The organism is uncultured Halorubrum sp., assembly GCF_937146585.1.
Taxonomy (GTDB): Archaea; Halobacteriota; Halobacteria; order Halobacteriales; family Haloferacaceae; genus Halorubrum; species Halorubrum miltondacostae.
The window spans coordinates 1-54,244 of sequence record NZ_CAKZRO010000022.1; the positions used below are offsets into that span (position 1 = coordinate 1).

Sequence of the window (54,244 nt, forward strand, 5' to 3'; positions counted from 1 at the left end):
TACAACGTCGACGAATACGACGGACACCTCGTCGACGAACACGACGAATACAACGGACACCTCGTCGACGAACACGTCCGCCCAGAGCACGGATACAAACGAAACGACCGACAACATCGGTAGTGAGACCCTGGTTACACAGGCCGCTGCGGAAGCATCGAGAGACACCACCGCGCAGGATACAACGTCTGGTCGACCGACCCAGTCTGTACCGGCTCACCCGGAGATGAACTACTCTGGGAGACGAGTGTGACGATCGGATAACTAGTTCTGCCCACCCGTTGAACTCTCCCACGGAACCGCAATCTCGGACCAGCCCAACCGACCGCGCGATGTACTCCGGCGGAAGTTAGACACTCCCTCGGACAGGTTGAGCGATACTGAACGCGCAGCTCGAGCCGGTATCGATCCTGTCACCTCCCTACTGTGCCGAGTGGCGGCTGCTCGTGGTCGTCAGCAGCACTCTGGTGACGGCCGAAGGTAGTCTCGATCCAGTCTAGTAACAACGCGACGTGTCTGAACGGAATACTAACTGTAACGAAGCCGCAGGACGGCTCGAATCTGGTAACGATCAGACTGGTATCGTTTTATCCGTCGTTCCTGATGTATCTACCAGCGGCACCAAACATACGATAAAATAAATTATCAGGCTAACAATAATGGAGGTTTATATCGCCGCTGCGCGAAGAAGTAGATAGAACCTGTCAACCGAAATGGACAGACTACCGAAACGATAGTTGAACGTATGAACCTACCATTCGTCAACGACAGAAACGACGGGGTAAGCGCGCGTGAGAGTGAACTATCCCGGAACGATATCTTCGATCTGCTATCGAACCGACGGCGACGGTTCGTCCTCCACGCGCTCAAGCGAATGAAAGAACCGGTCGAGCTCGCTGAGCTTTCCACGTACGTTGCCGCGTGGGAGACGGAAACGGAGCCAGAAGAGATCGACCGGGAGGACCGACGGAGCGTGTACGTGACGCTCAGACGCACACACCTCCCAAAACTGGACGAGAAGAACGTAATCCAGTTCGACGAATCAGAAAACACCGTCCAGTCGACAGAACTATTGGACAATATTGAGGTACACACCGAGGTCCTCCACGAAAAAGAGATCTCCTGGAGCCTGTACTACCTCGGACTCGCGGGCGTCTGTGGATTACTACTGGTTGCCGTCATCACAGAAGCACCCCTATTCGATTTGTTCGAACCCATTCACGTCGGGTTGTTCGCTGCCGGGATATTTTTCGTCTCCGCCGCGGCCCACCATTTCGTAGAGCGACACAGCCGGTTCGGCGTGACGCAAAAGCCGCCCGAAATCCATCAGCAGCAGTAGTTGGGTGCCCCCTGGGCAGAGATCTATCCCAATTCACCAGATCAGTATCGCAGATTCCATTTGTTCTCGAACAGGGCGGACAGATACCGACCAGTAGCGATGCGACTCGGATCGCCCAGAGAGAATGGATCAGCGCAACCGACACCTCTACACGAGTCGCGCTGACAAAACGTCTGACTGTCGGCAAAACACAAACCGTCAGGCCGGTCGCCGACACACGTGGCGATACGGGACCGAGCACGCGCCTCGATTGATTCCCGTTCGCACGCCGTTACCCTCCAATATTCGGAGCGAACGTCCCGTATGTGAATTGCGAATTCGGCGACACAAACGAGAGCGGTAACGAAGCCAGTCTCATGTGTGCCGTCTCCTATACCTCGATCCGCTCCCCGATCGCCGGCGCGCTCGCCTCGAACCCGTCCGCCCGCAGGTCCGCCGCGAACGCCTCGCAGCGGTCGCCGTGGTTCACCAGCACGCGCGCTCCTCGATACGACTCCAGGAACGACTTCAGCCCGTCGCGGTCGGCGTGCGCGGAGAAGTCGTACTGCTCGACGCGAGCGCTCACGGGCATCACGCGCCCGTCGATCTCGGCGCGACCCGACTCCAGGAGGTCCCGTCCGGGCGTCCCCTCGACCTGATACCCGGTCATCGCGACCTTGTTCACCGGGTTGGCTCGGATGGCGGGGATGTACGTCATCGCGGGGCCGCCGGAGAGCATCCCGCTGGTGGTGACGATGGCCGCGTTGCCGTCGGCGATGCGCTCGCGCTGCCAGTCCCGGCCGGTGACGAAGCGCGCGTGCGACTTCGCGCGCCGGAGCGCCTCGGGGTCGCGGACGAAGTCGGGGTACCGCCGCAGCATCTCGGTGACCGACTTCCCCATCCCGTCGACGTAGCATGGGATGTCGTGGGCCGCACAGACTAACAACAGCTCCTGGGTGCGCCCGATGGCGAACGCCGGGACGACGACCGTCCCGCCCTCCCAGAGCGTCGTCTCGACGCTCTCCGCGAACCGCCGCTCGACCTCGCTCCGGTCGTCGTGTTCCACGTCGCTGTACGTGCTCTCGCAGATCACCACGTCGGCGTCGGGCCGCGCCGTCGTCCCCGCGACCAGCCGCTGGTCGTCGGTGTGGAAGTCGCCGGTGTACAGCAAACGCGTCTCGCCGTCGTCAATGAGGACGTGCGCGGAGCCCGGGATGTGGCCCGCGGAGAACAGCGTCACCTCGTACCCGCCGCCGTCGATTCCGCCGGCGACCGGGAAGGGGTCGCCGTACCCGTGCCGCCGCTCGACCTCGCCCAGCCGCGCGACGTGTTCCCGGCCGAACGGACACAGCGGGCTGTTGCCGTGGAGCTTCAGCGTGTCCTCGGCGAGCGTCCGCGCGAGTTCGCCGGTCGGCGGCGTCCAGTGGATCGGCGGTCGCCGGTCGCCCTTCAGGAGCGCGGGGACCGCCCCGACGTGGTCGAGGTGGCCGTGCGAGACGACGACCGCCTCCGGCTCGGGGTCGCGGACCGGGTACTGCGGCGGCTCCGCGGCCATGAGTCCGTAGTCCACGAGCAGCGCGTCGTCGACGAGGAGCGCGCTCCGGCCGACCTCGCGGGCGCCGCCGAGGAACTCGACCTCCATCGAGCACACGTAGCCGCCCGCGGCGTTAGTGTCCGTCGGTCGGCGGAGTGGCTCTCCGGTCTGACGAACGACTCCTCGGTCGAGCGAGCGACGCCGCCGACCGGCGTCAGTCGATCCGCTCGGCCGCGTCGCGCTGGACCAGCGGGTCGGCGTTCTCGACCGGGAGGGAGACGACGTCCTCGCTCGCGAGGTCGTACTCCCGCTCGTCGACGCCGAAGATCGCCCCCACGTCGCGGGTGATCCGGACCGTCGCCCGGTCGACAGAACGGTCCGTTTCCGCCCCGCCGCCGGCCGTCGATTCCGGGATCGGGCCGCCGTCCGTCGTCGCCCCGGATTCCGTCCCGTCGCCCGCGTCGCGGTCGGCCGCCGCGCTATCGCTCTCCTCGCCCGCGTCGTCGACGCCGACCGCTCCCGGCGGAGCCGGTTCTGGCGGGACCGGCGTCGGGTCGTCTCCGCCGTCGCCCGCGGACCCGCCGGTCGGCTCCGGTGCGGCCGGCGTCGAGTCGTCACCGGTCGCGATCGCCGGCTCCTCGCTCGAGGGGGATTCCGCCTCGGTTCCGCCCATCGCTCCGGCCAAGGTGTCCGGGACTGCCGGTCCGTCGTCGGGGTCCGGCGGTCCGGCGTCCGCCTCGGTCGCGGTCGAATCGGTCGGCGTCGACTCGGCCGTGGTCGACTCGCCGCCGAGAGCGTCGGGGGCACGCGACGTAGCGGAGTCGTCGGACGTCGGAGCCTCGCCGTCAATCTGGACAGCCTCCGTCGCCGGCGACTCGCCGGCGAGCACGTCGAGCACCTCCGACTTGTTCGCGGTGATGCGTTCGACGAGGTCGTCGAACAGCCGGCGCTCTTCGGTCGTCATCCCCTCCTCGTCGACCGACATGTCGGCCGCGGCGAAGGAGGCGAGCTTGACGACCTTCCCGACCCGGCGCTCGTAGAGCGCCTCGGCGACCTCCTCGGCGGTCTCAACCTCGTCGGAGAGCCGGCGGATGTCGTCGTCCGCGAACGGGTTCTCGACCTGCTCTGCGCGGCGGTCGCGCGCGGCGCGCAAGTCCGCGACGTACGCGCCCACGTCGTCGTAAAACGAGTCCCGCAGGTGCTGGAGGCTGTCCTTCCGGCGCTCCTTCGCCTGCGCGGACCGGAGTTCGTCGAGGTTCATCTGTCGTCGGTCATCGTTCGGGGGCTTTCCGCGCCTCGCCGCGGGCCATCAGGAAGGCTCCCGCGAACTCGGGCACGGTGTTTCTACCGGATTCAACTCTGACGCGCTCGCCGTTTAATTCTACCGTCCGATCCGCATCGGTCTCGATCCGGATCTCGCGGCCGACGAACCGGTCCGGGACCGCGTCCCGGAGCGGGTCGAAGTCGGCGAGCTCGTCGCGGTCGAGCGGCGTGACGACGAGGGCGGAGCCGCCGTGGAGCGTCCCCGGCAGCCGGATGAGCCGCCGGGTGTCGGTCGTCACCGGCTCGTCGATCGGGGCCGCGTCCGCCGCGGTCACGCGCGAGGCGAGCGCGGAGACGAGCCGGCGGACGCCCGGCCCGCCGGCCTCGACGTTGCCCTCGCGCACCGCGGTCGGGTTCCGGTCGAACGCGCCGAGGATCGTCTCTGCGCGCCCCTCGCCGATCCCGTCGAGCTCCATCAGCTCTTCCCGGGCCGCGTCCTCGTCCATCTCGCGGAGGTTGTCGGCGTACCGCACAAGCTCGTCGTGGACGCGCGCGCCCCACCCGCCCTCGGTCCGGAGGACGCGCTTCGTCGTCCCGCGGTCGGAGACGGTGCGGATCAGGCCGTCGGTGTCGAGGTCGATGGCGCGCACGTAGTCGACGATCTCGCGGCGCGCGTCGCTGTCCAACTCCCGGACGCTCTCGTCGCGGACGTGGACGTGGTAGCCGCGCCCGCCGGAGAAGACGACGGTCACCTCGTCGAACGAGAAGTCGTCGTCGACGAAGTCGAGCAGCCGCAGGAGCGCCTCCTTACACGCTTCGAGCATCTCCGGGTACGCGGTGGTCTCGGGGTCAACGCCGGGGAGGTGGTCGGCGTCTAAGTCGAAGACGAGGTCGGCGTTCCGCCACCCCTTCTGCCCCATCGTCGCGGCCCCCGGACTGTCGTAGCGCGCGGCCGAGAAGTAGGCGTGCCGCGGCGCGTTGTCCGCGAAGAACGTGTCGACGTCGCCGAGGTCGTACAGCGACTGATGCCGAACCATCGTCGTCCCCGACCCGGGGGTCCACGGGATGTGGCCCCACTCGCGGAGGTTCGCGTCCGGCGGGAGCGACAGCGACACCGACCGGTAGTAGTCGCCGAACCGCCCCCGGAGGTACTCGCGGGTCCGGTCGTCCATTCGTCTCCTCTCGTACCCGCGGTCGACGTATCAACGTTACCGTTCGCGGACGACCGTCGGCAGTAGCGTTTTGTCCGGGAGCCCCGTTAGTCGCACACGGTTGGTCTCCATGCTCGACGAGATCCTCGACGTGCTCATCGGTGAGCTAACCAAGCTGATCCCCGACGTCGTCTGGGGGACGATCTTCCTCCTGACGGGGCTCCTGACGGCGATGATCGGCTTGACAACCCTCCTCGGCGTGGCGACGGTCGGCCTGTCGCCGCAGTTCGGCGGGATACTGACCGCCGTCGGCGCGCTGCTGGTGGGCGGCGTGTTAGTCTCCCGGTCCCGATGACCCTCGAACCCGGCGACCGACCTCGGCCACAACACTATCCGGGACCGCGCCGTACCGCACGGTATGCGCTCGGAAGAGGAGGTCAGAGAGCAGTACGAGTTCCTCCGCGAGCAGTTGGACGACGAGGAGATGAACCACCGCGGCGTCGAGGAGCTGTTCGCGCACTACAAGCGCGCGCTCGGCTGGGTGTTAGAAGAGGAACACATGTGAGCGGCGTACAACACGTTTATTACGCTCTACCCGCTATCGTCAGGTGACGCTTCGTCTGGAGGGCCGAAGCGTCAGCGGGGACCAATCGGCAGGCCCGACGCGGCTTTTTTCCGCGTCGGGCGTGCCTTCTTCGGACTCACGACCGCCAGCGATCGCTCTCGCTTCGGCCAGTCCCGGTCGCGCGAGCCGATCAGACGCGCACGGTCTGCGCCGTCGAACGCGACACATATCAGACGCTGAAAACGACGCCCGACCGGTGATGTGCGAACTCGTCTCGTGTGAGAGTTACGGAGTTGACAGAACCGAGGTAGCCGTTTCGGGGCGGTAGGAGCCGGTGATAGGTCGTACGAGGACTGATATAACGGTATATTTATTTATTCTCGGAGAGAATGTATACGCAGTTGTATGTACGACCTCACAGGTTTCCAGCGTGACCTGCTCTACGTGATCGCGGGACTCGACGAGCCACACGGGCTGGCGATCAAGGAGGAACTCGAAGAGTACTACGAGAAGGAGATCCACCACGGCCGCCTCTACCCGAACCTCGACACGCTCGTCGAGAAGGGGCTCGTCGAGAAGGGCCAGCGCGACCGCCGCACCAACTACTACACGCTGACCCGCCGCGGCCGCCGCGAGATCGAGGCCCGCACCGACTGGGAAGCCGAGTACATCGAGCACTGATCCGGCCGCCCGTCGCTCCCGCGGTCGACCGACGGCCGCCGTCGGCCGCCCGCGCCGACGCGCTCCTTTCTCGTCGAACGCTTCTATCACTCCCTCCGCGTCGCGTCCCGTTCGCCGGCGATCCGTCTCGGTAGCCGGTAGACTCGTCCCGATAGCCGCGGGTCCGTCCCGACCGCCGCCCGCCCGTCCCGCTCGGCGCGCGTCGGACCGACCGGCGCGCGGCCGCGAACGGTTGGATTCAAGTCCGCCCCGGCGGAACCCGGTCGTATGCAACCGGGAGATCGCGTCCGCGTCGAGCGCGGGGGCGTCACCAACGAGGGCGTACTGCTCCCCTCCACGACGCGCGACCACCTCGTCGTCAAGCTGGACGGCGGGTACAACGTCGGCATCGACCGCGAGGCGGCCGACGTCGAGGTGTTGGAGTCCGGCGTCCGCGAGGTCGACCCCGCGGCCGAGACCGACGACGGCGACGCCACCTCGGAGATCACCTTCGACGACGAGCTCCCCACCGTCTCGCTCATCTCCACCGGGGGGACGATCGCCTCCACCGTCGACTACCGGACGGGGGCGGTCACCGCGCAGTTCGACGCGGAGGACGTCCTCCGCGCGGTCCCCGAACTCGCCGGGCGCGCGAACTACCGCGGGCGCGTCGTCGCGAACATCCTCTCGGAGAACATGGAGCCGTCCATCTGGCGCGACCTCGCCGCGGCCGTCGCGGAGGAGATCGAGGCGGGCGCGGACGGCGTCGTCGTGATGCACGGGACCGACACGATGCAGTACTCCGCGTCCGCGCTCTCGTTCATGCTCGATTCGCCCGTTCCGGTCGTGTTCACGGGGAGCCAGCGCTCCGCGGACCGCCCCTCCTCGGACAACGTCATGAACGCGGTGTGCGCCGTCGAGGCCGCGAAGGCCGACCACGCGGAGACGCTGGTGTGTATGCACGCGACCCAGTCCGACGACGCCTGCGCGCTCCACCGCGGCACGCGCGTCCGCAAGAACCACACCTCCCGCCGGGACGCCTTCGAGACGGTCGGCGCCGCGCCGCTCGGCCTGATCGACTACGAGCGCGCCGCGGAGGCGGGCGCCGAGGGCGACGCGGCCGACGCCGCCGTCGAGTGGAACCGCGAGCCCCGCCCGCGGGGCGGAACCGACGGGAGCGACGCGGCCGACGACGGCGCGGTCGCGCTCGCGCCCGACCTCGACGGCGACGTCGAACTCGTCAAGTTCACGCCCGGGATGGACCCGGCCGCGTGGGCGTACCTCGACGACAAGGACGGCGTCGTGATCGAGGGGACCGGGCTCGGCCACGTCCACACCGACCTCATCCCGCGGATCGAGGAGTTGGTCAATGGCGGGACCGTCGTCGCGATGACGAGCCAATGCCTCGACGGGCGGGTCTGCGACCGCGTGTACGACACCGGCCGGGATCTCCTGGACGCCGGCGTCGTCGAGGCGGGCGACACCCTCCCCGGCACCGCGAAGGTGAAGCTCATGTGGGCGCTCGCGAACCGCTCGGACCCCGCCGACGCGATGACGCGCGACCTCGCGGGCGAGCTGACCGAGGAGTCGCGGCCCTGGCGATGAGCGAGGCCGTCGACGGCGACGAGTCCGAATCGCCCGTCGTCGTCCGCGGGGCGCGGCCGGCCGACGCCGACGCCGTCGCGGCGTTCACCCGCGACACGTGGGGCGAGCGCCACGAGGACTACATCCCCCGCGTGTTCCCGGAGTGGGCCGAGTCCGACGACCCGGACCGCGGCACCTTCGTCGCGACGCTCCCCCCGGACGCCGCCGCGGCGGGCGACCTCGACGACCGGGAAGCAGGAGATACGCACGTCACGGGCGACGGCGACGGGGCCGCCGACGCGGGCGATCCCGAGGCCGTCGTCGGCTGTATCCAGGGCGCGCTCCTCGGTGAGTGGGAGGCGTGGGGGCAGGGGATCCGCGTCGACCCCGCCGCGCGCGGCCACGGCGTCGGGACCGCCCTCTCGGAGGCGGTGCTCGACTGGGCGCGCGGGCGCGGCGCGACCGTCTGCCGCAACATGGTGTTCTCGTGGAACGTCATGGGGCTCGGCCAGTCGCGCGCGGTCGGCTTCGACCCCGCGACGGAGTTCCGGTTCGCGGAGCCGGAGCCCGACCCGGACGCGCTCGACCGCGACGCTCCCGGGTTCGAACCGCTCGCCGACCCCGACCCGAACGCGGCGTGGGCGTTCTGGAGCGACAGCGACGCCCGCGACCGGCTGCGCGGCCTCGCGCTCGACCCGGGCGAGTCGTGGGCCTGCTCGCGGCTCACCCGCGAAGAGCTCGCGACCGCGGCCGCCGAGGACCGGTTGCTCGCGGTCGCCGACGCCGACGCGCTCGCCGGCTTCGCCGTTCGGACCCGCGTGACGGAGCGCGAGGTCGACGGCGAGACGACGCGGACCGCGGTCTACGGCGTCGCCGCGTGGCGCGACGTCGACGCGGCGGGCGCGCTGTACGACGCCGTCGCCGCCGACGCCGCGGCGGTCGCGGCCGACGACGCCCGCGTGCTGATCCCCGAGACGGTCGAGCACGTGAGCGACACCGGCGCGAACCGGGTCGCGGTCGCGGCGGAGCCGGACTTCGTGATGTGTGCCGACCTCACCGGCGGGCCGTGAGCGGTCGCCGCCGCTGACCGGCGCGATGGCACCGCCGGGACCGACGACTTATCACCGGCTCCGGCCGAACGTCACGCCATGACGCTCTTCGGTCTCGCTCTCCCGTGGTCGCTCCCGCTCACGCTCGTGATCTACGGCGTCGTCGTCGCCGCCGCGGTGTGGATCTACCGCGACGCGAGGGCGCGCGGGAGCCGCTACGCGGTCGTCTGGGCCGCCTCGACGCTCCTCTTCACGATCGTCCCGGTGCTCGCGTACCTGTACCTCCACCGCGCCGCCGGCCCGGCGCGCTGAGCCGGCCGCGGCACGGACCCGCCGCGCCCGCTCACCGCCGACCCCCGGTCGCTTATGTGCGCCGACCCGGAACGACCGACGGATGCCCTCCCACCGCCCGCCCGACGGGCTGCGCGCCCTCGCTCGCGGCCGCAGACCCCGCGCGCTCTCCGTCGCCGTCGCCAACCTGCTCCCGCTCGTCGGCGTGGTCTCGCTCGGCTGGAACGCGGCCGCGCTGATGACGCTGTACTGGTTCGAACTCGGGGTCGCGTCGTTCTGGGCCGTCGTCCGCGCGCTGTTCGCCGGCCGGCCGTCCGAGCTCGACCGCGACGGGCTGATCGCCGGACCGCTCGCGCAGCGCCGAGTGGGGCTGTCGATCCCGCGGACCCGCGTTCAGGTCCGGCTCTCGTCGCTGCTCGTGCTCCCGATAGCCGTCCCGATCCTCGCGGTCGTCTGGATGGTCGTCGGCACGCTCACGGTCGGCGTCGTCGTCGAGGAGGGGACCGTCTCGACCGTGGTCGACACGGTCGCGCTCGCGACGCTCGCCCTCTTCATCGCCGAGGGGGTCACGACGCTCGTCGAGTACTTCGGTCGCGGCGAGCACCGGGATCACAGCGCGCAGACTGCGATCCAAGGCGTGTTCGCTCAGGGCGCGGCGATTTTCTTCGGCGCGCTGTTCACCGTCACGATCGTCGGCGCGGGAACGCTGGAGGAGGACACACCGATCTCCGCGATCGATCCGGACGCGATCGGCATTCCCCTCCTGCTCGGCATCGTCGCGGTGAAGTTCGCTTTCGACCTCGCGAGCCTGTACGGCGACCGACTGGCCGCGTTCGACGAGTCGTCGGCACTCGATCTGGGATTCTCCTACGACCCGCCGGCGACGGAGCCGGTCGACGGTTCGCTCGCGGGGGCGGTTCGGACCGTCCGCCAGCCGCGGCGGACGCGTATCGCTGGAGCGTTGACGACGCCGCTCGGCCACCCTGGACTGTGGTACTTGGCCGCCCTCCCCGCGCTCACCGCCGTGCTGTTCGCGATCGGCGGCAAGTGGAGGACCGTCGCCCTCCTCCTCGCGGCCGCGGTCGCGGTCCCGCTCGCGCTCGCCGCGCTCGACCACGAACTCCGGCACGGGCTCGTCGAGTACCGCGCCGGCGACGGCGCGCTCGTCGCGCGCGACCGCCTGTCCGGCGCGACGCTGTGGCGCGTCGAGCCGTGGGACGAGACGGATCTGCGGGTGGAGCGCCGACGGCTCGACCGGCGGCTCGGGACCGAGACCGTCGTGATCGAACTGCGCGACGACGAGTACCGGATCCCGGGCCTCGACGACCCGGAGCCGGTCCTCGACGTGTTCGATCGGCGGCCGGACCGACCGGACGGCTGACGGCTATCGATATCGATACGCGAACCCGAACGTCTAATTGGTCCCGTCTCGCCCGTGGAGACATGGTCGCGACGCTGCCGGACCTCCTCCGACTCGTCGTCGTCCCCGTGTTCGCGTGGGCGGCGATCCGGGACGTCCGGACCCGACGCCTCCCGAACCGGCTGTGGCCGCCGCTGTACCTGTTCGGCGCGCTGCTCCTGATCTGGGAGGCCGCCTCGCTGTGGCCGTTCGCGGGGTTCGACGGCCGGGTGTTCCTCCTGCGGGCCGCGATCAGCCTGCTATTCGTCGCGCCGCTCGGCTACGCGTTCTGGTATCTCGGCGCGTTCGGCGGGGCCGACGCGAAGGCGATGATCGCCTTGGCGGTGATATTCCCGACGTTCCCGGCCTACGAGCTGGGGTCGCTCGTCCTCCCGCTCGTCGACACCGACATCGGCGTGTTCTCGCTGACGGTCCTCACGAACACGGTGCTGCTCGGCCTCGCGTACCCGGTGGGGCTCGCGGTCCGCAACCTCGTCCGCGGGGAGGCCTCCTCCAGCATGTTCTTCGCGCGGCCGGTCGCGACGGACTCGCTGCCCGACCGGCACGGCCGCCTGTTCGAGGACCCGGAGGGGCCGACGCGGGGCGGCCTCGACTTGGACGCGCTCCGGATGTACCTCCGCTGGCGGGGCCTCACGCTCGCCGACCTCCGGAGCGAGCCGGGGCGGCTCCGCGACCCCGACTCGGTCGGGGAGACGTTCGCGCCGACGGACGGGGGGACCCACGTCGGCCCCCGGACCGACGGGGGGCGCGCGGTCGACGACGGGGCCGGGTCGGCCGACTCGCGTGCCGCCTTCGCGGACCCCTGGGCGGCCGAGCGGTTCCTCGACGAGATCGACCACGGCGCGTACGGCACGGACGCCGCGACGCTCCGCGACGGCCTCGATGTCGTCGCCCGCGAGGACTCCGTGCTGGTCTCGCCGGGGATGCCGTTCGTCGTCCCGATGGCGGTCGGCCTCGTCGTCTCGCTGACGTACGGCGACGCGCTGTTCGCGGTGCTCGGCGCGGTCGGCCTGGTCTGACCTCGCCCGCCCGCCGCTCAGGCCCCGGCCCGCACGTCGGCGGCGGCGAGGACGCGCGTCCCGACCGGCCGCTTCACGAACTCGCCGAGGTCGCGACCGATCAGGTCGCCGACGCCGCGCTGCGCCGCCACGTCGAGGAGCCGCTGGTCGACGGTGCCGTCGACGACGACCGCCTGCGGCGCGGGGTCGGCGTCCTCGACCGCGTCGAACGCCTCGGCGGCGTCGACCTCGTCGAGGACGTCGAACTCGTCGCCGAGGAGCCGCGCGTGGCCGGTCTCGCCGTCGACGACCGCGCTGACGTGCGCCGCGAGCGACCGCGGCTCGTCGGATCTTTCCGCGATCCCGTCGGCACTTTGGTCGGTCTCGTCGGCGACCTCGCCGGAGTCGTCCGCGGTTTCGTCGCTTCCGCCGTCCTCCTGGTCGGTAGTCGGCCCTGCGGCCGATTCGCTGACCGGCTCCGCGTCGCGCTCGCCGTCCGGCGGCGAACCGCTCGCTTCGTCCGCTCGCGAGTCGCGCTCCGCGGCGACAGCATCCACGTCGACGCCGGCGTCGGATTCGACGCTCACCGTTTTCCCGGCGTCGTCGGGCGGCTGATCGCCGGCGTCGTCGGGTTCGTCCGCCGACTCCTCGGTCGCTGATTCCGCGGGTTCTGCCTCCGTCTCGGAGTCGGGCGACGCGGTCGACTCGAGCGACGCGCCGGCCGCTCCGCCCCCCGACGGGTCGTTCGGCAGCGCGCCGCCGTCGCCGACGCGCGCGACCGATCCGGGGCGGTCGTCGCCCGTCGGGTCCCCGTCGTCGGTCGACTCCTCGTCGTCGGCGGCCGCGCGGAGGTCCGACGCGTCCGCGAGGCTCGCGTACGGGACCTTTCCCCGGAGCGCCTCGAAGACGGCGTCGCGGTCGAGGTCCTCGACGGACTCGCCCGGGGGCGCGAACGCGACGTAGTCGACCTCGCCGACCTGCGCGAGCTCGCGGAGGATGAGCTCGCCGCCGCGGTCGCCGTCGAGGAACGCGGTGACCGTCCGGTCGGCGGTCAGGTCGGCGACCGCCTCGGGGACGTTCGTCCCCTCGACGGCGACGGCGTTCTTGATCCCGCAGTCGAGCAGCGTGAGCACGTCCGAGCGCCCCTCGACGACGATGACGGCGTCGGAGTCGCCCACCCGCGGCCCGGCCGGGAGCCCCCGGTAGTCGACGATGCCCTCGACGCGCGCGGCGTCGCGCACCTCGTCTAACACGTCGCTGCTCGCGAGGCTCGTCTCCTCGAAGCCGCCGGCGATCAGCTCCTTGGCGCGCTCGACGACCTCGCGGCGCTTGGCCGCCCGCACGTCCTCGATGCTCGTCACCTCCACGGAGGCGTGACAGGGGCCGATGCGGTCGATCGTCTCCAGCGCGGCCGCCAGGATCGCGGTCTCGACCTTGTCGAGGCTCGACGCGACGGTGACCTCGCCGAACGACTGGCCGTTCTCGGACTCGACCGAGACGTCGATCCGGCCGACCCGCGAGGACTCCTGGAGGTCCCGGAGGTCGAGCTCGTCCCCGAGCAGTCCCTCGGTCTGGCCGAACACCGCGCCCACGACGTCGCTCCGCTCGACGACGCCGTCGGCCGCGATGGTGGCGTGTATCAGGTATTTCTCTGTGTCTTTCATGAGTGGTGAATGGTGATATCGGGCGTGAGGGCCCGTCCGTGTAACGTTGCGCTCCTCGCGGAAAATAGCTATCGTCACGTCCGTCCGCGGTTCGCCGCCAAATTGCCGTCGCTCGCCTCGAAGGGGGCGGAGCGTCTCCGGGCCGGGGCCGTCGTCGCCTCGGTCCAGTGCGGTCCCGAACGACTCGGCCCCGTCTGCCGTCTCGTCGCAGCGGGCTCTCCACGGGCGACCGTCAACTCGGCCGCCGCCGGCGGCCCGTTCCCGCGGCGTCGAACGCGGCGAAAGTCAAAAGCCGGTCTACCCCCGATTACCGGTATGAACGAGCCCGGTACCGAGGGCGTGCTGTTGGACCAGGAGACGCTCCACGGTCGGCTCGACGACGCGTCGCCGTGGCTTCAGGAACACTACCGGACCTTCCGGGAGTCGATGCTCGGCGAGCGCGACGAGTCCCCGTTCCCCTGCTACTTCGGCATCGAGGTCGAGCGCGAGGGCGACATGCTGTACGCCGCCTGCGAGTCGACCACGGACCCGGCCGCGCTGTTGCGGCTGCGCGACGTCCTCTCGGAGTACCTCGACGCGTACCCGGACCACGCCGACCGCGCGCCGCTCGCGGTGTTCTTCAAGCCGCCCGCCGGCGACCGCGGCGAGGCGCACTATCACGAGCGGCTCTGGCACGTCCTGGAGTTCCTCCACGTCCACGACCCGGAGCCGTGGCCGGACGACATCCCGACCGACCCCGACACCCCGCGGTGGGAGTTCTGCTTCGGCGGGGAGGCGCTGTTCCCGACCTCGCGCGCCCCGTTCTACGACGACCGGAAGAGCCGGTACTCGCCGGTCGGCCTGGAGATCACGTTCCAGCCCCGCGCCGTCTTCGAGGGAATCACTGGCGACACCGAGGCGGGCGAGCGCGCCCGCGAGACGATTCGCGACCGGATGGGCGACTACGACGGGGTCTGCCCCCACGCCGACCTCGGCGACTGGGGCGCCGAGGGCGACCGCGAGTGGAAGCAGTACCTGTTCCGCGAGGACGACGACGCGAGCCCCGACGCCTGCCCGCTGGACCCGACGCGCGACCACCCGAAGGCCCCCGATGCGCTGCTCGAACCCGGTGCGTGGCGGCGGTTCGCGGACGGGGCGGACGCCGACGCGGAGGTCCCCGGCGCCGCGGGGCTCGGCGATGACTGACGCCGATGACGCGGTCCTCCTCCTCGTCGACTTCCAGACCGGCTTCGACGAGCCGGACTGGGGCGAGCGCAACAACCCCGACGCGGAGGCCGCCGCGGCCGCCCTCCTCGACCGCTGGCGCGAGGCCGACCGTCCCGTCGCGCACGTCCGCCACGCCTCGACGGAGCCCGGCTCCCCGCTCCGCCCGGACGCCCCCGGGTTCGCGTGGAAACCGGCGACCGCGCCGGTCGACGGCGAGCCGACGTTCGAGAAGTCGGTCAACGGCGCGTTCCTCGACTCCGGGCTCGACGAGTGGCTCCGCGAGGCGGGCCACGAGTCGCTCGTCGTCTGCGGGCTCACCACCGACCACTGCGTCTCGACTACCACGCGCGAGGCCGAGAACCGCGGTTACGACGTGCGCGTGGTCGCCGACGCGACCGCGGCGCACGCCCGCGAGGCCCCCGACGGCGAGCGGATCGGCCCCGAGACCTCCCACCGCGTCGCGCTCGCGCACCTGAACGGCGAGTTCGCGACGGTCGTCGAGAGCGAGGCCCTGCTCGCCGACCGCTGAGCGACCCGCTCTCCCGCGGTCAGTCGTCGCCCGCGACCTCGGCGGCCTCCGCGTTGCCGCCGTCGCCGCTCGCCCGGTCGGCCGCGTTCGCGAACATCCCGCGCCGCGTCGTGTACAGGAAGTACGCGCCGAGGCCGAGGAAGCCGACGACGTTGGAGGCGGCGACCGCCCAGAAGACGGCCTCGACCCCCCACCCGAGGCCGGGCGTCACCGTGACGCCGAACGCGCCGACCGTCGCCCCGACGGGGACGGCCGCGACCGCGATGGGGAACCGGACCGCCCAGTACTTGACCAGGTCGGCGACGAAGGAGGTCCGGGTGCGGGAGGCCCCGTTGAACCCGGCGAGGAGGGTGTACGTCCCGCCGAGCGCCCAGTAGGAGGCGGCGAGGACCCGGAGGTACGTCACCGCGAGCCCCCGCCCGGTCGCGGTGAGGTCCGGCGCGAGCAGGTCCGCGATCCCGCCGGCGAAGGCGAACTGGACCGCGCCGAGCGCGAGGAAGCCGACGACGATCATCCCGGTGCCGACCGTCGTCGTCCGGCGCGCGCGCGCCGGGGCGGCGGCGCCGAGGTTCTGTCCGATCATCGACTGCGCGGCCTGCTGGAGCCCGAGCGCCGGCACGATCGCGAGCGTCGCGACCCTGGCCCCGACCGTGTACGCCGCGACGCCCGCCGCGCCGCCGGCGATCGCGACGAGGCCGACGACGAGCACCCTGACGAGCTCGCTCACGCCGCGCTGGCCGCCGAGCGGGAGGCCGACCGAGACGACCTCGCGGAGGGTCGTCGCGTCGACCGCGAACGCCTCTCGCGTGAGCCGGAAGGTGTCGCGGCCGATCCCCGCGGCGTACCCGAGGATCCACAGGAGGCCGACGACGCTCGCGAGCGCGGTGCCGAGCGCGGCCCCGGCGACGCCGAACTCCGGGGCGGGGCCGACCCCGAAGATGAGCGTCGGGGCGGCGACGAGGTTGACGAGGACGCTGACGAGCGTCACGTGGAACACCGCGCGGGTGTCGCCGTACGCGGTGAAGCAGTTCTCGACCGTGTCGCCGACCGCGCCGACGGGCAGGACCGCGACCACGACGGCGAGGTAAGTGGCGGTCGTCCCGGCGAGCGCGGGGTCGGCGCCGAGCAGCCTCACCAGCCCCTCGGCGTAGCGGACCACGGGGAGCGCGACCGCCGCGGTGACGAGGAGCGCGACGAGCGCGCCGTTGACCGCGACGCGGCGCGCGCCGGACTCGTCCTCGTCGCCGGCCCGCTGGGAGACGAGGATCTGGGTGCCGACCGCGCCGATCACCACCGTCGCGCCGAGCAGCGACTGGATCGGGAGGCTGAGGCCGACGGCGGCGACCGCGTCCTCCCCGACCCGCCCGAGCCAGAACGTGTCGATCAGCGCGTTGGCGACGTACACGACGTTCTGCGCGACGAGCGGCGCGGCGAGGACGAGCAGCACTCGCCCGACCGGCCCGTCGGTGATCGCTTCGCGGTCGACGTCGAACATCTAATCGTTCCGGTATTGGAAGGTGATAATAAAAGTGTGCTGGTCGTGAACACGACCCCTGTTCCGTGGCGTCGACCGCGTCGGCGACGAATCGGACGCACCGTCTCGGCGGTCTCGGTCCCCGTTTTTCGACCCGTTCTCTTGGCGCCGCTCCTCTTCGCGCCGGCGGCGACGCCCGCGAAGGGAAACCTCTTAATGGACTACACACGGAGTTCGTGGTATATGAGCAACGGCGACGACGACCCGGCCGACGCCTCCGAGGAGGTCGACGCCGCGGACGACGGCGGGGACGCCGGCGAGTCGGCGGAGACGGCCGCCCCGACGCTCCCCGACGACGCGACCGAGGAGTCCCTGACCGAGTACCTAGACGAGATCGCCGACCGCCTCGAGGCCGCCGAGACGGAGGCCGACCTCGACGACGTCGAGGCCCTCTTAGACGACGCGGAGACCGGCATCGCGGAGGCGGACCTCCCCGAGCCGGACGAGGACGACGAGGACGCCGACGACCCCCGCGGCGACCTCGAAGACCGCGTGGCGGAGCTCCGCGACGGCGTCGCGGACGCCCGCGGCCCCTACGGCGAGGACGTCGTCGACGCGATCGAGACCGCCGCCGAGACGGTCGGAGACACCGAGTGGACCGCCGCCGGCCACGAGGACGTCGCGACCGCCGCGGAGTCGTTCGTCGACGCGGCCGCCGACGCGATCGACGACGCGCTGGACGCGGCCGACGAGGACCCCGAGGCCCTCCTCGACGACGCGCCCGACGAGGGGGACGCCGCCGCGCCCCCGGTCGACCAGATCGTCGCCGCCCTCGACGCCGTCGCCGCCGCGGTCGCGGACGCCGACCTCGACGCGGACGACGACGCGGACGACATCGCGGCGCTGTTGACGGCGACCGACGACCTCGAGGCCGGCCTCGACGACGCCGAGGAGTGGGACGACTTGGAGACCCACGAGCAGCTCCGCGCGCAGGGGTACTACGACGTGCTCGGCCACTACAAGGACTTCCCCGTCGAGTGGGCCGCGCTGAAGGAGCACGAGGCCCGGGGCAACGTCGACATGATCCTCCTCGCGCTCGACTCGCTGCAGTCCGACTTCATGGAGCGCCACTGCCTGGAGGCGTTCGAGCGGATGGGCAAGCGCGGCAAGACCGATGCGTCGGTCGAGGAGATCCTCGGCCGCGCCGAGAAGCGCGACCAGCCCGCGATCCGGATCCTCGGGAAGATGGCGGCCGAGGAGGCGACCGACACCCTCGTCGAGTACGTCCCCGAGGACTCGAACCCGCAGCTCCAGAAGGTCGTGTTCAAGTCGCTCGGCGAGATCGGCGCGGCCGAGGCGGTCCAGCCGCTCGCCGACCGGCTCGACCCCGACGGCGACGACGACGAGCTCGTCCGCCCCCACGCCGCCCGCGCGCTCGGCCTGATCGGCGACACCCGCGCCGTCGACCCGCTCGCCGACGCGCTCGAGGCGCACCCGTCCGACGACGTCCGCGCGGCCGCCGGCTGGGCGCTCCGCCAGATCGGCACCCGCGAGGCGCTCGAGGCGGTCGCCGAGTACGCCGACGAGCACTCCTTCGTCGTCTCGACCGAGGGCGAGAAGGCGCGGGAGGCGCTCGACGACGGCGCGGAGCCCGCGCCGACGGCCTGAAACGGTCGAACCGCCGCGCTTCGACACCTCGACATCTCGATACCTCGACTTCTCGATACCTCTTTCCGTACCGCGAACCCTTTTGCCCGATACCGGCGCCACGCTCGCCGTGTCACCGACTCGCCCGAGCCGCCGGTCCCGCGTCGCCGCGGTCGCCCTCCTCCTCGCCGCGACGAGCGTCGCCTGCGCTCTCCCGGCGGCGGCCGCACCGGTCGACGGGGTCGGGTCGGGGCCGGCCAACGGCTCCGCCGCCCCCGAGCCGCGGATCGTCGAGCTGTACCCGAACCCGACGACCCCCGAGAACCGCGGCGAGTACCTCGTCGTCGCGCTGCCGGAGCGCGGCAACTGGTCGCTCTCCGACGGCTACTACGACGCCGACCTCCCGGCGAACGCGAGCGGGACCGTGGCGCTGTCGATGGCGCCGAACCGGACCGCGGCGATCCGCGGCGAGTCCGCGCGGCCCTCGCGGAGCGCGGAGGACGGCTCGACCGACGCGACCGAGATACGGCGGTTGACCGACCACTTCCCGCTGTCCGCCTCCGGCGATCGGATCGAACTCCGTCGGAACGGGAGCCCGGTCGACGTCGTCGCCTACGACCGCGCCCGCGAGGGGTACCGCTGGCGCGCCTCGTGGGGCGAGTGGCGGCCGCGCGGCTACGAGCCGCGCTCGCCGCGTCGGACCGCGGGCGCGAACGTGACGCCGTTCGTCCTCCCCGACAGCCCCGGCCTCCCGGTCGAACCGCTCCGCGACGCGGACGACCGCCTGTTCGTCGCGGGCTACACGCTGACCTCGGAGCGGGTGGCTGACGCGCTCGTCGCGGCCGCCGACCGCGGGGTTCGCGTCCGCGTCCTGCTGGAGGGGTCGCCGGTCGGCGGCTTCTCGGCGCGGAGCGCGCGGCTGCTCGACCGGCTGACGGCCGCCGGCGTCGCGGTCCGGATCCTCGACGGCGAGGTCGAGCGCTTCCGGTTCCACCACCCGAAGTACGCGGTCGCGGACGACCGCGCCGTCGTCCTCACGGAGAACTGGAAGCCCTCCGGCACGGGCGGGCGGAGCAACCGAGGGTGGGGCGTCGTCGCGGAGCCGTCCGCCCGCGCCGGGGCGACCGACGGGACCGTCGCGGACGACCTGGCGGCGCTGTTCGCCGCCGACTTCGCCGCCCGCGACGCGCGCTCGTGGCGCGCCTTCCGCGCCGACACGGAGTTCCACGAGGGCGGCCGCGCGAACGGCTCGTACCCGGCGCGGTTCGACGCGCCGCCGGAGCCGACGGCGGCGGACGTCACCGTGCTCACCGCCCCGGGGAACGCCGCCGACCGGATCGTCGCGCGGATCGACGCCGCCGACGAGCGGGTCCTCGCGGTCGCCCCGCGGGTTGGCGGTCCCGACGACCGGATCGTCCGCGCGCTCCGGCGCGCGGCCCAGCGCGGGGTCGACGTCCACCTGCTGCTCTCGGACGCGTGGTACGACCGGGAGGCGAACCGCAACCTCTCGGAACGGCTCTCGGACGAGCCGATCGCGGTCGACCTCGCCGAGCCGCGCGGGCGGTTCGAAACGGTCCACGCGAAGGGGCTCGTCGTCGACGACGCGGCGGTCGTCGGCAGCCTCAACTGGAACCCGAGCGCGGAGACGCGCAACCGGGAGGTGCTGCTCGCGGTCGAGGACGAGTCCGTGGCGGAGTTCTACGCCCGCGCCTACGCCGCCGACTGGCGCGGCGGCGGCGTCTTCCTCCCGGTCACGTTCGTCGGCGGGTTCGGGGTCGCGCTCGCGGGAGCCGTCGCCGTCGCTCGGCGCGAGGTCGCGTTCGGCTAAAAACCGCCGCCGCGTCCGACTGCCGCCGTCTCAGTCGTCGAGCGCGATCGTCGACGAGAGCGCCTCGTCGATCTCCGCGCTCGCCATCTTCTCGACGAGCGCCTCGATAACCTCGCCGCGGCGGCCCTTCACGAACTTGATCGAGCCGACGACGAGGTGACCGCCGCCGGAGACGCCGGCCTCGGGCAGCTCCTCGTTCAGCTCGGTCACCATGTTCGGGATGTCGAGCCGGACCCCGTCCGAGCGGAGGACGCAGAAGTCGGGGCCGTAGCCGATGGTGATCACGGGGTCGCCGGTCTCCTTCACCCGCGCGTCGTGGAGTTCGCCGGTGGTCTTCCCCGGCGCGGGGTAGGTGAAGCGGTGGGCGTACTCGTCTAAGTCGATCCGGTAGAGGTGCGCGCCGGAGGCGAGCCGCTCGTGGTCGACGTGGTCGTCGACGGCGTCGAGCTGGCGCTCCACGTCGCGCTCGGCGCGCTCGGAGAGGAACTCGACGAGCTCCTCGTGGCGGGACTCGTCGTCGCAGCCGACGTTGAGCGCGTCGTTGACGAGGGTCTTGCCCTCGGAGTAGCGGAGCCAGTGCGCGGCGTAGTCGAGCGCCTCCCCGATGTCGAGGAGGTCGGACTCGTCGTACCCGGCGTCCTCGGCGAGCGCGACGTAGTCGTCCATCGCCTCCGCCTTCGAGCGGTCGGAGAGCCCGGCGACGGCCGGGACGTGTTCGAGCTCCTCGGTGAGCGAGGGGTCGACGAGGCGGGCGAGCTCGACGCACATCATCCCCGTGGTGACCCGGTAGTCCTCGCCGTGGAGGTACGGGTTCACGTGGGCGTCGAGCAGCGGGTCGACCGCCTCGGGGTCGGGGTGGTGGTGGTCGACGGCCGCGATGGGGATGTCGTAGTGCGCGAGGTTCTCGTAGGCCGGCACGTCCTCCTCGGTCGACCCGTTGTCGAGCATGAGGAGGAAGGGGAGCTTCTGCCCGTGGCGGGCGCGGCCCTCCAAGGCGAAGTTGAGGTCGCGGGTGACGTCCTCCATCTCGTAGTACGGGGCCTTGCTCGGGAGGCGCTTGAACAGGTGCCGGGACGCGTCGGGGTCCTCGTGGACCGCCTCGACGAAGTTCTCGACGGCGAGCTGGACCGGGATCGCGGCGCACATCCCGTCGCCGTCGGCGTGGTGGCGGACGCGGATCGGACGGCCGGCGAGGACGGTCCGCCGGATCAGCCGCGCGAGGTCGCGGAGGTCCTCGTGGATCGGCTCGAACGCCTCCCACTCGACGAGCGGGTCGACGTCGGCCGGCTCCGCGCGCTCGTCGAGCGCGGCCTCGAACCGCTCGCGCGCCTCGGCGGCGCGCTCGTCGGGCAGTCGCTTCAGCGAGTCGACCTCGAGCTGGAGCGCGTTCTCGCGGCTCTCGATCGTGCCCGAGACGTGGATCATGTCGCCGACCTCGACCTCGGGGTACGCCCGGACGCCGGCGGACTCGAAGGCGGCACAGGAGACGACGCCGGAGGCGTCCGCGACGGCGAAGATGGTGGGGCCGCCGGTCTGTTTCGCCTGGACGACCTCGCCCTCGACGGTCACCTCGTCGCCCGGGGCGAGGCCGCGGACCCGCGACACCGTCGGCTCGTGCGCGACGGTCTCGGTGCGGTAGTCGTCGGGGTCGACGTCGTCGAACGCGACGTCGCCGTTCTCCTTCACCTCGGTGAGCCGGACGATCAGTCGGTCGCCGACCGCGTAGTCGTCGTCGAGGTTCGACTCGTGGACTAGCCCGCTCACGGCGTCCGAGAGGTCGACGAACACGCCGTAGTCGACGACGCCGTTGACCTCGGCGTGGTACAGCTCGTCGACCGCGGCGTCTCCGAGGGTACAGTCCGGCGCCAGATCGTAGACGACCGGGCGGCCGTCGGTCGCCCCCTCGGCCCCGTCGGCGTCGGGTTCGGGGCTCGAATCGCCCCGCGTGCCGGAATCCCCGGCGGTGTTTTCGCTCATAGACAGTTCTCGGGAACGGCCGATGTTAAGCCTGTTCTCTCGGGGCTCGACGGGGAGACGCCCCGCGTCGCGCGGTCCGGAACCCCTATGAGGCGACGGCGACTTGTCTCGTTCATGCGACTGTTCCGCTCGGACGAGCTCCTCGGTATCGCCCGAGAGACCCTCGATTTCGTCCTCGAGGCGAGCGAGGAGACGCACCCCAACGAGTACATGGGGTTCCTCCGCGCGGACGACGCCCGGAAGCTCGACCTCGACCGGGACGGGCAGGTGATCACCGACGTCTTGGTCATCCCCGGGACGGAGTCGAGCCCGACGAGCGCCAGCGTCCGGACCCACATGAAGCCGAACGACATGCGCGCGGTCGGGTCGGTCCACTCCCACCCGAACGGCGCGCTGCGGCCGAGCGACGCCGACCTCGCGACGTTCGGGCAGGGGAAGGTCCACATCATCGCGGGCGCCCCCTACGGCTGGGGCGACTGGAAGGCGTTCGACAACGAGGGGCGACAGACCACCCTCGACGTCCTCGACGTGGAGGTGCCCGACGAGCACTTCTTCGATTTCACCCAGGAGGACATCGACCGAGAGCTCGACGAGCGCGACCGCGGCGGCTTCCTCTCGTGGTTCCGATGACGCGGGTCGTCGCGCAGGGGACGTTCGACCTGCTCCACCCCGGTCACGTCCACTACCTGGAGGACGCCGCGGCCCACGGCGACGAGCTCCACGCCATCGTCGCCCGCCGCACCAACGTCACGCACAAGCCCGCGCCGGTGCTCTGCGCCCGCCAGCGACGCGACATGGTCGCGGCGCTCGACGCGGTCGACGAGGCGCACCTCGGCGACCCGGCGGACGTGTTCGTCCCCATCGAGCGCCTCGACCCGGACGTGATCGTGTTAGGGTTCGACCAGCACCACGACGAGGCCGACATCGCCGACGCGCTCGCGGACCGCGGCATCGACTGCCGGGTCGAGCGCGCGTCCGGCCGCGAGCCGAAGTACGAGGACGAACTGCTCTCCAGCGGCGACATCGTCGACCGGATCCTCCGAGAGCGCGGCGGCGACGCGGACGCGACCCGGGACTGACCGCCCCCGCCCGGCGACCGCTCGGGCTCGCGTCTTCCCCCCGCGCTCGCCCCCGTTTTGTCGAAGCGCGGAACATATATGGGTCCGATTCGTAATCCACGCCACGTGACGCTCCCAGACAGATTCCCCGCGGTGTTGGCCGCGGCCGCGATGGGCGTGTACCTCCTCGTCGTCGTCGGCGCGACCACCTCCCTCACGGAGGCGGCGTCGGCGTGCGGCGGGTGGCCCGCCTGCGGCGCCGGCGCGGCCCTCCCGACGGCGACCGAGGGGTGGATCGCCCTCGGCCACCGCGCCCTCGCGGTCGTCGTCGGCCTCCTCGTCGCCCTCTCCGCCGCGCTCGCGTGGCGCGACGGCGCCGACCGCCGGGTCCGAGTCGCGCTCGCCGCCGCGCTCGTCGTCTATCCGGCGCAGGCCGGCGTCGGCGCGCTCGTCGCGCTCGGCGACCTGCCGGCCGCGCTCGGCTCCGCGCACCTCCTCCTCGGCATCGGGATCTTCGGCGCCGTCCTCGCGGCGCTCGCCTGGTGGCTGGAGGCGGAGACCGGCGACCCGGACGACGCGCCCGACGAGTTCGAGCCCGGGACCGACGACCTGCCGCCGGTCGAGGAGGCCCCCGACCCGGAGATCCCGTCCGCGACGCTCCCGCGGCTGAAGGCGACCGCGGCCGCGTACTTCCGGCTGATGAAGCCGCGCCTGATGTGGCTGCTCTGCCTCGTCGCCGCCGCCGCGATGGCGCTGGCGGGCGGCGTCGGTTTCACGCCGCCCGTCGTGGCGGCGACGCTCGCCGGCGGCGCCCTCTCGATCGGCGCGTCCGGGACGTTCAACCACGTCCTCGAGCGCGACGTCGACAAGCGGATGCAACGCACCAGCGACCGGCCGCTCGCGACGGACCTCGTCCCGGTCTCCCACGCCCTCGCGTTCGGCGGCCTGCTGACGGTCGTCTCGCTCGGGCTGTTCTGGACGGTGAACGCGCTGACGGCCGCCCTCGGCCTCGTCGCGATCCTGTTCTACAGCGTCGTCTACACGCTCGTCCTCAAGCCGAACACGGTCCAGAACACCGTCATCGGCGGCGCGGCCGGCGCGCTCCCCGCGCTCATCGGGTGGGCCGCGGTCACCGGCGAGGTCGGCGGCGGCGGGCTGCTGCTCGCCGCGGTCATCTTCCTGTGGACGCCCGCGCACTTCTACAACCTCGCGCTGGCGTACAAGGACGACTACGAGCGCGGCGGCTTCCCGATGATGCCCGTCGTCCGCGGGGAGACCGCGACGCGCCGGCACATCCTCTGGTACCTCGGCGCGACGCTGATCGCCGCGGTCGCGCTCGCCGCGGCCGCCGACCCGCTCGGCGTCCTGTACGCGGTCGTCGGCGTCGGGGTCGGCGGGCTCTTCCTCTGGATGGTCGTCCGGCTCCACTACGAGCAGACCGAGGGGGCCGCGTTCCGCGCGTTCCACGCCTCGAACGCCTACCTCGGCCTGCTCCTCTTCGCCGTCGTCTTCGACGCGCTGGTCGTCTGACCGCGGCGCTCGCCCGTCGGATCGGACGGGTCGCCGACCCGCCATTTTAATCCGGTCCGCCGCGTACCGCGGCCCATGACACGAGTCGAAGTCGAGTACTGCGTCCCGTGCGGCATGTTGAACCGCGCTCGAGACGTCTCCGAGGCGATCCTCAAGCAGTTCGGCGAGGCCGTCGACGAGGTCGCGCTGGTGACCGGCGACGACGGCGTCTTCGTCGTCCGCGCCGACGACGAGGTCGTCTTCGACAAGACCGAAGACGAGTACGACGTCGACGCCATCGTCCGCGCGGTCAAGCCGCACGTCGGCGCGACGGCGTAACTCCCCTCACCGGACTGCGGGCCCGTCGGTTCCCCTCCCCGAGCGACGGCTATCCACGTTACCACGCCGCAAGCTAATTATTTCTCACCGACAATCGCTCCGACGATGGCCGACTCGTCGGAACGGACGCGGACCGAGACCGCCGCTCCCGCCGAGCGACGGCGGGGAGACGAGCGGCAGCGGTTCCGGAAGCGGCGACGGTTCTAGGGGCGGCGACGGTTCCGCGGGCGGCGAGGGGTGACGCTCCGCCGCGCGCCGGCTCAGTCGGGGTCGAACACCGCCCGCGCGGAGTTCGTCACCACGAGGATGCTGCTCGACGCCATCGCGAGCGCGGCCAACAGCGGGTTGAGGACACCGGACAGCGCCAGCGGGATCGCGACCGCGTTGTAGACGAACGCCCAGCCGAGGTTCTGTTTCAGCCGCCGGTTCGTCCCACGCGTGACGGCGAACAGCTCGGGGACCGCCGAGAGCCGGTCCTCTAAGAGGACGGCGTCGGCCGCGTCCGCGGCGAGGTCCGTCCCCGAGGCGATCGAGACGCCGAGGTCGGCCGCGGCGAGCGCCGGCGCGTCGTTGCTCCCGTCGCCGACCATCGCGACCGAGCTGTCGGCCCCGAGCCGCCTGACCGTCTCGGCTTTGGCCTCCGGGGGAACCTCGGCGAACACCTCGTCGATCGCGGGGTGGTCCGCGAACCGCCTCGCGGCCGCGGGCGCGTCGCCGGTGAGCACGACCACGCGGCGGCCGTCCGCGTCGAGGTCGGCGACCACGTCCTCCCACCCGTCGCGGACCTCGTCGCCGACGGCGAGGACGCCGCGCACGCGCCCGCCCCAGCCGACGTAGACGGGGACGTTCCCGCGGTCGTGGGCGGCGGTCCCCGCCTCGCGCAGCCGGTCCGAGGCCGGCCAGCCGCGCTCGTCGAACAGGTCCGGGTGGCCGACGACCACCTCGTCGCCGTCGACGCGGCCGGCGACCCCGCGGTCGAAGACGTCCACGTCGGTCGCGGCCGCGTCGCCGAGCGCGTCGACTCCGGCGAGTCCGCCCTCCGGCGAGTCCGCCGCGGTCGCGCCGCCGTCGGCCGCCGGTCGCCCGTCGGTCGAGTCGTCCTCCTCGCCCAACACCCCCGCGACGATCGCCTCCGCGACCGGGTGGACCGAGGCGCGCTCGACGGCGGCCGCGCGCTCCCGGACGCGCTCGACCGGGGTGTCAGACTCGGCGGTCGCGTCGAGCAGCCGCATCTCGCCGTCGGTGAGCGTCCCGGTCTTGTCGAGGACGACGGTGTCGATGTCGGCGGCCGCCTCGAACACCGCGTCGGAGACGACGACGATGCCGCGCTCGGCGGCGTCGCGGATCCCGGCGGCGACCGCGAGCGGCGTCGCCAGCCCGAGCGCGCACGGACAGGAGACGATCAGCACCGTCAGCCCGACGAGCGCGGCGTCCACCGGGGCCGACCCGAGCGCCAGGGTCGCGGTCGCCCCGATGGCCGCGACCACGACGACGAGGGGGACGAACACGGTCGCCAGCCGGTCGACGAGCCGTTGGATCCCCGACCGGGAGCTCTGTATCTCCCACAGGAGGCGGACGAGCGTGTCGAGGGTGTTCGCCGCGTCCTCGCCGACCTCGACGACGACGGGCGAGTCGGTGACGACGGTCCCCCCGCGGACCGCGTCCCCCTCGCGCTTCGTGGCCGGCAGCGACTCGCCGGTGACGAGCGCCTCGTCGACCGCGGCGGTCCCCTCGGCGACGGCCCCGTCGAAGGGCACGCGCTCGCCGGGCCGGACGAGGAGGCGGTCGCCGGGGGCCACCTCGTCGGCCGCGACGGTCTCGCCCGCCTCCGTCCGGACGGTGCGGTCCTCGGTCGTCGTCAGGTCGGCGAGCATCCCGGTCGCCCGCCGCTTGATGATCGACTCGTAGTGGTTGCCGGCGGTAACGACCAAGATGACGGCGATGGTCACGTCGAAGTAGAGGTCGGTCCGGCCGACGAACAGCGCGAGCGTGCTGTACGCGTACGAGCTCGTCGCCGCGAGCGACACGAGGAGGTCCATGTTCGGCTGTCGCGCCCGGAGGCTCACGTACGCGCCCCGCAGGATCGGATACCCGGTATAGAACAGCACGATCGAAGAGAACAGCCAGATCTGCGCGAAGAGGTATGTCCCCGAGACGCCGCCGAGGTCGAGGATCGGCTCGTAGCCGAAGTAGGTCGGGTACAGGAAGACGACGTACCACAGCATCGCCATCATCCCGAAGAAGCCGCCGCCGATCAGGAACCGGACGACCGCGTCGTCGTCGTCCGTCTCCGGGTCCGCGCGGTCGCTCGCCGAGTAGCCCGCGACGGAGAGCCGGTCGGGCAGCTCGTCCGGGCTCACGGCGTCGGGGTCGTAGTCGACCCGGATGGTGTCCGTTGCGTAGCTCGCCTCGGCGGCCGCGACCCCCTCCTGGTCGCCGGCCGTCATCTCGAGGAACGACTCGCAGGTCGCGCAGTGCATCCCGTCGACGTGGAGGAACGTCGTCTCGCCGTCGAACTCGTCGGCGGGGGTCGCGTCCGGCCGCCGCTCGTCGAGGTCGTCGAGGTCCTCCACGTCGTCGAGCGAGCGCGCGACCGTCAGGCACCCGCGGCAGCAGAACTCGCCGTCGACGTCGGGCGCGGTGTGCGGGTCGTCCCCCGTCGGGAGGTCACAGAGCGTACAGCCTGTCATTGGTGGTCCGTTCGCGGTCGCGTGGGCGGCCCCCGCGGTTCGGGTCGGTTACGCGTGTTCGGAGTCGGCCGAGTCGCCGGCGAACCCCGGGAGGCTCCCGCCGGTCGCGATCCGGAGGCTCCCCCAGATGAGGAGCACGTTCACCAGCGTGACGAGCACGACGAACTCCGCCCGATCGGCGATGAACACCACCGCGGGGATCAGTCCGCCGAGCACGAGGAGCACGGCCCGTTGTAACGAGAAGTCCATGTCGTAGTCAAGCGCTCGCCGGAAATATATAACACCCGTGTTTTCATGGTGCGAGAACGGATAGATCTTATATGCCTCTCTGTTGTTAAGGCCGTCTATGGGCCAAAGTGAGGCAGTTAACGCTCCGACGGACGACGTCGGCGGTGAGGGAGAGGAGTTCGACCCGATCGGCACGCTCACGCTCATCGGGATCTACTTCGCCATTCTGGTGCTCGCGTGGGTGTACATCTACTTCGTCGAGTTCCTCGGCCGAGACCTCGTCGTGGTGGGGTGATCAGACGTGCACATCCACGCCTACGAGAAGCTCTGGCTGGCGCTGTCCATCGTGCTGATCCTCGCGCTCATCGGCACCGTGACGTACGGCGCCGTCGGCCCGGGAGTGGCGATGGTCGCCGACTCGCAGTCGACGGTCGACCCCGGGGCGCTCGACGAGGACGATCGGTTCTCCGAGCCCCGGGTCGAGCAGGTCGGCGAAAACGAGTACGAGGCGTACGTCGTCGCCTACCAGTTCGGCTTCGAACCCACCCCGATCGTCGTGCCGGCGAACAGCACCGTGACGTTACACATCACCTCTCGCGACGTGATACACGGCTTCGGGGTGGCCGGCACGAGCGCGAACGCGATGGCAGTCCCCGGTGAGGTCTCTGAGATCACGGTCGAGACCGACGAGCCGACCGAGTACGGAATCGTCTGTAACGAGTACTGCGGGGCCGGCCACCACGTCATGGAAGGGAAGATCAACGTCGTGAGCCAGTCCGAGTTCGAGGACCGCGGAGGTGACTCCGAATGAGCGCCGCGATCGAGTCCGAGCCGACGTTCGTCGACAAGTTCCCGGACGAGGCCCGGGTGGTCCGCGCGGCCTTCATGAGTTCTTTCTTCGCCCTGTTGCTCGGCGCGATCTTCGGGATCATCCAGACGCTCCACCGGACCGACGTCGCGCGGATCATCCCCTCGACCGACTACTACACCGTGCTCACCGCGCACGGCGTGTTCATGGTCATCAGCTTCACGATCTTCTTCCTCGTCGGGCTGTTCACCTGGGCGTTGACGCGCAGTCTTGACCGCCCGCTCCTGAACATCAAGATCACCTGGACGTGGTACGGGCTGATGGCGGCCGGCATGACGCTCACCGGGATCTCGATCCTCGCCGGGTTCGTCGACTCCATCGATATGAGCGCGGACGTGTTGTACACCTTCTACGCCCCGCTCCAGGCCCACCCGCTGTTCTACGCCGGGCTCACCGTGTTCATCGTCGGCACGTGGATCGCCGGCGCGGACTGGTTCCGGACGTTCCTCGCGTGGCGGAGCGAGCACCCCGACGAGCGGATCCCGCTGCAGACGTTCATGGTGCTGACGACGATGACGATGTGGTACATCGCCTCGTCCGCCGTCGCCGCCTCCGTCCTGCTGTTCCTGCTCCCGTGGTCGCTCGGCTTCATCGACCAGGTGAACCCGACGCTCACCCGGACGCTGTTCTGGTTCTTCGGCCACCCGGTCGTCTACTTCTGGCTCATGCCGGCGTACATGCTCTGGTACACCGTCTTGCCGAAGATCGCTGGCGGCCGCCTCTTCAGCGACCCGCTGGCGCGGGTCGTGTTCGTGCTGTTCGTCCTCCTCTCGACGCCGGTCGGAATTCACCACCAGTACCTCGACCCGGGGATCGCCGAGGGGTTCAAGTTCATCTCGATGACGAACACGATGTTCCTCCTGTTGCCCAGCCTGCTCACTGCGTTCACCGTGGTCGCGAGCGTCGAGTACGGCGCTCGTCAGCGCGGCGGCACCGGACTGCTGGGCTGGCTCACGAACCTCCCGTGGCGGAAGCCGGAGTTCACCGGCATGATGCTCGCCGGACTCATGTTCGCGGCCGGCGGCTTCTCCGGGATGGTCAACGCCGGGATGAACATCAACTACCTCATCCACAACACGCTGTGGGTGCCCGGCCACTTCCACCTCACCGTCGGGACCGCGGTCGCGCTGACGATGATGGCTGGGACCTACTGGATCTGGCCGCAGATCAGTAACAAGCCGATATTCAGCAGCCAGATCGGACTGTTCCAGGTCGTACTCTGGTTCATCGGCATGGCGCTGATGTCGAACGCGATGCACGCGCAGGGGCTGCTCGGCGTCCCGCGACGCACCGCCGAGCCGGAGTACTCCGGCTTCGACTACCCGACCATGTTCGGCGGCTTCGAGGAGCTCAACATCCAGATCGCGATCGGCGGGACCCTGCTCTTCGTCTCGACGATCCTCTTCCTCGGGAACCTCGCGCTGACGATGGGGAACCCGACGGTGTCCGGGCTCGCGGAGCCGCTCCCCAGTCCGGTCTCCGGCGCGGAGGACGCCCCGAAGGTGCTCGACAACCTCCGCCTGTGGGTCGGCATCGCGCTCACGCTCGTCGTCCTCGCGTACGCGCTCCCGATCGCGGCGATCATCAACCGCGGCGGGCTGCTCGGGCCGGGCGTCGGCACGTACCCGGTGTGGGTCGCGCCGCTGTTCGACGCGCTGGCCGACGCGGCGACGCCGCTCCTCGCCGCCATCACCGACGCGTCCGGATCGCTCCTCGAGGTGGTCAGATGAGCGTCGACATCTCCCGCGGCGGGCTGCTCGTGGCGCTCGCCATCTTCGGAGTGATCATCTACGAGATGCGGACGGTGCTCGACTTCGTCGGCGTCGAGCTGCCGATCATCCCGTACATGGGCGCCGTCTTCGCCCTCGCCGGGCTCTCGATCTGGTACATCACGCTGAAGGGCGGGTGGCGGACCGAACCCGAACCCGACGAGCCGGCGTAACGGCCTCGGCGTCCCGCTCGGCCCGACGGTCGCGGCTCTTCTCTGCGTCCGAGTTCGCTTCGACCGCGGTAGTTATGTTTTCTCGGCACAAGATACCTGTATGAACGGCACGCGCGTGACGGTCCGGTGTCGCGACTGTACGCTCGCGACGGCCCACGAGACCCTCCGCGACGCCCGGGTCGCCCTGAACGACCACGAGTCGTCGACGGACCACCGGGTCGACTGGACCATCGAATCGGTCGATTCGGGCGTCTCGCAGGCCGGCGCCGACGCCGGCGTCTGCGGCCGACCAGAGTGCGCGAACGAGGACTCCCCGCTCGTCGACCCCGCTCCGCCGGCGTCGGACTCGTAGCGCCTCCCGGGGCCGGCGCGACCGTCCGCGTCGCCGCGGAAGCGGTCGCAGCGCGCGCGACGGGGGCCTCGTATATATAGCCTCGCACGGAATACCAGAATATTGGGATTGACAACCAATATTATCTCCGCGGCGGTCGAACGATCGCCCGTACCCATGTCAGCAATCGATATCGAACCCACCGACACGGTCGACGCCCGCGGGGCGGCCTGCCCCGGACCGTTGATGGACCTCATCGGCCGCGTACGGTCGGCGTCCCCGGGGGACGTCGTCCTCCTGTTGAGCGACAGCGACCGGTCGATGACCGACGTCCCGGAGTGGGTCGACGAGACCGACAACGAACTGGTCGCGGTCGACGAGTCGGGCGACGACTACGGCTTCTACGTGGAGGTCGCGTGAGATGACGCACAGGATCGCGATCCTCGGGGGCGGCACGGGCGGCACGGTGCTCGCGAACGACCTCGCCGAGCGGCTCGCGCCCGAGATCGACGCCGGCGACGTCGAGGTCGCGCTGATCAACGACGACCCGGACCACGTGTACAAGCCCGTGTGGCTGTACGTCGCGTTCGGGCAGCGCGAGCCCGCGGACGGGCGTCGGCCGCTCGACGAACTGGTCGACGACCGGGTCGACCTCGTGATCGACCGGGTGACCGAGATCGACACGGACGACAAGGCGCTCGGGCTCCGCGACGCCGGCGGCCCCCTCGCCTACGACCACCTCGTCGTGGCGACCGGCTCGACGCTCGCCGCCGACGAGGTGTCGGGGCTCAGCGAGGGGAGCCACGACTACTACTCCGAGTCCGGCGCGCTGGCGCTCAGGGACGAACTGCTCTCGATGACGGAGGGCCACCTCGTGCTCAGCGTCGTCGGGACGCCGCACATGTGCCCCGCCGCGCCGCTGGAGTTCGTGTTCATGGCCGACGACTGGCTCCGCGAGCGCGGGCTCCGCGAGGACGTCGACATCACCTACACGTACCCGATCAACCGCGTCCACGGCAACCCCCACATCGCCGAGTGGGCGGAGCCGATCATGAGCGACCGCGACATCGGGGTCGAGACGTTCTTCAACGCCGACTCGGTCGACCCGGACGCGAAGACGCTCACCTCGATGGAGGGGACGGAGATCGACTACGACCTGCTGGCGGCGATCCCGCCGCACCGCGGCGTCGACGTGGTCGAGGAGGCCGGGCTCGGCGACCGCGGCTGGGTCGACGTCGACAAGCACACCCTGGCGGCCGAGCGCGCCGAGGACGTGTACGCGCTCGGCGACGCCGCGACGACCGGCGTCCCGAAGGCGGGCAGCGTCGCGCACTACCAGGCCGGCGTCGTGGCGCAGCGGCTCGCGAGCGAGGTCCGCGACCGCCCCGCGACCGCGACCTACGACGGGAAGACGCTCTGCTTCATCGAGACCGGCACGGACGCCGCCTCGTTCGTCGAGTTCGACTACGAGAGTCCGCCGTCGCCCGCGCCGCCCTCGGAGAAGCTCCACTGGTCGAAGCTGGCGTACAACGAGTCCTACTGGCTCACCGCACGGGGGTTGCTCTGAGATGTCGGGCGACGACGCGGCCGCGGGCGAGCCCGAGGCCGACGGCGCGGGAGCCGAGGCTTCGAGCGACGCCCGGCCCGACGAGTTCGACCGCGACGACCTCGAAGCGGTCGTCGCAGAGAACCCGGAGGCGGTCGCCGCCTTCGTCGATCGGCTCGACGCGGTCAACGAGCTGCTCGACGTGATCTCGCTCGGCGAGAGCGCGCTCACCGACGAGATGGCCGTCGAGCTCGCCGGCACCGCCTCCACGCTCGCGGAGTCGGCGGACGGCATCGCGACCGACGAGACGGTTCGGCTCGCCGCCTCGGTCGGCGAGAACGGTGACGAGCTCCGCGAGGCGATGGAGACGCTCGTCGAGCTCCAGCGGAGCGGCACGCTCGACGAGCTCGCGGAGCTGGGCGGCGTCGGCTCGCTCGCGGCCGCGGCGCTCGACGACGAGATGGTCCGCTCGCTCGCCGCAACCGGCTCGTCGCTGGGCGAGGTGGCCGACACCGCCGCGGACGACGACACCCGCGAGGGGCTGACGACGCTGCTCCAGGGCGTCGGCGCGGCCCAGCGGAGCGAGCCGCAGCCGGTCGGCGCGGTCGGGCTCGCGCGCAGCGTCCGCGACCCCGAGGTCAAGCACGGGCTCGGTTACCTGCTCACGGTCGCCAAGGCCATTGGTCGCGAACGCGGCGCGGCCGCCGAGGAGTGAGGTCGGCGGCCGGTCCGCGGCCCGGCTCGGGACGCTCCGGCGACGCGAGTGCTTATCAGTCTTCGGCGACAATAGTGCGTATGACAGCCAATACTACTTCGGAGGGCGCGGACGGCTCCGACGCCCCGAGCGGCGAGGACGCGGCGGCGGCGCGGCCGACGTCCCTGGCCGACGAAGACGACCTGGACGCCTTCCTCGCCGACGCGGACGCCGCGCTCGTTGAGTTCTACACCGACGGCTGCGGCATCTGCGCGAGCATGGAGCCGGTGATCGGGAACGTCGCCCGCGGCGTCGAGGCCGACTTGGCCGTCGGGCTGGTGAACCCCCGCGACGACCCGCCCTTAGTCGAGCGGTTCGACGTGCGGAGCGTCCCGCTGTTCGTCCTCTTCGTCGACGGCGAGCCCGTCGCGCGGCGCGCTGAGGGGTTCATTCCGGGCGAGGACCTCGCGGCGTGGGTCGACGAACACGCGGCGTAACGCGGCCCCGCTCCCGCGGTGAACCGTCACCGATTACGGTCGGCGTTCGGACCGACGGAACCCTTTTGAGCCGCACCGGCCTACTCAGAGCCAGTATGGGACTGGGCTCGGACATGTACCGACAGCAGATCCTCGACCACTACAAGAACCCGCGCAACTACGGGGAACTCGAGGATCCGGACTTCACGCACGTCGGCGAGAACCCCTCCTGCGGGGACACCATCCAGATGGAGGTCCGACTCGACGACGCCGGCGAGACCGTCGAGGCGGTGCGGTTCACCGGCGACGGCTGCGCCATCTCGATGGCCTCCGCGAGCATGCTCTCCGAGCGGCTCCACGGGATGGCCGTCGACGAGCTCGACGCGCTCGACACCGACGACGTCACCGAGATGCTCGGGGTCGACATCTCGCCGATGCGCGTGAAGTGCGCGGTGCTGGGGCGACAGGTCGCACAGGACGGCGCGAAGATCCACCGCGGCGAGCTCGATCCGGACGAGGACCGCACGGTCACCGAGGAGTAGTCGCTCGGCTCTCGTTGCGGCCGGCTCGCACGCCCGTCCCGAGCCCACCGGACTTTTGCCCGCGAACCACGTTCGTCCGCCCATGAGCGACGGCTTCGACAAGGAGGCGGAACGAGAGAAGCTCCGCGAGAAGTACGCGGACGACGAGCAGAAGCGCGAGCACACACAGCGGATGTCCGAGCTCCTCCTGAAGGGCGCGACGATGACGAACCGCCACTGCGAGGAGTGCGGCGACCCCATCTTCCGCCACGACGGCCGCGAGTTCTGCCCCACCTGCGGGAGCGCGGCGGGCGGCGACGTGGGATCGGGGTCGACCGGCGCGGAGGCGGCCGGTGCGGACGAGGCCGCGGACGCCGCGGCCCCGACCGCGGAGAGCGGCGTCGACGCCGCGGCCGAGAACGGAGTCGCCGGTTCCGGGACGGCCGACTCCGGAGCGGCCGAAGGTCGGCAGCCGGAGTCGCCGCCGTCGGCGACCGTACCGCCCCGGGGCTCGTCGCCGCAGGAGCCGCGGTCGCCGCAGGAGTCGCCTCCGCAGGCGTCGGATTCGACGCGCGACTCCGCCCCGCAGCGGTCCGGGCGCGAGGCCGCCGAGTCCCCACAGTCGAACCCGTCGCGGTCGGCGACCGACGCCGACGGCCTCGGAGCCGCCCGCGCGTCGCTGACGCGCACGCTGACGCGGTTCGCCCGCGCGGCCGAGGAAACCGACGACCCCCGGCGCGCCCGCGACCACCTCGAAGCGGCCCGCGAAGCGGCCGAGGCCCTCGCGGCGCTGGACTGATACCACGTAGTCGTCCGGTTTCGCGCGGTGGCGGTATCAGCGTCCTCGCTGTCTATTCATGACCCGCTGCGAGCGGATCGGCGGTGAACAACGCCAAAACCCCAGTCGCGAGGCCCGCCCCGCACAGTGCCTCGCGCCTCCCCAGCCTCGTCGGCCTCCCCCCGGTCGGCCGACTCCAGCGAGAATCGAAGATTCGCTGGCAGCCGGCGCGTAGCGCCGGCGACCCCGCGCGTGCTTCTCACGCCCTTCGGGCGTTCGAAGGCACGCGCCACGGCAGTTCTCCTCGTGAAATAGACCGCCGTTATCGCCCGCTCTCGACGGCGACGCGCATGTCCTTCGCCAGCCGCTCGGCGCGGTCGGCGTCGGCGGACTCGGCGTAGATCCGGATCTTCGGCTCGGTGCCCGACGGGCGGACGAGCACCCACGCGTCGCCGTAGTCGAGCCGGTAGCCGTCGGTCGTGTTCGGCTCCGCGTCGGCGGTCTCGACGTAGGCGCGGGCGGCCGAGAGCAGCTCGTCGCGCTCGTCGTCGTCCTCGTACTCGACGTTCACCCGCACGAAGTGGTAGTCGCTGTACGGGGCGACGATCTCGCTGACCGGGGCGCCGTCCGCGGCCGCGAGCAGTTCGAGGAACCGCGCGCCGATGTACGCGCCGTCCCGGGAGAGCCGGTACGGCGGGAAGAACACCCCGCCGTTCCCCTCGCCCGCGACGGGGACGTTCGTCCCCGCCTCGTGGAGCTCGCGCGTCCGGGTGATGATGTTCGTCGCGCCGATGGGCGTGAGCTCGAGGTCGGCGTCGTTGGCGGCGCAGACGTCGACGAGCCGCTGGGAGACGTTGACCGCGCTGACGACGGCGTCGTCCGGCTCGAGGCAGGCGTCCGCCAGCGCCGCGAAGGAGGTGTCGCCGTCGACGAAGGCCCCCTCCTCGTCGACGAAGACGGCCCGGTCCGCGTCGCCGTCGTGCGCGATCCCCACGTCGGCGTCGGAGGTCGCGACCAGCCGCGAGAGGTCCGCGAGGTTCTCGGGGACCGGCTCGGAGTCGCGGCCGGGGAAGTGGCCGTCGGGCGTCGCGTTCACGGTCAGCACCTCGCAGCCGAGCTCGCGGTAGATCCGCGGCGAGGCCACCGAGGCCGCGCCGTGGCCGGGGTCGACCGCGACCGTGAGGTCCGCGTCCGCGACCGCCTCGCGGTCGACGGCGGCGGTCAGCTGGTCGACGTAGTCGTCGACGGCCCCCTCGATCGGCGTCGTCGCACCGGCCGACCGCCAGTCGGCGTGGTCGTACTCGTCGTCGAGGACGCGGCGCTCGATCCGCTCTAGCACGTCGACGGAGAGCTCCACGCCGTCGTCGCCGACGAGCTTGATCCCGTTGAACTCGGGCGGGTTGTGGGACGCGGTGACGAGGACGGCCGGGACCTCGGCCGCCTCGCAGTAGCTGCCGACCGCCGGGGTGGGGACGACCCCGAGGCGGTCGACGTCGCAGCCGACCGCGGCGAGCCCGCTCGCGGCCGCGTTCGCGAACAGCTCGCCGGTCGTTCGCGTGTCGCGGGCGACGGCGACGCGGTCGGCGTCCCACACCGTCCCGGCCGCCTTCGCGATGTCGAGGACGAGCGCGGGCGTGAGGTACCGCAGCGCGACCCCGCGAATACCGCTCGATCCGAACAGCTCCATGCGAGGCCATGCGCCGGCCGAGGGGAAATCGGTTCCGAACCGCCGCTGCCGCGGCGTCCGCCGAACGCGGCGAGTCCGGTGCTCGCCCGCCGCGACGACGCGTGCGGTTCATGCCGGTGGCGTCCGTTCGTCCCGTATGGACTTCACGCGACGCGACGCGCTCGCCGGGAGCGCGCTCGCCCTGTCAGTCGCCGCGGCTGGCTGTCTCGACTTCGCGGCGGGCGACGGGCCGCAGGGCCCCGAGGGGACGCCCGCGACGCTGACCTGCGACGACGACGCGTTCGTTCGCCTCGACCAGCCGTTCGAGGCGCCGGTCGCCGGCACGCCGGTCGAGACGGACCGGACCTCGTTGGAGCTCGCCGTCGAGGGGACCGCCGAGACGTACGGCCAGTCGCTCCGGCTCGTCCTCCGGAACACCGGCGACGCCCCGGCGGTCACCCTCGGCGAGCCCGCGTACTCGATCCAGCGCGAGACCGAGTCGGGCTGGCTGGACGTCCGCGGCTCGACTACCGGCGAGGCGGTCGAGCTACCCCGAAGCGAGTCGTCGCTCGACACGAGCACGGCGTACTCGTGGGACCTCACGCTGACGGAGCGCGGCCTCGCGGAGGCGGTCGACGGGGTCGACCTCGACGTCTGTCCCCCGCTCGGGGCGGGGCCCCACCGCTTCGTCTACTGGGGGCTCGTCGACGGGCCGCCGGTCGGCGTCGAGTTCGAACTGATCGGGTGAAAGCGCCAGCGCCCGTCGTGGGCTCCGGTCAGAAGGACTGCCAGTCGGACGGTTGCCCGACGCGACCGCGGACGCGGAACTCCCGCGCGTCGTCTTCGACGCGCGTCTCGACGACGACCTCGAACGGCTCGTGGAGCGTGTGGACGACCTGCTCGTCGTGGGCGGTCGAGCCGACGACGCCGACGAACGGCCACCCCTCGCCGGAGGTCTGCGAGGTCATCACCCGCGTGAACCGGTAGATACGCTCCGGGTCCCAGTACATCAACAGCTGGGAGAGCGAGTAGATCCCGACGGCGCGGTCGCGGCCAGCGGAGGACTCCACGACGTCGGTGAACTTGATCCCGATGTCGGTGAGGTTGCCCGCGCTGGCGACGTACTTCGTCGTGGGCGTGTCGTCGCGCTTGTCGCCCTGCTCGTGGGTGACGCAGTCGATGACGACCACGTCGTCGCCGTCCGCCTCCGTCAGCTCCTCGTAGTCGCCGCGGACCTTCTCCGCGGTCCGTCCCGTCGATATCACGACGGGCCCGTCGGACCACGACGCGAGCAGCTTGTTGAACAGGTCGTACTTCCCGCTCATCGGCGGACCGCTGATGAGGACGCTGCCGGCACCGCGGACAGCGTCGGGAAGCACAGTCATTTGATGAACGTGAGAGAGTGTTCGGTAAAACCCTTCCGAGGGATCACTTTCGGAGCATCGAGGGGATGTCGAGCGAGGACGGCGGGCCCTCTCGCGGCTCGTCGGTGAGTGTCAGTTCACGTATCGCACCGGGGAGCGCGGCGGAGACCGGCGCCTCGCGCGGCGCTCCCGCGCCGTCGACGAGCGACTCCCAGACGTCCTCGTCGTCTGGGTCGTCCTCCTCCGCTCTCGCCTCCAGCGCCTTCGTCCGCCCCTCGTCGTACGCCAGCTCCACGATGCTCCGGTCGTAGCTGCCCGGGAACGCCGCCAGCACCCGGTCTAACTCCTCCGGGCGGGGGCTGTCCATCCCGGCTGCGACGCCGAGCGCGAACGCGCGCTCGATCGCCTCTTCGCGGGAGATGTCGTCCCACTCCGTGCCGAACGTGCGATCGTACATCAGTGGGTCACCGTCGCCGCCGGGCCGACGCGGAGCCCGCCGTCGGTGAACTCCACGTCTTGGATGTCCGTGTCGACGTCTGTCCCCCGCATCTTCAGCACCTGGACCCCGCGACGCATCCCTTCGTCTTCGAGGTAGTTGTGCATGAAGACGACCCCGTGGGCGAGGTAGTGCTCCTCGGAGTAGGCGCTCGGGTCGGTCATCTCGGAGATCAGGAGCGTGGTGGCGTCGGTCCGCTTCAGCGAGGAGAGCAGCTGGATCATCGTGTCCTCGTCGTCGTCCAAGAGGAACCGCAACAGCATCGTCGAGTCGAAGACGACGCGGTCGATGTCGCGGGAGTTGATGAACCCGGTGAGCCGGTTGGTGACGCCGGACCGGTCGCGGCGGTCGCCGGGCAGGCCGAAGAAGCGCCGGCCGTCCGACGAGAAGGAGTCGAGGAAGGTGACGCGGTCGGAGTCGAGCGCGCGGTCGAACCCGAAGTCGTAGCCGCTCATGTCCTCGCGGATCCCCGCCTTCGTCTCGTGCATGCTGATGTACAGGACGTCCTCGCCGTTGCGGGCTCCCTGGGCCGCGAACTGCGAACAGAACGTCGTTTTACCGCTCCCGGGCGGACCGCTCACCACGTAGAGACGCTCCCCGGGGAACCCACCGTCGACGACATCGTCGAACCCCGGAACGCCGCTTGAGACGCGCATACGTAAGGACCCGTTGGGCGGCTGATAAGCGTTGGCTCCCGGTTCTCACGGGTGAGAACCGATCGCCGAACGACGCCGACGCGGTCGCCCGACCGTCGGTCGATCCTCTCGTTACGCTTCCGCGGCGTCGACGTCGTCGACGTCGGCGGCGAGCGCGTCGTCGACGTCCGGCGAGACCCACACGACGAACCGGTCGTCGGACTTGACGATCCCGCGGACGCCCTCGTCCTCGACGGTCGTGCTCTGGTCGACGTCCTCCGGCGAGACGTCGCGGACCTGGAACACCTCGTCGACCATCCAGCCGACGGTCCCGCCCTCGTCGATCTCGTCGTCGTCGAACACGACGATCCGCTCGCGCGGGCCGTCCTCGTCGATGTCGTACAGCGTCTTCGGGTCGACGATCGTCGTCGTCCGGCCCCGGAGGTCCATCACGCCCTCGACGTGGTCCGGCGAGTTGGGGATCCGCGTGAGTTCGCCAGCGTCGACGATCTCGTCGATGACGCCGATGTCAAGACAGTACGTCCCGTCGCCCAGGCCGAACTCCAACACCTTGGTCGGCTCGGCTTCCGCCTCTGTGGCTGCCATACCTCTGCTGCGGTCAACTGACAAATAATCGTGTCCCCTGAATTATCAGGGGTGATTCCTGGGTCCGTGGATTTATGCTGATTCTGGGCGCGCTCTGGTACATGAGCAGGACGACGGATCGGCGCGGCGGTCGGGACGGGTCGCCGCGGGTTGTGGTCGTCGACGACTCCCCGTTCATGCGGGGACTGATAAGCGACCTCTTGAGCGACGCCGGGGTCGCGGTCGTCGGCGAGGCGGGGGACGGAGAAGAGGCGCTCTCGGTGGTGGCCGAGACGCGCCCCGACGTCGTGACGATGGACGTCGAGATGCCCGGAATGGGCGGGCTCGAAGCCGTCGAGCGACTGATGGAGGAGACGCCGACGCCGGTGTTGATGCTGTCCGCGCACACGGACGAGGGCGCGGAGGTCACGTTCGAGGCGCTGGACCGCGGGGCGGTCGACTTCTTCGCGAAGCCCGGCGGCGAGGTGTCGACGGGCGTCTCGCGGGAGTCCGACCGGCTCGTCGAGGCGGTGCGCTCGGTCGCGGACGCCGACCTCGACGCCGCGACCCGCGAGCGAGACGACCCGAGCGCCCCGGCGGGGCGCTCGCCCGACGCCGGGACCGACGCGGACGCGGCCGACGTCGACGGGCCGCTGACCGTGGTGATCGCGGCCTCGACCGGCGGGCCGAACGCCGTCGAGCGCGTGCTGTCGGCGCTCCCGATGGCGGACTGCCGCGTGGTGATCGTCCAGCACATGCCGGAGGCGTTCACCTCGCGGTTCGCGGACCGGCTCGACGCCGCCTCCGCGTACGACGTGCGGGAGGCCAGCGACGGCGCGCGGATCGGGGCCGGCGAGGCGCTGGTCGCCCGCGGCGGCAGCCACACGCTCGTCGACAGCTACCGCTCGGGGCGGCTCCGGGTGAAGCTCGACGAGGACGACGACTCGCACACGGTCACCCCCGCGGCGGACGTGACGATGCGCTCCGCGGCCGAGGTGGTCGACGACCCGCTCGTCGGCGTCGTGCTGACCGGGATGGGCTCGGACGCCGCCGAGGGCATCCGCGCGATGGCCGACGTCGGGGCGCGGACGCTGGCGCAGAGCGAGGACACCTGCGTCATCTACGGCATGCCGAAGCGCGCGGTCGAGACGGGGGGGGTCGACGCGGTGTACGACCTCGACGACGTCGCCGGCGCGATCGTGGGGGGTGATGCCTGATGGACTCCCACCGCGCCGCGTTCGTCGCCGAGGCCGAAGACGGGATCACCGACCTCAACAACGCCCTGCTCGCGCTCGAGGCGGACCCCGAGGACGCCGAGGCGATGGACGACGTGTTCCGCGTCGCCCACACCCTGAAGGGGAACGCCGCGGCGATGGGGTACGAGGACGTCTCCGACTTCGGGCACGCCCTCGAGGACCTGCTCGACGCGGTCCGGCAGGGCGACCGCGAGGTGACGCCCGAGCTGATGGACCTCCTCTTCGAGGGGGTCGACGCCGTCGAGGCGATGGTCTCGGAGATCGCTGACACCGGCGACGTGTCGACCGACCCCTCCGACCTCGAGTCGCGCCTGCGGGAGATGGAGGAGCACGGCACCGTCGGCGGCGACGCCGACGGGGACGACGCCGGAGCCGACGACTCGGCCGACCCGGAGGCCGCCGCCGAAGACGACGCCGACGACGGAGCCGAGTCCGACGCAGACGAGGAGGTTCCGGACGTCTCGGTGCCGGAGCCGCCCGCGGCCGCGGCGGACCTCCCGGACCCGGTCGCGTACGCTGACGTGACGATCGGGGACGCCCAGATGCCGGGCGTCGACGCCGCGCTCGTCCTCCAGGCGCTCGACGAGCAGTTCGACGGGCACGTCACCGACCCCGCGCCCGAGGCGCTGGAGGACGGCGAGTACGACGAGTCGTTCGACGCCTTCGTCGGCGGCGACGACCCCGAGGTCGTCGCCGAGGGGCTCCGAGCCCTCACGCAGGTCGAGGCCGCCACCGCGGTCGCGGTCGGCGGCGACGACGCGACTGAATCGGCCGATTCGGACGCCGAATCCGCCGACGCAGACGCAGAAGCGGAAGCCCTCGAGCCCGCCGACGCCGATTCGGTCGAGGACGACGCCGAAGACGCGCCGGAGCCCGCCGCGACTGACGCGGACGAGGAGACCGAGCCGTCCGACGACGGCGGCGACGCAGAGCAGTCCGACGACGCCGAGTCGCCGTCGGACGACTCCGGGTCCTCGGGCGGGTCCGACTCGAAGTCCGGCGACGAGATCAAGTCGATCCGGGTCGACGTCGACCAGGTCGACGAGCTGTACGGGCTCGTCGAGCAGCTGGTGACGAGCCGGATCAAGCTCCGCCGCGAGATCGAGGGGACCGACGCCGAGTCGGACGCCTTAGACGAGCTCGACAAGCTCGCCTCCAGCCTCCAGGACACGGCGATGGACATGCGGCTCATCCCGTTCTCGCAGGTGTCCGACTCGTTCCCGCGGCTCGTGCGCGACATCTCGCGGGACCTCGACAAGCGGATCGACTTCGAGATCGAGGGCGACGACGTCGAGCTGGACCGCACGATCCTCACGGAGATGCGCGACCCGCTCGTCCACGTCCTGCGGAACGCGGTCGACCACGGGATCGAGTCGCCCGCGGAGCGCGAGGCGGCCGGGAAGGACCCGACCGGCCACGTGTCGCTCACGGCGGAGCGCGAGCGCGACCACGTGATCATCGAGGTGTCGGACGACGGCGGCGGGCTCGACCCCGACCAGCTCCGCGAGAAGGCGGTCGACGAGGACGTCAAGAGCCGCGAGGCGGTCGAGGCGATGGAGGACGACGAGGTGTACGACCTCGTCTTCCACCCCGGCTTCTCCACCGCGGAGGAGGTCACCGACGTCTCCGGCCGCGGCGTCGGGATGGACGTGGTCCGGACGACCGCGCGCGACCTCGACGGCTCCGTCTCGATCGAGAGCGAGCCCGGCGAGGGGAGCACGGTCCGGTTCCGGCTCCCGGTCACCGTCGCGATCGTGAAGGTGATGTTCGTCGACGTGGGCGGCACGGAGTACGGCATCCCGATCAAGTCGATCGCGGAGGTCGCCCGCGCCGACGACGTCGAGGAGGTCCACGGCGACGAGGTCGTCAGGCACGAGGACGACCTCTACCCGGTCGTCCGGCTGAACGAGCGCCTCGGCGAGATCGACCCGACCGCGGCGGAGCCGCCGACCGAGACGCCCGCCGCCGACGGCGGCGTCGCGGCCGACGAGCCCGGCGACGACGGGTTCGTCCCGGCAGATCCGACGGCGACCGACGGCTCAGGCGAGGGGCAGACCGACGCCGGAATGCTCGTCCGCATCCGCGAGGAGACGCGGCAGGTCGCGCTCCACTGCGACGCGGTGTTAGACCAGGAGGAGGTCGTCGTCAAACCCCTCGACGGGCCGCTCTCGGGGACGCCGGGCCTCAGCGGCACGGCGGTCCTCGGTGACGGGGACGTCGTGGCCGTGCTCGACGTGGTGAGCCTATGAGCCGCCGGAGAGACGACGCCGAGACGGCGTTCGAAGGCGTCCTCCGACAGATCGACGACACGGTGCCGTTCGAGCCGGGGTACTACAACGAGTCGTACCTCGACCGCCGGATCACCGCGCGGATGCGCCGGCGCGACACCGAGTCGCACGCCGAGTACGAGCGCATCCTCCGCGAGGACGCCGACGAGCGGCAGGCGCTGATGGACGCGCTCACGATCAACGTGACCGAGTTCTTCCGGAACCCGGAGATGTGGGACGTCCTCCGCGACGTGTTGCGCGAGCGGACCGCGAACCAGCGGCGCGTCCGCGTCTGGTCCGCGCCCTCGGCCGACGGCCGGGAGCCGTACTCCGTCGCGATGCTGGCCTGCGACGACCCGGATATCGACGAGTCGCGCGTCGAGGTTCTCGGCTCCGACATCAGCGAGGAGGCGCTCGAGAACGCCCGCGAGGGCGTCTACCACACGACGCGCACGACGGACATCGCCGAGGAGCTGGAGCCGCTCTCCGACCCCGACGCGTACGTCGAGCGCGACGAGGACACGTTCCGGGTGCGCCCGGCGGTCCAGCGGCTCGTCGACTTCGAGACGCACGACCTGATCCGCGACGGCGCTCGCGACCCGTTCGACGTGGTGTTGTGCCGGAATCTGCTGATCTACATCGACGTCGACCACAAGGCCGCGCTGTTCGACACGCTGGAGGCGTCGCTGGCGGATGACGGCGTCCTCGTGTTGGGGATGACTGAGAGCGTCCCCCCGGACCGGAGCGACCGCTACGAACCGATCGACAAGCGGCGGCGGGTGTTCGGGAGGCGCTGATGTCGCTGTACCAGCACGCCCGGGACGGGAACGCGGAGCGCCTCCGGGACGCGCTCGGTAGCGACAGCGCGGCCGTCAGGCGGCGCGCGGCGGAGTTCCTCGGCGAGGTCGGCGAGGAGAGCGACCAGGCGACCGTCGAGGGGCTGCTCCGCACCGCGACCACCGACGACGACCCCGAGGTCCGGGGCGCGGCGGTCGACGCGCTCGACGCGCTCGGCGAGGGGGCGCTCCAGCAGCTCCTCGAGGAGCTCACCGGCGGCGGTAGCGACGCGGAGGCCGAGTGGGTGACCGCGCGCAAGTTCGCGCGCGCCCTCGAGGCCGACCGCCCGGAGCTCCGGATGGCGGCGGCGAACGCGCTCGGGCGGCTCGACGACGCGAGCGGCCTCCAGCCGCTGGTCGGGGCGCTCGACGACGAGGACCCCCGCGTCCGGCTCCGCGCGGCGCAGGCCTGCGGGACCTTCGCCGACGCGCGGGCGGTCCCCGGCCTCCGCGAGCGGCTGGAGGACGAGGAGCCGCGCGTCCGCCGGGCCGCGGCCAACGCGCTGGGGGCGATCGGCACCGACGAGGCGCTGTCCCCGCTGCTGGAGCTGCTCGACGACGGCGACGAGTCGATCCGCCGGATCGCGGCGGGCGCGCTCGGCAAGGCGAGCACGCCGGAGCCGGTCGAGCCGCTCGCCCGCGCGCTCGGCGACGAGAGCGCGGTCGTGCGCAACGCGGCGGTGTACTCGGTGATCGAACTCCTCTCGAACGTGCCGACGCAGCAGAGCCACGCGGTCCGCGACCAGGTGGTCTCGGAGCTGAAGGCGGCCGACGACGCGACCGTCGTCGAGCCGCTCGTCGAGATCCTCGCCGACGGTCAGCAGTCGCGCCAGCGGCGGAACGCGGCGTGGATCCTCGGCCGCGTGGCGGACCCGGACACGTCGACCGCCGTGGAGGCGCTGGCGGACGCGCTCGCGGACGAGGACCCGCAGACCGCGCAGTTCGCGGCCACGAGCCTCAAGAGCCTCGGCGGGCCGGTCGTCGAGGACCGCCTGCTCGACAAGCTCGGCCCGGAACACCCGGAGGACGCCCGCGCGAAGGCGGTGTTCGTCCTCGGACAGATCGGCGGGCAGGAGACGCTCAACCGCTTGGAAGAGTACGCCGACGACGACAGTCAGGCCGTCAGGAAGCGCGTGTTCTCGGCGGTCTCGAAGCTCCGCGCGGGGGGTCCCTAAATGGCGCAGCAGGGCGACGAGTACAAGATCACCGACACGCAGGCGAAGTTCGCGGTCGCGGTCCGCGAGGGGCGCAAGGTGAGCGACGTCTCGTGGACGCCGGGGCGCGTCCTCCTCTCGAACCGGCGGCTGATCCTGGCCGGCAACGACGGGAAGCGGACCGTTCCGCTTTCGAAGCTGGAGCGGCTCGGCGGCCGCCACGACGCGAACCAGTCGGTCGCGCGCGTCTCCAACTACGTGAGCTTCGACCTGGGCGAGCAGGTGCTGCTCGTCGCCGCCTCGGACCACGAGCCGTTCGAGCGCGACGTCTACCGCGCGCTGCTCGACCAGAAGACGGTGATGGCGAAACACCCCGCCATCGAGGGCGGCGTCGTCCAGGACACCGAGTGGGAGCAGGCCCGCGTGAAGATCGACGACAACGGGCTCAACGCCGCCTTGGAGCGCGGCGCGTTCGTGAAGTTCGACCTCGACGACATCAGCGGGCTCGACGCGGCGAAGCGCACGGTGAACGGCGAGAAGAAGCCCGTCATCGAGGTGTCGCACACCGACGACGAGGGGACGAGCATCGAGACCCACGTCGCGGGCGACCCGAACCGGATGCGGTTCGTCGAGTCGTGGCTCCGCAAGGGCGAAGAGCGGAGTTCGACCAACGTCGACCTCTCCAGCCGCGACCGCGAGGTGCTGATGGCGCTGTACTCGGGGGTCTCGCCGTTCGAGATCCCCTCGTTCCTCGGGATGGACGTCGACGACGTCGAGGAGACGTTCGAGCGGCTGGTCGAGCTCGAGGTCGTCGAGGAGGTGCGGATCCGCCGCGAGGTCGCGCTCAACTCCCGCGGTCGCAACATCGCCAGCGAGGCGATGAACGAGCAGTAGCGGCGCGCCCGTCGCCCCGCACTCCAGACCGCCCCTTCTCGTCGCGTCGAATCACGCTTAAGTCGGTGCCGCGTCGAGTCGGTCCATGAGCTACGAGGCGGTGCTCTTCGACCTCGACAACACGCTGTACCCGTACGCCCCGTGTAACGAGGCGGGCAAGCGGGCCGCGCTCGACGCCCTCCGCGAGCGCGGGTACGACCTCGACCGCGCGGCGTTCGACGACCTGTACGAGGCCGGTCGGCGGGCGACCAAGCGCGAGACGCGCACCACCGCCGCCTCCCACGACCGCCACGTCTACTTCAAGCGCGGGCTGTCCCGCTCCGTCGGCACGTCCGACCCCGCGAGCGCGCTGGCGGCCGGCGACGCCTACTGGAACGGCTACCTCGGGGCGATGTCGCTGTGCGACGGCGTCGAGGCGGTCTTCGACGCCCTCGACGCGGCGGGAACCGACGTCGCGGTCGTGACGAACCTCACGACGCGGGTCCAGCTGCGGAAGCTCGTGCGCCTCGGGGTCGACGACCGGATCGACCTGCTCGTCACGTCAGAGGAGGTGGGCCGCGAGAAGCCGAGCGCGCTCCCGTTCACGAGCGCCCTCGCCGCGTTCGACTGCTCCCCGAGCGAGGCGCTCGCCGTCGGCGACAACGTCGAGACGGACGTGGCCGGCGCGAACGCCCTCGGGATCGACTCGGCGCTGTTCGTCGCCGACGGCGACGCGCCCCCGGAGGCGGACCTGACCGCGGGGCAGCGCCCGGACCACCGCCTCGACGCGCTCGCCGACCTGACGGGGGTGGCGACGTGACCCGCGACGGCTCCGACGCGGGCGCCGATCCGGAGGCGAACCCCGACCTCCTGCGTGAGGCGCGGGCGGCGGTCGTCGAACACGCGCCGGCGCTCGCCGAGCTGACGCCCGGGCGGACCGGCAACCTGAGCGTCCGCGACGGCGACCGGGTGGCGGTCACGCCCACCGGCGTCCCCTACGACTCCTTCGACGCGGCGGACGTGCCGGTGGTGTCGCTGGACGGTGAGCGGCTCGCCGGCCGCATGGCGCCGTCGAGCGAGGTGCCGATGCACACGGGCATCTACGGGCACGACCGGCCGGGAGCGATCGTCCACACGCACTCGCCGTGGGCGACGACGATGGCGACGCTCGGCCGGAAGCTCCCGCCGGTCCACTACATGATCGCCGCGGTCGGCCGGGAGGTCCCCCTCGCCGACTACGCCCCGTACGGGACCGAGGAGCTGGCCGCGAACGTCGTCGCCGCGATGGCCGAGGCCGGCTCCGACGCCGCGATCCTCGCGAACCACGGCCTCGTCGTCACCGGGCCGGACGTCGAGACGGCGGTCGAGAACACCCGCCACGTCGAGGACATCTGCCGGCTCTACCTGCGCGCGTCGGCCGTCGGCGAGCCGCACGTCCTCACCGACGAGCAGATGGCGACGGTCGAGGAGCGGTTCGAGAGCTACGGCCAGCAGCCGAACGCGGAGTAGCGCAGGCCGCCGACAGTCGGCCGGTTTTATAAATACACGGGCGGCTACCGGATCGATATGACAGACACGGAGCCGGCACCGGCGGTCGGCGACACCGCCGAGTCGATCGCGACGATGGAGATCCGCGGGGCGGCGACCATCGCCTCCGCGGCCGCCGAGGCGCTCGCCGAGCAGGCGGAGGCGGCGGCCGAGGCGGACGCGACCGCGACCGACCCCGCGGCGTTCCGCGCCTCGATGCGCGCCGCGGCCCGGACCCTCCGCGAGACGCGCCCGACGGCGGTGTCCCTGCCGAACGCGCTCCGATACGTGCTCCAGCGGATGGAGGGCGACTCGGTCGACCGGCTCCGCCGGAGCGTCGTCGACGCGAGCGAGGCGTTCGTCCGACAGCTCGACCGCGCCCAGGAGGACCTCGGGCGGGTCGGGGCGAACCGCCTCGCCGACGGCGACACGGTGATGACTCACTGCCACTCCACGGACGCGCTCGCGTGTATCGAGGCGGCAGTCGAGCAGGGGAAGTCGATCTCGGCGGTCGTCAAGGAGACGCGCCCGCGCCAGCAGGGCCACATCACCGCCGAGCAGCTCCGCGACGCGGGCGTCCCCGTGACGCTCATCGTCGACTCCGCGGCGCGACGGTACCTCGACGAGGTCGACCACGTCGTCGTCGGCGCGGACTCGATCGCCGCCGACGGCGGCGTGATAAACAAGATCGGCACGTCGGGGCTCGCGGTCAACGCCCGCGAGCGCGGCGTCCCGATCATGACCGCGGCCCAGACGATCAAGCTCCACCCGGAGACGCTGACGGGTCACACCGTCGAGATCGAGATGCGCGACGAGGCCGAGGTGATCGCGCCCGAGAGCCGCGACGAGATCGGCGAGATCGCGGTGGAAAACCCCGCGTTCGACGTGACGCCGCCGCGGTACATGGACGCGATCGTCACCGAGCAGGGTCAGTTCCCGCCGGAGAGCATCGTGACGCTGATGCGTGAGCTGTTCGGCGAGGGCGCCGCCGAGCCGTGGGCGGAACCATGAGCGGGGGCGGCGACCCCGCGGGCGGCTCCGGCGCTCCCGACGAGGGGGGAGCGGACGGCTCGGGCGCCGCCTCGGACGACGGCCCGGTCGACGACTGGGACGAGACCGTCGCGGAGTGGGACCGCGAGGTCGACGAGTGGGAGGGCGACGCGCCCGCCGACGCGAGCGCCGGGAACGCCGCGGACTCCCCCGAGACCGGAGACGCCGCGGGCGCCGCCGACGGGGGCTCCGAAGGCGACGGCGTGGACCCCGCGGTCGACCGCGACCCCGACCTCGGCCCCGACGACGACGCCCGCGTGCCGAAGGTCGTCGCCGCGGGCCACATCAACTGGGACGTGACGATCCACGTCGACCGGCTCCCCGAACCGGACGGCGAGACGCGGATCGACCGGCTCGAACAGTCCGGCGGGGGCAGCGCCGCCAACGTCGCGGTCGGGCTCGTCGACCTGGGCGGCCAGTCGGTCGTCTACGGGAGCGTCGGCGGCGACGAGTCGGGTGCGCTGGCGCTGCGCGAGCTCGCCAGCGCCGGCGTCGACCCCGGGCAGGTGCTCGTCGACGCCGCCGAGCCGACCTCGGTGAAGTACGTCATCGTCGACGGCGACGGCGAGCTGCTCATGCTCGCGAACGACGGCGCGAACGAGTCGTTCTCCGCTGCCGGGCTCGACCGCGACACGCTCGCGGCCGCCGACCACCTCCACCTCACCGGGCAGCAGCCCGAGACCGCGGCGGCGCTCGCGACCGCGGCCGCCGAGGCGGGCGCGACCCGGAGCTTCGACCCCGGACGGCGCGTCGCCGACCGCGAGTTCGACGCCGCGCTCCACGCCAGCGACGTGCTCTTCTTAAACGACCGGGAGGCCGACGCGCTCGCGGCGGCGACCGACGTGGACCCGTGGGAGCCGGACGACCGCGTCGTCGCGATCAAGCTGGGCGACGAGGGCGCGACGGTGCGGACGCCGCACGGCAGCGTCTCGCACCCGGGGTTCGACGTCGACCCCGTCGACACGACCGGCGCGGGCGACGCCTTCGCCGCCGGGTTCCTCGGAGCCGCGCTCAGGGAGCCCGAGATCACCGGCGACGGGTTCTCGCACGACCCGCGCGACTACCAGGTGCCGATACTGGTCGGCAACGCCTGCGGCGCGGTCGCGACCGAGTCCGTGACGGCGCGCACCGACCTCTCGTGGGACCGCGTTCGGGAGACGATGGGCGAGTCGCCGGAGACCGACCTCCTCATCGAGGTCCGCGGCTGAGACGCCGGCGGTCCGACGCCGACCGCTGCGTCAGTCCTCGTAGTCGAACGCGACCGCGAGGTCGGCCGCACCGAAGAAGACGAACCGGTACCGACCGGGGACGAGGCCCGGGCAGACCCGGAAGGCGTCCGCGCGCGGGCCGTCCTCGACGAGCCCCGTCTCGGTCATCTCGAACTCCCACTCCAGCGTCCCGCCCGGCGGGACGCCGATCGCCAGGTCGTTGTAGCCGACGGTGGGGTCGCCGTCGGTGCCGCGGAGCTCGGTCCAGCCGCTCTCGGTGCGGACCTCTAGGTTGTACTTCGCCTGGCTCCCGACGGACGCCGGCTCGCCGGAGACGTTGGTCAGCTCGATCCGGAACTGGGTACCCCGACCGATCGCGAGCGGGTCGGACCCGGGCGCGTCGTCGCCGGGGATCACGACGCGGAGCGCGAGCGGGCCGTCGCCCCCAGCGTCGCTGCCGGCGCCGCCCCCGCCGCCCCAGTTGACCTCGCCGTCGTACACCTGCGGGTGGCGAGCGAAGCCGTCGGCGTCGCACTCGAAGGCGGGGGGGACGTTCGCCGGGTCGTGTTCGGGACGGACCTCGCCCGCGAGACTCTCCGGGTCGCGGACCCAGTCGTCGCTCCGCACCGCGCCCGTCTCGCCCCAGCCGTCGGTGACGGAGAGCTCCGCCGCGTCCGGGAGCGGGTCGCTCGTGACGCGGAGCAGCGCGGCCGGGTAGGTGATCGCCTCGCCGCAGGCCACCTCCTCGTCTTGCGCCCCCGAGACCGTCGCGTCCGCGACGAGGGTCCCCTCATCGACCTCGATGCCCTCGAACGCGATCTCGTCGTGGCAGGTGGTCGGGCCGACGGACTCGGCGTAGACGAGGGCCGACGCCGCGAAGTCTGTCTCCTCGACGAACGCGACGGTCTCCGCCGGCGCGTCGCGGAGCAGCCACGCGGCGTCGTCCTCATCGGTGAGGAGGGCACAGAAGCCGCGGCGCTCGGTCCGGCTCCACGCCGGCCCGGACAGCGCCGCGCCGACCTGATGGACGTCGGTCTCTGGGTCGGCGTCGCTCCCGCCGTCGCCGTCGGTTCCGTCGGTTCCGTCGCCGTCGGTTCCGTCTCCGCCGTCCGTGCCGTCGCCGCCCGGAACCGGATCGCCGGTACCGGTACACCCCGCGAGTGCGGCGGCGCTACCGGTCGCGATGCCGTAGAGGGCCCTCCGTCGCGTGAGGTCGGTCATACCACCGGATTGGCGACCGATACATAAGGACTTCGTGTAGACGTAAACGCGCGTCTCACCTATCGGGTCGGGCGATCCCGGTCGGTCGCCGCGACCGACTACGCCGGCTCGAACAGCGCCTCGATCTCCCCGCCGCCGGGGGCGCCGTCGAGGTCGGCGGCGAGGCCGAGCGCGAGCGCGACGCGCGCCTTCGCGGCCGGGAGGTCGCCGGCGAACGTCACGCCGCGGTCCGCGAGCGTGACCGCGCCGCCGCGGGTGCCGTACACCGGCTCCGTCGGCCCCGCCGGCGGACGCCCGGCGACGACGACGGGCACGGCGTCGACCGCCTCGCCGAGCGCGTCGCCGAGCGCGCCGGTGACGTTCCCGAGGCCGGTCCCCTCGACGACGACTCCGCCGACGCCCGCGTCGAGCGCGCGTTCGAGGGCACCCACCCCGACGCCAGTCCCGGAGTGGACCACCGGGACCTCGGGCACGTCCGCGGGGCCTTCGATCGCGTCCGCGAGCGGGTCGACCGCGACGCCGCGTTCGGGTGCGCGGACGAGGCGCGAGGCGGCGCGGGTGAACGTCGCGACCGGTCCCGTCCCGGGGGAAGTCATCGTCGACAGCGCGTTGCTGTGGCCCTTCACCACGTCGCGGGCGGCGTGGAGCTCGTCGTCGAACGCGACGTGGACGCCCGGCGCGAACCGGTCGTCCGCGGCCGCCCGGACCGCGAGCGCGAGGTTCGCGGGCACGTCGCTGGCGGGCTCGTCGAGCCGGCGCTGCGCCCCCGTGACGACGACCGGCGCGTCGAGGTCAGTGAGCAGGTCCAGCGCGAACGCGGTGTCCGCGAGGGTGTCCGTCCCGTGCGTGACGACGACGCCGTCCGCGGGCTCGCCGTCCGCCCCGCCGACCGCCTCGCGCGCGGCGGTCGCGGTCGCGAGCACGTCCCGCCACCGGACGTCGAACCCGGGCCGTGAACACACCTCCCTGGTCGTCACCCGCGCGTGGTCGGAGACGGCCGGCACCGCCGCCACGAGGTCGTCGCCGGTCTTCTCCGGGGCCGCGCCGCCGTCGCTCGGCTCCGAGGCGATGGTGCCGCCGCAGGCGACGACCGCCACCCGCGGGCGGCCGCCGTCGGCGCGTGCGGCGAGACGGTCGCGGTCGCTTCGGTCCCCGCGTCGGTCGCGGCTGTCGGTGTCGGTCATGGTCCCACTTCTCCCCCCGACGGACAAAGCGGTTGGTGCCGCGGCAGTCGCTCGACCCCGGGTTCGCCGCGCCCCGGCGGCCGGACCGCGCCGAAACCGGTCGATCAGGCGGAATTCCGAAGCAAAGTGTTAGCTGCGCCGATAAACGGTTAAACCGTCTCTGCGGCGTTTGTAAAACGACCCGGACGGGCGAGAAACGCCGTGAAATTCGCCGAACCCTCGTCGGGCTATATGTGGTCCCCTGCTCTACGGAAAGGTGTCCATGTCAACCCCCGCTCCCACGCAGATCGCCTCCGGCGAACGACTCGCCGGGCTGATGACCGGCACCGTCAAAGCCGCCGCCTTCTGGGCGGCCATCGCCATCCCGGCCACGTACCCCGTCCTGCTGTACTCGGGGCTCGACGGCGGCACCGGGCAGCTGTTCGTCGCCCTCCTGTTCGCGAACGCGCTCGCGCTCGCGCTGGGGCACGACCACAAGCGCTGAGACCGAACCGGACCCGACCGCTCGCCGACCACCGAGGCGTCGCGTGGACACCGACGCCGCGCCCTCCCGCCCTCCTCCGACCCGTTTTCGCGCGCCCTCCCGCCCTCCTCCGGGCCGTCTTCAGGCCGTTCTTCCGGCCCGTTCTCGAACCGCTCCGTTCCGCTCTCGAAGCGCTTACCCCCGCCCCGGACCGACGACGGGTATGAGCGACGAGACCCGCGTCGAGTGGCGCGACTGGGGCCCGGCGGCGTTCGCCGAGGCCGACGAGCGCGACCGCCCGGTGCTGCTCTCGCTGTCGGCCACCTGGTGCGAGGGCTGTCACGAGATGGACGCGATCACCTACGCGGAGCCGCGCATCGCCGCCAACGTCAACGAGGGGTTCGTCCCCGTCCGCGTCGACGTCGACCGCCACCCGCGGGTGCGCGAGCGGTACAACATGGGCGGGTTCCCGACCACCGCCTTCCTCGCCCCCGACGGGACGCTGCTGACGGGCGCGGGCTACCTCGACGTCGACGGGATGCGGCAGGTCCTCGAATCGGTCCGCGAGATGTGGGCCGACAAGGGTCGCGACGCCGGGCGCGTGCCCCGCGCGCTCGACGCCGACCTGCCGCCCCGCGGCGAGCTGACCGACGAGATAGCGAGCCACCTGGCCGGGCAGTTGGAGGTGAAGTACGACGCCGAGCACGCCGGCTGGGGGACGGACGCGAAGTTCCCCCTGCCCCGCACCGTCGAGTTCGCGCTGAAGCGCGACCGGAACCGCGCGCTCCGGACGCTCGACGCGGTCCGCGACCACCTCACCGACGACGTCGACGGCGGCTTCTTCCGCTACGCGGGCACCCGCGACTGGGGGGACGTCGCCTACGAGAAGCCGCTCGACACGAACGCCGCCGTGACCCGCGCGTTCGCGAACGCCTTCCTCTACACCGGCGACGAGGCGTACCTCGACCCCGCGCTCGACGCCGTCGGCTTCCTCACCGGCGACCTCTGGACCGGCTACGGCGTCGGCGGCAGCCTCGGCCCCGGGCTCGGCCGCGCCTACTACGCCGCGCCCGCCGCGGACCGCGCGGACCTCGACGAGCCCCGCCGCGACCTGACGGTGTTCGCCGGCGGCAACGCGCTCGCCGCGGACGCGCTGCTCGCGGTGGCCGCCTACACCGACGACGAGGGGGCCCGCGAGTACGCGGACCGAATCCTCGACGGCCTCGAACGCGACCTGATCGACACCGAGAGCGGCGCGGTGACTCACTACCGCGGCAGCGACGACGCCGGCGAGACCGACCTGCTGGAGGACGCCGCCCGC

At 71.7% G+C, this 54,244-nt stretch carries 55 protein-coding genes (1 of these 55 cut by a window edge); 40 read left to right on the forward strand and 15 right to left on the reverse strand.

Features of this window, described 5'->3' with window-relative positions; genetic code table 11:
- The first annotated feature begins 745 nt into the window (after positions 1-745).
- Positions 746-1,339 carry a transcriptional regulator gene (locus Q0116_RS01700; RefSeq protein ID WP_297884895.1) on the forward strand — a complete coding sequence of 198 codons (594 nt, stop codon included), beginning with the start codon at positions 746-748 and terminating at the stop codon, positions 1,337-1,339.
- A 370-nt stretch (positions 1,340-1,709) separates the two neighbouring features.
- Here the strand turns inward: Q0116_RS01700 and Q0116_RS01705 are convergent, their stop codons facing one another.
- The 3 genes from Q0116_RS01705 to priS form a co-directional block, all read right to left on the reverse strand.
- Positions 1,710-2,960 (reverse strand): MBL fold metallo-hydrolase, encoded by a 1,251-nt coding sequence (locus tag Q0116_RS01705; protein ID WP_297884896.1) that lies wholly within the window; start codon positions 2,958-2,960, stop codon positions 1,710-1,712.
- A 106-nt stretch (positions 2,961-3,066) separates the two neighbouring features.
- Positions 3,067-4,113 carry a hypothetical protein gene (locus Q0116_RS01710; protein WP_297884898.1) on the reverse strand — a complete coding sequence of 349 codons (1,047 nt, stop codon included), beginning with the start codon at positions 4,111-4,113 and terminating at the stop codon, positions 3,067-3,069.
- A gap of 10 nt (positions 4,114-4,123) precedes the next feature.
- Positions 4,124-5,287: a DNA primase small subunit PriS gene (priS, locus tag Q0116_RS01715; RefSeq protein WP_297884900.1), complete on the reverse strand. Its 1,164-nt coding sequence runs from the start codon at positions 5,285-5,287 to the stop codon at positions 4,124-4,126.
- A gap of 109 nt (positions 5,288-5,396) precedes the next feature.
- Between priS and Q0116_RS01720 the strand changes: the two genes are divergently transcribed.
- The 8 genes from Q0116_RS01720 (at position 5,397) to Q0116_RS01755 (ending at position 11,854) form a co-directional block, all read left to right on the forward strand.
- The gene (locus tag Q0116_RS01720) at positions 5,397-5,621 is read left to right on the forward strand and encodes a hypothetical protein (RefSeq protein ID WP_297884902.1); all 225 of its coding nucleotides are present in this window, start codon (positions 5,397-5,399) and stop codon (positions 5,619-5,621) included.
- Between the two features lie 63 nt (positions 5,622-5,684).
- Positions 5,685-5,831 (forward strand): hypothetical protein, encoded by a 147-nt coding sequence (locus Q0116_RS01725; RefSeq protein ID WP_006112955.1) that lies wholly within the window; start codon positions 5,685-5,687, stop codon positions 5,829-5,831.
- A gap of 405 nt (positions 5,832-6,236) precedes the next feature.
- Positions 6,237-6,512 carry a PadR family transcriptional regulator gene (locus Q0116_RS01730; protein ID WP_004597247.1) on the forward strand — a complete coding sequence of 92 codons (276 nt, stop codon included), beginning with the start codon at positions 6,237-6,239 and terminating at the stop codon, positions 6,510-6,512.
- Positions 6,513-6,779: 267 nt separating this feature from the next.
- Complete coding sequence (gatD, locus tag Q0116_RS01735) at positions 6,780-8,096, forward strand: Glu-tRNA(Gln) amidotransferase subunit GatD (protein ID WP_297884922.1); 1,317 nt, start codon at positions 6,780-6,782, stop codon at positions 8,094-8,096.
- Complete coding sequence (locus Q0116_RS01740; protein ID WP_297884924.1) at positions 8,093-9,145, forward strand: GNAT family N-acetyltransferase; 1,053 nt, start codon at positions 8,093-8,095, stop codon at positions 9,143-9,145. The genes gatD and Q0116_RS01740 overlap by 4 nt, the downstream gene beginning before the upstream one ends.
- Before the next feature lie 78 nt (positions 9,146-9,223).
- Positions 9,224-9,436, forward strand: a complete 213-nt coding sequence (locus Q0116_RS01745; RefSeq protein ID WP_297884926.1) for a hypothetical protein — start codon at positions 9,224-9,226, stop codon at positions 9,434-9,436.
- An 82-nt stretch (positions 9,437-9,518) separates the two neighbouring features.
- Complete coding sequence (locus tag Q0116_RS01750; RefSeq protein WP_297884928.1) at positions 9,519-10,796, forward strand: DUF6498-containing protein; 1,278 nt, start codon at positions 9,519-9,521, stop codon at positions 10,794-10,796.
- 62 nt (positions 10,797-10,858) lie between these two features.
- A complete protein-coding gene (locus Q0116_RS01755; protein WP_297884930.1) occupies positions 10,859-11,854 on the forward strand; it encodes an A24 family peptidase in 996 nt (331 codons plus the stop codon).
- A gap of 17 nt (positions 11,855-11,871) precedes the next feature.
- On the opposite strand, the gene dnaG is transcribed toward Q0116_RS01755, so the two are convergent.
- Positions 11,872-13,497 (reverse strand): DNA primase DnaG, encoded by a 1,626-nt coding sequence (dnaG, locus tag Q0116_RS01760; protein ID WP_297884932.1) that lies wholly within the window; start codon positions 13,495-13,497, stop codon positions 11,872-11,874.
- Between the two features lie 315 nt (positions 13,498-13,812).
- Here dnaG and Q0116_RS01765 point away from each other — a divergent pair, with 315 nt between their 5' ends.
- Together Q0116_RS01765 and Q0116_RS01770 are read left to right on the forward strand one after the other, a co-directional pair.
- Positions 13,813-14,682 carry a YqcI/YcgG family protein gene (locus Q0116_RS01765; protein ID WP_297884933.1) on the forward strand — a complete coding sequence of 290 codons (870 nt, stop codon included), beginning with the start codon at positions 13,813-13,815 and terminating at the stop codon, positions 14,680-14,682.
- Positions 14,675-15,232 (forward strand): cysteine hydrolase family protein, encoded by a 558-nt coding sequence (locus tag Q0116_RS01770; protein ID WP_297884935.1) that lies wholly within the window; start codon positions 14,675-14,677, stop codon positions 15,230-15,232. The genes Q0116_RS01765 and Q0116_RS01770 overlap by 8 nt, the downstream gene beginning before the upstream one ends.
- Positions 15,233-15,251: 19 nt before the next feature.
- On the opposite strand, the gene Q0116_RS01775 is transcribed toward Q0116_RS01770, so the two are convergent.
- Positions 15,252-16,727 carry an MATE family efflux transporter gene (locus tag Q0116_RS01775; protein WP_297884936.1) on the reverse strand — a complete coding sequence of 492 codons (1,476 nt, stop codon included), beginning with the start codon at positions 16,725-16,727 and terminating at the stop codon, positions 15,252-15,254.
- A 222-nt stretch (positions 16,728-16,949) separates the two neighbouring features.
- Between Q0116_RS01775 and Q0116_RS01780 the strand changes: the two genes are divergently transcribed.
- The gene (locus tag Q0116_RS01780) at positions 16,950-18,374 is read left to right on the forward strand and encodes a HEAT repeat domain-containing protein (RefSeq protein WP_297884937.1); all 1,425 of its coding nucleotides are present in this window, start codon (positions 16,950-16,952) and stop codon (positions 18,372-18,374) included.
- Positions 18,375-18,483: 109 nt separating this feature from the next.
- Positions 18,484-20,181: a phospholipase D-like domain-containing protein gene (locus Q0116_RS01785; RefSeq protein WP_297884938.1), complete on the forward strand. Its 1,698-nt coding sequence runs from the start codon at positions 18,484-18,486 to the stop codon at positions 20,179-20,181.
- Positions 20,182-20,211: 30 nt separating this feature from the next.
- Here the strand turns inward: Q0116_RS01785 and Q0116_RS01790 are convergent, their stop codons facing one another.
- Positions 20,212-22,158, reverse strand: a complete 1,947-nt coding sequence (locus tag Q0116_RS01790; RefSeq protein ID WP_297884939.1) for a DHH family phosphoesterase — start codon at positions 22,156-22,158, stop codon at positions 20,212-20,214.
- 114 nt (positions 22,159-22,272) lie between these two features.
- Between Q0116_RS01790 and Q0116_RS01795 the strand changes: the two genes are divergently transcribed.
- The 4 genes from Q0116_RS01795 to Q0116_RS01810 all read left to right on the forward strand — a co-directional run bounded on the left by Q0116_RS01795 (position 22,273) and on the right by Q0116_RS01810 (position 25,064).
- Entirely contained in the window at positions 22,273-22,788 is a 516-nt protein-coding gene (locus Q0116_RS01795) for a Mov34/MPN/PAD-1 family protein (protein ID WP_297884940.1), read from the forward strand.
- Positions 22,785-23,237: an adenylyltransferase/cytidyltransferase family protein gene (locus Q0116_RS01800; protein ID WP_297884941.1), complete on the forward strand. Its 453-nt coding sequence runs from the start codon at positions 22,785-22,787 to the stop codon at positions 23,235-23,237. Before Q0116_RS01795 ends, Q0116_RS01800 begins: the two co-directional genes overlap by 4 nt.
- Positions 23,238-23,342: 105 nt before the next feature.
- Positions 23,343-24,746 (forward strand): heme o synthase, encoded by a 1,404-nt coding sequence (locus tag Q0116_RS01805; protein WP_297884942.1) that lies wholly within the window; start codon positions 23,343-23,345, stop codon positions 24,744-24,746.
- A gap of 75 nt (positions 24,747-24,821) precedes the next feature.
- On the forward strand, positions 24,822-25,064 hold the full coding sequence (locus tag Q0116_RS01810) for a SelT/SelW/SelH family protein (protein ID WP_297884943.1): 243 nt from the start codon (positions 24,822-24,824) through the stop codon (positions 25,062-25,064).
- Positions 25,065-25,324: 260 nt separating this feature from the next.
- On the opposite strand, the gene Q0116_RS01815 is transcribed toward Q0116_RS01810, so the two are convergent.
- Positions 25,325-27,754: a cation-translocating P-type ATPase gene (locus Q0116_RS01815; protein WP_297884944.1), complete on the reverse strand. Its 2,430-nt coding sequence runs from the start codon at positions 27,752-27,754 to the stop codon at positions 25,325-25,327.
- A gap of 48 nt (positions 27,755-27,802) precedes the next feature.
- On the reverse strand, positions 27,803-28,003 hold the full coding sequence (locus tag Q0116_RS01820; protein ID WP_297884945.1) for a hypothetical protein: 201 nt from the start codon (positions 28,001-28,003) through the stop codon (positions 27,803-27,805).
- Between the two features lie 97 nt (positions 28,004-28,100).
- Between Q0116_RS01820 and Q0116_RS01825 the strand changes: the two genes are divergently transcribed.
- The 11 genes from Q0116_RS01825 (at position 28,101) to Q0116_RS01875 (ending at position 35,159) form a co-directional block, all read left to right on the forward strand.
- Positions 28,101-28,277 (forward strand): hypothetical protein, encoded by a 177-nt coding sequence (locus Q0116_RS01825; RefSeq protein WP_198945665.1) that lies wholly within the window; start codon positions 28,101-28,103, stop codon positions 28,275-28,277.
- A gap of 6 nt (positions 28,278-28,283) precedes the next feature.
- Positions 28,284-28,793: a cytochrome c oxidase subunit II gene (locus Q0116_RS01830; RefSeq protein ID WP_297884946.1), complete on the forward strand. Its 510-nt coding sequence runs from the start codon at positions 28,284-28,286 to the stop codon at positions 28,791-28,793.
- Positions 28,790-30,580, forward strand: a complete 1,791-nt coding sequence (locus Q0116_RS01835) for a b(o/a)3-type cytochrome-c oxidase subunit 1 (RefSeq protein ID WP_297884947.1) — start codon at positions 28,790-28,792, stop codon at positions 30,578-30,580. The genes Q0116_RS01830 and Q0116_RS01835 overlap by 4 nt, the downstream gene beginning before the upstream one ends.
- The gene (locus tag Q0116_RS01840; RefSeq protein ID WP_297884948.1) at positions 30,577-30,792 is read left to right on the forward strand and encodes a CbaC protein; all 216 of its coding nucleotides are present in this window, start codon (positions 30,577-30,579) and stop codon (positions 30,790-30,792) included. Before Q0116_RS01835 ends, Q0116_RS01840 begins: the two co-directional genes overlap by 4 nt.
- Before the next feature lie 100 nt (positions 30,793-30,892).
- Positions 30,893-31,144 (forward strand): hypothetical protein, encoded by a 252-nt coding sequence (locus Q0116_RS01845; RefSeq protein ID WP_297884949.1) that lies wholly within the window; start codon positions 30,893-30,895, stop codon positions 31,142-31,144.
- Between the two features lie 156 nt (positions 31,145-31,300).
- Positions 31,301-31,543, forward strand: a complete 243-nt coding sequence (locus Q0116_RS01850; RefSeq protein ID WP_297884950.1) for a sulfurtransferase TusA family protein — start codon at positions 31,301-31,303, stop codon at positions 31,541-31,543.
- Position 31,544: 1 nt separating this feature from the next.
- On the forward strand, positions 31,545-32,690 hold the full coding sequence (locus Q0116_RS01855; RefSeq protein WP_297884951.1) for an NAD(P)/FAD-dependent oxidoreductase: 1,146 nt from the start codon (positions 31,545-31,547) through the stop codon (positions 32,688-32,690).
- Between the two features lies 1 nt (position 32,691).
- Positions 32,692-33,384 carry a DUF1641 domain-containing protein gene (locus Q0116_RS01860; RefSeq protein ID WP_297884952.1) on the forward strand — a complete coding sequence of 231 codons (693 nt, stop codon included), beginning with the start codon at positions 32,692-32,694 and terminating at the stop codon, positions 33,382-33,384.
- A gap of 80 nt (positions 33,385-33,464) precedes the next feature.
- Positions 33,465-33,860, forward strand: a complete 396-nt coding sequence (locus Q0116_RS01865; RefSeq protein WP_297884953.1) for a co-chaperone YbbN — start codon at positions 33,465-33,467, stop codon at positions 33,858-33,860.
- 95 nt (positions 33,861-33,955) lie between these two features.
- Entirely contained in the window at positions 33,956-34,381 is a 426-nt protein-coding gene (gene sufU / locus Q0116_RS01870) for a Fe-S cluster assembly sulfur transfer protein SufU (RefSeq protein WP_297884954.1), read from the forward strand.
- Positions 34,382-34,463: 82 nt separating this feature from the next.
- Positions 34,464-35,159: an Sjogren's syndrome/scleroderma autoantigen 1 family protein gene (locus Q0116_RS01875; RefSeq protein WP_297884956.1), complete on the forward strand. Its 696-nt coding sequence runs from the start codon at positions 34,464-34,466 to the stop codon at positions 35,157-35,159.
- Positions 35,160-35,460: 301 nt separating this feature from the next.
- On the opposite strand, the gene glmM is transcribed toward Q0116_RS01875, so the two are convergent.
- Positions 35,461-36,825 (reverse strand): phosphoglucosamine mutase, encoded by a 1,365-nt coding sequence (gene glmM, locus Q0116_RS01880; protein WP_297884957.1) that lies wholly within the window; start codon positions 36,823-36,825, stop codon positions 35,461-35,463.
- A 136-nt stretch (positions 36,826-36,961) separates the two neighbouring features.
- On the opposite strand from glmM, the gene Q0116_RS01885 reads away from it, so the two are divergent.
- Positions 36,962-37,552 (forward strand): hypothetical protein, encoded by a 591-nt coding sequence (locus tag Q0116_RS01885; RefSeq protein ID WP_297884958.1) that lies wholly within the window; start codon positions 36,962-36,964, stop codon positions 37,550-37,552.
- 28 nt (positions 37,553-37,580) lie between these two features.
- On the opposite strand, the gene Q0116_RS01890 is transcribed toward Q0116_RS01885, so the two are convergent.
- From Q0116_RS01890 to Q0116_RS01905, 4 genes are all read right to left on the reverse strand, one after another.
- The gene (locus Q0116_RS01890; RefSeq protein WP_297884959.1) at positions 37,581-38,189 is read right to left on the reverse strand and encodes a hypothetical protein; all 609 of its coding nucleotides are present in this window, start codon (positions 38,187-38,189) and stop codon (positions 37,581-37,583) included.
- Positions 38,190-38,232: 43 nt separating this feature from the next.
- The gene (locus Q0116_RS01895) at positions 38,233-38,625 is read right to left on the reverse strand and encodes a hypothetical protein (RefSeq protein ID WP_297884961.1); all 393 of its coding nucleotides are present in this window, start codon (positions 38,623-38,625) and stop codon (positions 38,233-38,235) included.
- Positions 38,625-39,320: an RAD55 family ATPase gene (locus Q0116_RS01900; RefSeq protein WP_297884963.1), complete on the reverse strand. Its 696-nt coding sequence runs from the start codon at positions 39,318-39,320 to the stop codon at positions 38,625-38,627. The genes Q0116_RS01895 and Q0116_RS01900 overlap by 1 nt, the downstream gene beginning before the upstream one ends.
- A 111-nt stretch (positions 39,321-39,431) precedes the next feature.
- Positions 39,432-39,905 carry a chemotaxis protein CheW gene (locus Q0116_RS01905; protein ID WP_297884965.1) on the reverse strand — a complete coding sequence of 158 codons (474 nt, stop codon included), beginning with the start codon at positions 39,903-39,905 and terminating at the stop codon, positions 39,432-39,434.
- Positions 39,906-40,006: 101 nt separating this feature from the next.
- Here Q0116_RS01905 and cheB point away from each other — a divergent pair, with 101 nt between their 5' ends.
- The 9 genes from cheB (at position 40,007) to Q0116_RS01950 (ending at position 50,055) form a co-directional block, all read left to right on the forward strand.
- A complete protein-coding gene (gene cheB / locus Q0116_RS01910) occupies positions 40,007-41,101 on the forward strand; it encodes a chemotaxis-specific protein-glutamate methyltransferase CheB (RefSeq protein WP_297884967.1) in 1,095 nt (364 codons plus the stop codon).
- Entirely contained in the window at positions 41,101-43,389 is a 2,289-nt protein-coding gene (locus tag Q0116_RS01915) for a chemotaxis protein CheA (protein WP_297884968.1), read from the forward strand. Before cheB ends, Q0116_RS01915 begins: the two co-directional genes overlap by 1 nt.
- A complete protein-coding gene (locus tag Q0116_RS01920) occupies positions 43,386-44,204 on the forward strand; it encodes a protein-glutamate O-methyltransferase CheR (RefSeq protein ID WP_297884970.1) in 819 nt (272 codons plus the stop codon). The genes Q0116_RS01915 and Q0116_RS01920 overlap by 4 nt, the downstream gene beginning before the upstream one ends.
- Positions 44,204-45,418 (forward strand): HEAT repeat domain-containing protein, encoded by a 1,215-nt coding sequence (locus Q0116_RS01925; RefSeq protein WP_297884972.1) that lies wholly within the window; start codon positions 44,204-44,206, stop codon positions 45,416-45,418. The genes Q0116_RS01920 and Q0116_RS01925 overlap by 1 nt, the downstream gene beginning before the upstream one ends.
- Positions 45,419-46,291 carry a CheF family chemotaxis protein gene (locus tag Q0116_RS01930; RefSeq protein WP_297884974.1) on the forward strand — a complete coding sequence of 291 codons (873 nt, stop codon included), beginning with the start codon at positions 45,419-45,421 and terminating at the stop codon, positions 46,289-46,291.
- 85 nt (positions 46,292-46,376) lie between these two features.
- Positions 46,377-47,090, forward strand: coding sequence for an HAD family hydrolase (locus tag Q0116_RS01935; RefSeq protein ID WP_297884976.1), 714 nt, complete (start codon positions 46,377-46,379; stop codon positions 47,088-47,090).
- Entirely contained in the window at positions 47,087-47,779 is a 693-nt protein-coding gene (locus tag Q0116_RS01940) for a class II aldolase/adducin family protein (protein ID WP_297884978.1), read from the forward strand. Before Q0116_RS01935 ends, Q0116_RS01940 begins: the two co-directional genes overlap by 4 nt.
- 57 nt (positions 47,780-47,836) lie before the next feature.
- Entirely contained in the window at positions 47,837-48,808 is a 972-nt protein-coding gene (locus tag Q0116_RS01945; protein ID WP_271957595.1) for a ribose 1,5-bisphosphate isomerase, read from the forward strand.
- Positions 48,805-50,055 (forward strand): carbohydrate kinase family protein, encoded by a 1,251-nt coding sequence (locus Q0116_RS01950; protein ID WP_297884982.1) that lies wholly within the window; start codon positions 48,805-48,807, stop codon positions 50,053-50,055. Before Q0116_RS01945 ends, Q0116_RS01950 begins: the two co-directional genes overlap by 4 nt.
- 30 nt (positions 50,056-50,085) lie before the next feature.
- Here Q0116_RS01950 and Q0116_RS01955 read toward each other — a convergent pair whose 3' ends face one another.
- A complete protein-coding gene (locus Q0116_RS01955; protein ID WP_297884984.1) occupies positions 50,086-51,276 on the reverse strand; it encodes a hypothetical protein in 1,191 nt (396 codons plus the stop codon).
- A 98-nt stretch (positions 51,277-51,374) separates the two neighbouring features.
- On the reverse strand, positions 51,375-52,460 hold the full coding sequence (locus Q0116_RS01960) for an asparaginase domain-containing protein (protein WP_297884985.1): 1,086 nt from the start codon (positions 52,458-52,460) through the stop codon (positions 51,375-51,377).
- 262 nt (positions 52,461-52,722) lie between these two features.
- Between Q0116_RS01960 and Q0116_RS01965 the strand changes: the two genes are divergently transcribed.
- Together Q0116_RS01965 and Q0116_RS01970 are read left to right on the forward strand one after the other, a co-directional pair.
- Positions 52,723-52,944, forward strand: coding sequence for a hypothetical protein (locus Q0116_RS01965; protein WP_297884987.1), 222 nt, complete (start codon positions 52,723-52,725; stop codon positions 52,942-52,944).
- Between the two features lie 202 nt (positions 52,945-53,146).
- Positions 53,147-54,244, forward strand: the 5' portion of a protein-coding gene (locus tag Q0116_RS01970) for a DUF255 domain-containing protein (protein ID WP_297884989.1). It continues 561 nt past the right edge of the window; 1,098 of the gene's 1,659 nt are visible here — the first part of the coding sequence; it begins with the start codon at positions 53,147-53,149; the stop codon falls past the right edge of the window.

What these genes read in the sequence shown, in the direction of transcription:
- Q0116_RS01700 (WP_297884895.1), top strand. Translation starts at nt 746, where the DNA reads ATGAACCTACCATTCGTCAACGACAGAAACGACGGGGTAAGCGCGCGT.
- Q0116_RS01705 (WP_297884896.1), bottom strand. Translation starts at nt 2,960, where the DNA reads ATGGAGGTCGAGTTCCTCGGCGGCGCCCGCGAGGTCGGCCGGAGCGCG.
- Q0116_RS01710 (WP_297884898.1), bottom strand. Translation starts at nt 4,113, where the DNA reads ATGAACCTCGACGAACTCCGGTCCGCGCAGGCGAAGGAGCGCCGGAAG.
- priS (WP_297884900.1), bottom strand. Translation starts at nt 5,287, where the DNA reads ATGGACGACCGGACCCGCGAGTACCTCCGGGGGCGGTTCGGCGACTAC.
- Q0116_RS01720 (WP_297884902.1), top strand. Translation starts at nt 5,397, where the DNA reads ATGCTCGACGAGATCCTCGACGTGCTCATCGGTGAGCTAACCAAGCTG.
- Q0116_RS01725 (WP_006112955.1), top strand. Translation starts at nt 5,685, where the DNA reads ATGCGCTCGGAAGAGGAGGTCAGAGAGCAGTACGAGTTCCTCCGCGAG.
- Q0116_RS01730 (WP_004597247.1), top strand. Translation starts at nt 6,237, where the DNA reads ATGTACGACCTCACAGGTTTCCAGCGTGACCTGCTCTACGTGATCGCG.
- gatD (WP_297884922.1), top strand. Translation starts at nt 6,780, where the DNA reads ATGCAACCGGGAGATCGCGTCCGCGTCGAGCGCGGGGGCGTCACCAAC.
- Q0116_RS01740 (WP_297884924.1), top strand. Translation starts at nt 8,093, where the DNA reads ATGAGCGAGGCCGTCGACGGCGACGAGTCCGAATCGCCCGTCGTCGTC.
- Q0116_RS01745 (WP_297884926.1), top strand. Translation starts at nt 9,224, where the DNA reads ATGACGCTCTTCGGTCTCGCTCTCCCGTGGTCGCTCCCGCTCACGCTC.
- Q0116_RS01750 (WP_297884928.1), top strand. Translation starts at nt 9,519, where the DNA reads ATGCCCTCCCACCGCCCGCCCGACGGGCTGCGCGCCCTCGCTCGCGGC.
- Q0116_RS01755 (WP_297884930.1), top strand. Translation starts at nt 10,859, where the DNA reads ATGGTCGCGACGCTGCCGGACCTCCTCCGACTCGTCGTCGTCCCCGTG.
- dnaG (WP_297884932.1), bottom strand. Translation starts at nt 13,497, where the DNA reads ATGAAAGACACAGAGAAATACCTGATACACGCCACCATCGCGGCCGAC.
- Q0116_RS01765 (WP_297884933.1), top strand. Translation starts at nt 13,813, where the DNA reads ATGAACGAGCCCGGTACCGAGGGCGTGCTGTTGGACCAGGAGACGCTC.
- Q0116_RS01770 (WP_297884935.1), top strand. Translation starts at nt 14,675, where the DNA reads ATGACTGACGCCGATGACGCGGTCCTCCTCCTCGTCGACTTCCAGACC.
- Q0116_RS01775 (WP_297884936.1), bottom strand. Translation starts at nt 16,727, where the DNA reads ATGTTCGACGTCGACCGCGAAGCGATCACCGACGGGCCGGTCGGGCGA.
- Q0116_RS01780 (WP_297884937.1), top strand. Translation starts at nt 16,950, where the DNA reads ATGAGCAACGGCGACGACGACCCGGCCGACGCCTCCGAGGAGGTCGAC.
- Q0116_RS01790 (WP_297884939.1), bottom strand. Translation starts at nt 22,158, where the DNA reads ATGAGCGAAAACACCGCCGGGGATTCCGGCACGCGGGGCGATTCGAGC.
- Q0116_RS01795 (WP_297884940.1), top strand. Translation starts at nt 22,273, where the DNA reads ATGCGACTGTTCCGCTCGGACGAGCTCCTCGGTATCGCCCGAGAGACC.
- Q0116_RS01800 (WP_297884941.1), top strand. Translation starts at nt 22,785, where the DNA reads ATGACGCGGGTCGTCGCGCAGGGGACGTTCGACCTGCTCCACCCCGGT.
- Q0116_RS01810 (WP_297884943.1), top strand. Translation starts at nt 24,822, where the DNA reads ATGACACGAGTCGAAGTCGAGTACTGCGTCCCGTGCGGCATGTTGAAC.
- Q0116_RS01815 (WP_297884944.1), bottom strand. Translation starts at nt 27,754, where the DNA reads ATGACAGGCTGTACGCTCTGTGACCTCCCGACGGGGGACGACCCGCAC.
- Q0116_RS01820 (WP_297884945.1), bottom strand. Translation starts at nt 28,003, where the DNA reads ATGGACTTCTCGTTACAACGGGCCGTGCTCCTCGTGCTCGGCGGACTG.
- Q0116_RS01825 (WP_198945665.1), top strand. Translation starts at nt 28,101, where the DNA reads ATGGGCCAAAGTGAGGCAGTTAACGCTCCGACGGACGACGTCGGCGGT.
- Q0116_RS01835 (WP_297884947.1), top strand. Translation starts at nt 28,790, where the DNA reads ATGAGCGCCGCGATCGAGTCCGAGCCGACGTTCGTCGACAAGTTCCCG.
- Q0116_RS01840 (WP_297884948.1), top strand. Translation starts at nt 30,577, where the DNA reads ATGAGCGTCGACATCTCCCGCGGCGGGCTGCTCGTGGCGCTCGCCATC.
- Q0116_RS01845 (WP_297884949.1), top strand. Translation starts at nt 30,893, where the DNA reads ATGAACGGCACGCGCGTGACGGTCCGGTGTCGCGACTGTACGCTCGCG.
- Q0116_RS01850 (WP_297884950.1), top strand. Translation starts at nt 31,301, where the DNA reads ATGTCAGCAATCGATATCGAACCCACCGACACGGTCGACGCCCGCGGG.
- Q0116_RS01855 (WP_297884951.1), top strand. Translation starts at nt 31,545, where the DNA reads ATGACGCACAGGATCGCGATCCTCGGGGGCGGCACGGGCGGCACGGTG.
- Q0116_RS01860 (WP_297884952.1), top strand. Translation starts at nt 32,692, where the DNA reads ATGTCGGGCGACGACGCGGCCGCGGGCGAGCCCGAGGCCGACGGCGCG.
- Q0116_RS01865 (WP_297884953.1), top strand. Translation starts at nt 33,465, where the DNA reads ATGACAGCCAATACTACTTCGGAGGGCGCGGACGGCTCCGACGCCCCG.
- sufU (WP_297884954.1), top strand. Translation starts at nt 33,956, where the DNA reads ATGGGACTGGGCTCGGACATGTACCGACAGCAGATCCTCGACCACTAC.
- Q0116_RS01875 (WP_297884956.1), top strand. Translation starts at nt 34,464, where the DNA reads ATGAGCGACGGCTTCGACAAGGAGGCGGAACGAGAGAAGCTCCGCGAG.
- glmM (WP_297884957.1), bottom strand. Translation starts at nt 36,825, where the DNA reads ATGGAGCTGTTCGGATCGAGCGGTATTCGCGGGGTCGCGCTGCGGTAC.
- Q0116_RS01885 (WP_297884958.1), top strand. Translation starts at nt 36,962, where the DNA reads ATGGACTTCACGCGACGCGACGCGCTCGCCGGGAGCGCGCTCGCCCTG.
- Q0116_RS01890 (WP_297884959.1), bottom strand. Translation starts at nt 38,189, where the DNA reads ATGACTGTGCTTCCCGACGCTGTCCGCGGTGCCGGCAGCGTCCTCATC.
- Q0116_RS01895 (WP_297884961.1), bottom strand. Translation starts at nt 38,625, where the DNA reads ATGTACGATCGCACGTTCGGCACGGAGTGGGACGACATCTCCCGCGAA.
- Q0116_RS01900 (WP_297884963.1), bottom strand. Translation starts at nt 39,320, where the DNA reads ATGCGCGTCTCAAGCGGCGTTCCGGGGTTCGACGATGTCGTCGACGGT.
- Q0116_RS01905 (WP_297884965.1), bottom strand. Translation starts at nt 39,905, where the DNA reads ATGGCAGCCACAGAGGCGGAAGCCGAGCCGACCAAGGTGTTGGAGTTC.
- cheB (WP_297884967.1), top strand. Translation starts at nt 40,007, where the DNA reads ATGAGCAGGACGACGGATCGGCGCGGCGGTCGGGACGGGTCGCCGCGG.
- Q0116_RS01915 (WP_297884968.1), top strand. Translation starts at nt 41,101, where the DNA reads ATGGACTCCCACCGCGCCGCGTTCGTCGCCGAGGCCGAAGACGGGATC.
- Q0116_RS01920 (WP_297884970.1), top strand. Translation starts at nt 43,386, where the DNA reads ATGAGCCGCCGGAGAGACGACGCCGAGACGGCGTTCGAAGGCGTCCTC.
- Q0116_RS01925 (WP_297884972.1), top strand. Translation starts at nt 44,204, where the DNA reads ATGTCGCTGTACCAGCACGCCCGGGACGGGAACGCGGAGCGCCTCCGG.
- Q0116_RS01930 (WP_297884974.1), top strand. Translation starts at nt 45,419, where the DNA reads ATGGCGCAGCAGGGCGACGAGTACAAGATCACCGACACGCAGGCGAAG.
- Q0116_RS01935 (WP_297884976.1), top strand. Translation starts at nt 46,377, where the DNA reads ATGAGCTACGAGGCGGTGCTCTTCGACCTCGACAACACGCTGTACCCG.
- Q0116_RS01945 (WP_271957595.1), top strand. Translation starts at nt 47,837, where the DNA reads ATGACAGACACGGAGCCGGCACCGGCGGTCGGCGACACCGCCGAGTCG.
- Q0116_RS01950 (WP_297884982.1), top strand. Translation starts at nt 48,805, where the DNA reads ATGAGCGGGGGCGGCGACCCCGCGGGCGGCTCCGGCGCTCCCGACGAG.
- Q0116_RS01955 (WP_297884984.1), bottom strand. Translation starts at nt 51,276, where the DNA reads ATGACCGACCTCACGCGACGGAGGGCCCTCTACGGCATCGCGACCGGT.
- Q0116_RS01960 (WP_297884985.1), bottom strand. Translation starts at nt 52,460, where the DNA reads ATGACCGACACCGACAGCCGCGACCGACGCGGGGACCGAAGCGACCGC.
- Q0116_RS01965 (WP_297884987.1), top strand. Translation starts at nt 52,723, where the DNA reads ATGTCAACCCCCGCTCCCACGCAGATCGCCTCCGGCGAACGACTCGCC.